The following is a 54,458-nucleotide window of genomic DNA, read 5'->3' as shown; positions in this document are numbered from 1 at the left end:
TTTAGAGTTTACACAGAATTAATTACAGTCTCCATTACACAGTAAAAATCGAAAACTAAAATATATCAAAATATGCTCCTCCTCCCATGGTTAATGATTGGAAAGAAGATTCCGTAAGCTGGCAATGTCTTCTTCAGACAATTTATCATCCTCAATGTAAGAGGCAAGCATAGAAGTGATATTACCATTATAATATCGTTTTAAAAAAGAATTACTTTCCTGCCGAATATATTCGTCTTCTTTGACCAATGGAGTATAGACAAAAACCCGGCTTTGTTTTTCGTAGGTTAGTGCTTTTTTAGAAACGAGACGTTTAATCAATGTCTGAATTGTTTTAGGACTCCAACGGGAAATTTGTGTTAATTTTTCAGTAATTTCATTGGTGCTGATTGGTGCATATTTCCAAACGATTTTCATAACTTCAAATTCGGCTTCTGAAATTTGAGGCAGATTGCTCATGTGATATTCCTCCAAATCTTACAAATGTAATAAAAATATTATATATCTTAAAAGGTTATTCTGTCAACGAAATAAAAACTTGACTTTAAATCTTACAGATGTAATAATAGATAAAAATTACACTTGTAAGATTTGGAATATGAAAGGTTTTTATAAAATGGGAAGGGTAGTTGTTGTAACATTTGATGAAAATGAGGAAGAAAAATTAAATGAATTATTACATTTTCTGTCTGCTAAAAAATACTCTGAGATGCCTGGTAAACAAAATAGGGTACTTGATTACGGAGCATTAAAAATAAATGCGGAATATCGTTCTGTAGAAAGTAATGGTGAGCTGGTTCAATTGACGAATTATGAATTTGAAATATTATATTTGCTGGCAAAAAATCCAGGACGGATATTTTCAAAGGAACAAATATATACACAGGTGTGGAAAGAACCATATTATGGGGCAGAAGATAATGTTATGGGCATAATTCGGAGAATCAGAAAAAAGATTGAGCCAGATTCTGCAAAACCAAGATACATTTTAAATGTATGGGGTATGGGATATAAATTTAATGGTGAATTGATGAAATGATGAAATATAAAATTGGGCATAATAAGTAAAGATACCAAAAAAAGCAGGAGAAATTTTTATGGAAAATGATATTTGGAATGAAATATCCTCTTTTTTGAACCAGTTGCGTTGTGAGAATATAAACAGAGAAAGTTATATCTATTTCCAAGAACTTGCAAATATTCAGTTGAAGAAGAAAATGGAAAAAGAAAAGGTGAATAAACTTCTCGATCATATAAGTTATGAGGACAGGGAGAAGTTGAAGCAATATGGAGAAATTTTGGAAGAAGAAGCGTTTGTGTCAGAACAAAGGGCATATTGTCAAGGATATGTAGATTGTATTCAGTTATTGGCTGGTTTAGGACTCTTGAAAAAATCGACGGATATGGAAAAAATAATTAGCGAGATGAAAAGCAATTAAGTGTGTCGTGGAGGGAAATGTAGTATTTGATAGATAATAGGATGTTCGTAAAGAAGAAACAGTTATGTTATATCAAGTTGTAATGATATAGCATAACTGTTTTTAACATATGGTAATAGTATTTATTCCACTAATTTTAAATATCGGTAATTATCAGCTATTTATCGGTATTTTACAAGTTTTATTTTGTATCATTAGTAGTGTCTACGTTAGAAATAAAAGGATTAGAATCTAGCAGAGCTGTCGTAGTTGCAAGAATTACCTGTAACTGATAATCATTGCACTGATTTAAGAGCCGAAGAATCTGATCATATGTAGAATTATTTTTATTCTGATTTGGATAAACGTAGTCATCAGCAGAAATATTTAAAGTCTGCATGGTTTTACAAAATAATTCCAGACTGGGACCGCCTTTATGGCGTTCGAGGTCTCCAAGATAAGTCGCCGATATTCCGAGTTTTTCAGCAAGAGCTTCTTGTGTTAAATGCATTTCCATACGCCCTTGTTTTACTAAAGTGGCAAATAATGTTTTTGGAATATCCATGTTTATATACCTCCATAAACTTAGTGTATTACCCTAAATTTGAAAAGTGAAAAGGGTGTAACATTAGAAAAAACACAGGGTATTACCCAATGAATGAGAAAGCATACAAATCTCTTTCGGTTAAAAAAAACAGATTCCGAAAGAGCAGTATTTGTATGCTTATTTCTTTTCCGGAATCTAACCGGAGAAAATATGGTTCTTAGCAAGAGTTCAGCTAAAAAATTCTGTTCAACAGAAGGTATTCAATTAAAAAAATCTCAACGATTTCATTAGTAAATGTTGGAATTGAAACTAGGGTAAGAGCCAATAATGAATCCAGGGTAATAAAATATCGAATTAAATGCGTCCGTAGGAGTGAAATCTGTCAGGGCGTTTTTTGTTACCTAAATATTGGGAATGAACAATTCAAAATAAGGGCGATTGTTCGTATTCGTGCCCCGCCTACTGATCTGAATTCAAAAAAATTCAGATCGGAGGAAAGGACATGGAAGGCAGACAGCCAAAAAGAAGAAAAGATAAATACAACCCATATGAAATCTATGAGAAGGACGGAAAATATTATGTTTCATTTCGCAATGGTGAAAAAGAGTACAAGGATTTGGAAATAGGAAAGAATGTATATGAGGCTTTTAATACGTTTGAATTGCAGGACGTGTCGCATATGAATATTGTGGACAGGCATTTGGAACAGTCAGAAATCTGGGATTCCAGTTTATATGAACGGGTATTTCAGAAAGAGGAAGGTGTAGAGGATACTGTTCTGAATAAACTGGAAGCGGAACGTTTACATAGTGCAATTCAGCAGTTGTCGGAAATTCAGAGAAGACGATTGATGAAGTATTATTTTGAAGATAAGAATTATGAGCAGATTGCACAGGAAGAAGGCTGCTCTTTTCAGATGGTAGCAAAGTCTGTAAAAGCAGCAATCAGAAATTTGAAAAAGATTTTGAGATAGTGGGTTGAAAAATAGCGTTTAAGTGAGGAAACAGGTGGAAAGAGAAATATTCTGATCCGCCTGTTTCTTCTTTTGTCACGAAAAGACTGGGGAGCGGGACGAACCTTGACAAATTCATATACATTCATCAGACACATTCCTGTTGTTATCGTGATGAGCGTAAGCCACATTAACAGATACGCCATAACACAGGCTGGGTAAAGACAGCGAAATCCCACCCGTATACTTCCTTTTGGTTTCAGTTTGTATTACCCGGACTGTTGAGCGAAAAATATCTGGTTATAACTGTCAGATTGCTTCTGGCAGGGCGATGACAGACAACAGGCATAATGATACTCCTGTCCGGTCATAAAGTCGTGTATACAAAATATTTCTTTGATGCCGCAACAAGTGAGGGCAGCTTCAGGAGATCCCTGGAGAGGAAAACTCCTAATCCCATATATTTATTTTAGATAAAATCCTGTGGAGCTGATTAGCAGTCAGCCGTCTGATGATTTCCCAATTACAAGTCGGGGCGTCGGGGACAAATAGGCTTGTATTTTACATATTTAGGGATAACAACAGTTAGAAAGACGAGAGGAGATAAAGCAAAGATGGAAGATAGAAACGTCAGGCGTGGGGATATTTATCACGCCGACCTTGATCCTGTATTTGGAAGTGAGCAGGGCGGTTATCGTCCGGTGCTGGTGATTCAGAATAATATAGGAAATCAATACAGTCCGACAGTGATCGTGGCAGCAATTACAAGTAAAGAAAAAATGAAACTGCCGACACACATTGTAGTCCCGGAAATGGAAGGGTTAGAAAAAGATTCTGTAGTGCTGTTGGAGCAGCTTAGAACTTTAGATAAAAGACGGTTGGAAAATTATGTGTGTACCTTAGACCGCACTGAAATGGAGAAAATCAATAAAGCAATCCGAAGAAGTACCGGAATACCGAAGATAATTGAAAAACCGTTAGTAGTGAGCCTGTGCAGAGTATGTGCAGGCAATTTTTATGATGTGCCGGGACATTATATCCGGCGAGTGAATCCAGAACAGCGATATAAGGATACATGTATGTTCTGTAATGTCCGGAATGGGTACGATTATTATATAGGAAGAAAGAACAAGTAATACATAAAAGTCAAGTGTGCGATTTGAAAATTCGCACATTGGACGATGTAGATGAAAATGGATATCTTAGTGGTGTAACGTTTTTAGATGTTATACAGCTAAAAACTACCGGTAGTGAAGCGCAAAGATTAGGACGAGGAGGATAACGTCATGGCAATGATAGAGAATGAAATGGAAAAGAAAGTATATAAAGTAGAAGATGTTCAGAATTTGCTTGGGCTGGGACGCTCCAAGGCGTATGAATTTATAGAAAATGTTTATTATGATAGAAAACCATTCCGGGTGTTGAAGATTGGCAGATCTTATCGTATCCCATGCAATTCTTTTGATAGGTGGCTGAATGGAGACGAGGAGAGAGAAAGAGTGAGAGCAGAATGAAACAGAAAGAAACGCAGCAGGAGACAATGTCAAAGGAAAAGAGAGTTGTCTTTTTTGAAGGAAAATCATGGTATCACAGAACCAAAGAGCTTCAGGACGATTTGACGACAAAATATGGGAAAAAAGGTGGATTTGAAACGCCGGAAGAAGCAGAGAAAAGTTACTGGGAATATGAAAAGAGATACCAGGAGAAGCAGAGAGATCTCCAGATTGCAAAAATGCAAAAGACAGATGTGATGCTTGGCGATTATCTGGAATACTGGTTTGAAAATATTTTCAGTCCGAGAATTGAGACAACCACGAGAATGGTTGGAGCATATACATTATATAATCTGATTCTTCCGAGTATGGAAGCGGATATCAAATTAAAATACATTTCAGTAGAGTATTTAGATGCTCTACTGGAACGTGTTGCGAAAATCTGTCCTTCAGCGGGAAATAAAGGGCGGGAGCTTTTGAGCATCGCCATGAAAGATGCAGCAGGAGATAAGTTCATAAGCTATAATCCAATGCCTGAGACAAAGCCATATCCGAGAGCAAAACCAAAGGTAAGGGTATTAGGCAAAGAAAAATTGAAGGTTTTTCTTGAAGCTGCGAGCAAGAATCCTTGGTATCTGGAAATTTTACTGGGACTGTTTTGTGGATTACGAAAAGGAGAAATCCTTGGATTGAAGTTTCAGGACTTTGATTTTGAAAAGCAGACGGTCAGAATCAGCAGACAGATTGTCGGAAATCTTAAAGTGAAAGAACAGGAATTTACGATTACGGAATATGCTGTTATCGAACGGAATCCAAAGACGGAGAACAGTTACCGGATATTAAGAGTTCCGAAAGTGGTGATGCGGGAAGTGAAACACAGACAACAGTTAATTGATAAGCGTAAAGCAGATATGGGGGTAGCGTACAAGGATTATGATTATGTATCTTGTCAGGAAAACGGTGAACCACGTTCGCTGACAGCAATGAATCAGGCACTCACAAAAATCTGTAAAAGAAATGGATTGCCCAATATCACTGTACATGGACTCAGACACATGTTTGCGACCATTTTGATCGAGCTTGGAGTTCCTTTGTTTAAAATATCTGGTCTGTTAGGACATAGTTCCGTTCATACAACTTATGAATACTATTGTGAGATTATGGACGAGCAGGATAAGATTATTGCGTTTGTAAATAATACGTTTGTACCACAACAAACCGGAACGGAGGGATAGCCATGCATAAGACCTTTGATTTTAAGAAATATGTAGAATATAAGGTCTATTCGGTGACAACAATCAAAAAGGGATATGGATTTCGTGTGTTGCTGACGTTTGCAGACGAAAGTACAAAGACGCAGCAACATGCGGGATTCACGACCAAAAGAGAAGCCAATGCATTTCGTGATGAAGTCATTGGACAGCTACATACCGGAACCTATATTGTGTATGGGAAAATCCGGGTAGAGGAGTTTATGATCTTCTGGCTGGAAGATATTATGCGTCCCCGAATAACAGACGACACATATACAACTTACAAAAGTGCCATTAGGAATTATATTGTTCCACAGCTTGGAAAAATGTATATGTCTACACTGAATCAGGGTTATATCAGAAAATTATATAATACAGTTGCAGAAAAGTACGAATCAGTTGCGAAAAATGTCAGGACGATCATGAAAACATCATTGGAGTATGCATTTAACAAAAATGTACTGGCAACAAATCCAGCGAAGGGAATCAATTTACCGAAAAAAATAAAAAAGACAGAGTATCGTGTCCTGAAAATTGACGAGAAGAAAACATTGACACTTCCGCAGGTGCTTCGGTTGATCGAGGCAAGCAAGGAGACACCGATTCATATGCAAATTCTGTTTGCGGTATTGATGGGACTTAGAAGAAGTGAAATAAATGGTCTGAAATACAGTGATGTCGATTACATTCACAGGACGTTGAGAGTCGAGCGTCAGTTGGGAAAGAAGCCAAACAGTAAAGCAGAAGACTGTGCACCTAAGATGCTGACAAAGCAGGAAATAAAAACAAAAACACCTGCTGGTGTGCGTGAACTTCCAATACCGGATTATGTATTTGAAGCCATTCTGGAAGAACGGAAAACCTATGAGAAGAACCGCAGACGCAGACCAAAAGAGTTCCGGGACTGGAATTATATTTGTTCTTCTACATATGGGAATCCAAGGAGTAAAGGTTTTCATCAGAAATACTATAAAGACTTGTTGAAATCCTTGGATTTGCCTGATATTCATTTTCACCAGTTGAGAAATACCTATGCAACTATTTTGCTGAAGAATAGCTTTAATTCAAAAGGTGTTTCGCATTTATTGGGACATGCTAAGGAAATCATATCAGTAGATGTCTATGGAGATACGCAGGAAATCATAGAAGACTGTCTGGATGTATTGGAACCATTTATTGAAGAAGTTATTCCAAAAGAGCGGAAAAATCAGTATTATGATTATTCAGAAGTGATTGAAATAGACTTAATTCTGGAGGAATATTTCAACGCAGCATGATAAAAAATAGAATAGTAGTAAGATAGAAAAGTACAAATGAGAATCGAACATTTGTACTTTTTTCTTGCTTTCATCTATATACTTTCAAAAAAATGTCTGATATAATAGGGACTGTTACAAGAACAAACAGTAAAAATATGACAGAACCGGAGCCTGGTATCATCAGGTATTTCCGAGTGCTGTTTTATCCGCAAAAATCAGTTTTGTGACTTTTATTCGTAACGAGGTGAAAACGACATCTATTCACCATAAAAATGAGCTTTTCGTTACGAATCCGGATACGAATTTTTGGCTGATATTGGTCATAGTAAAAGTCACAAATGGAGGGATTTACCATGAATGAGTTCAAATTGAAAGCCCCATATGAGCCAACCGGAGACCAGCCACAGGCGATTGCAGAGCTTGTGAAAGGCTTCAAGGAAGGCAACCAATGCCAGACTTTACTGGGGGTTACGGGTTCTGGAAAGACTTTTACGATGGCAAACGTGATCCAGCAATTACAAAAGCCGACACTGGTCATCGCTCATAATAAAACACTTGCTGCACAGCTCTACGGAGAATTCAAGGAGATGTTCCCCGATAACGCAGTAGAATATTTTGTCTCCTACTATTTATAAGGCGGAAAATGAGTGGTATTGAGTGCTGTTTTGTGCGTTTTTACGCTGTTTCTGCGGACTGTACGGACAGAATAACACTAGATGAAATAGATAAAAATAGATGGACGGGTGACCTGATTCGTACATAGAGATGGCTATTTTTGTATTCGCCAGAGGGGGATTTAAGGAAAAGAAGGAAGATTTTTAGAAAATGTAATTGCAATTTAGTTGTTTGGTAATTGCAGAAGCGATGAAGAATATTTATGCATAAAGAAGAAAGTAGTGCTATAACGACAAGAAGAGAGGAATATAGAATAAAAGATAAAAGCGTCATATTAGGACACTCAATATATATGATTGAGGATAAAAACGGATTGACAAATCTTTTGTATTAAGTTTATGGAGACAAATTCATTGGATACAATAAGGCATAGAGGGAAAATGGAAAATAATAAATTTTGCGGAGGCAGTGATTATGTAGATAATTGTTGCCTTTTTATGTGTAGTTTTTTTGGTGAAGTTTGAATATAGGTACTTTATTTCAAAGGAAAAATTTTCAAAATTAATGTCACCATTATAGGTTTGTATTCGTATTAAAGTTAAAAGAGAAAATCAATAGGGAGGTGAATCTAATGGGAAAGATAATGAGAGGAATAGGAAAAAACATTTAATGACTACATTTCATACTTTTATATCTTGTTGCGGCAGGTATAATTTTGTTATTCTTTTCGATACTTGCAATAGTAAAAGATTTCAAAGTATTGGATAGTAACTATATTGATAATATTATCGGTATAGCAGCATTAATATTTGGAATTGTATCTATACCAAGAGTAAAAGAGTGGTTAGGAAAAAAAGTTAAATGATGTCTACAACAAAGAAACCCATCTTAGCTATTGTTAGAGATGATCTTAATGAAAATAATAATATAATAAATTTTCATTAAAGTTATGTTAAGGTTTGTATGATATTCTATACAAAACGGAGGGACGATATGGAAATTTTAACAATAAAAAATCTTACAAAAAAATATGATAAAGTAGAAGTATTAAGAAATATCAATATGCATGTAACAGAAGGTGAAATATACGGTCTGATTGGGAAAAATGGTGCTGGAAAGACTACATTGATGAAAGCAATTTTAGGTCTGACAGATATTGCCGGTGGAGAAATTAAGTTATGGGGAAAAACTATAAGTAATATGCCTTCATTATATAATAGGATTGGAGCTAATTTAGATTTCCAGGGATTTTATCCGGAGTTATCTGCTTATGAAAACCTGAAGGTATTTTCAAATATAAGGGGAGTGACAAAAAAGTATGCTATAGAAGAGGCACTTGAAAAAGTAGACTTATTTAATGAAAAAGATAAAAAGTATAAAAGATTTTCTCTCGGGATGAAGAAAAGACTGGGCTTAGCAAACGCTATCATTCATGAACCAGAATTTATTATTTTGGATGAACCTACAAATGGGCTTGATCCAATTGGAATTTCACAATTTAGAGAATATTTAATGAAAATCAGTAAAGAGCAGGAAACCACTATTATGATTTCAAGCCATTTATTGTCTGAAATAGATATTATGGCTGATCGTATAGGTGTTTTAAATGAAGGTGTTTTAATAGCTGAGAAAAGTATAGAAGAAATCCGACAAGGAAATAGAACACATATCAAAATTTTAGTGACTAATGGGGAACTTACATGTGGAATTTTAGAGAAAATTTTTCATGTTGAAGATTACGAAGTGGTAGATAAAAATACAATATATATTTATAATCTTAAATTAAACAGAGAGGAATTTTCTAAGGAATTGGCAAAATACGGAGTAGGAATAATGGAAATAGGTGTAGAAGAAGAAAATTTAGAGGCTTATTTTAAAAAAATAATACAAGGAGATTGAAAATGAAAATGTATATTGCTTCAGAACTTCTAAAAGAAAAAAGAGAAAAACATATTTACTTAGGTGCGATTTCTATCCTTATGTGTTTAATATTAACCTTAAGTAATTTCTATAAATTGACACAAAGAGCAAGTGTTTTAGACCTATATTGTGATAATATGGAGTTTATTTTTTTTATAACACTATTGTTTACTGTTCTTTATACGATTGTGATTTTTGCTGATGAGCATCGATATGGAACTATTTATCAGCTGGAGATTATACCAGTATCATCTCGAAAATTTGTATTGGCAAAATTAGTTGTAATTGCTTTTTTTAGCACTATAACAATGGTCTTGCCATCGCTTGTGTATGCGATTATTATTGGGATTCGAGGATATGATTTTTCTTTTTACACAATTGCTGTTTTGTTATTGATAAACATAATAGATGCGTTGCTGCTTACAGCGGTAATGTTACCTATTGTGTTTATAGTTACACTTTGTAAAGGGAATTACATTCCTTCTTTACTTTTAAGTTTTGCATATATGATATTGTGTTTTTTCATACCAAGTTTTCCGATTAGTCAGAGTTTAGCGCAAAAGTTACTTGCATATGCACATCCATTAGGGGGATACGCCCTAATTCATAATTGGTTAATATATAAACTAGTTCCATACGAAACCTCAATGATATTAGAACCGAAAGAAAACGGAATATTGGCATTAGGGGGAATGATATTGTGGGGAATGCTTTGCCTTAGCTTCTCAATAATAATTATGAAAAGGAAGGGAAAATAAAATGATTGATGTAAAATACAATGAAGTTAAAGACAGAAATAGTTGGATTGATGGAAATTATTTAAATGCAACAATATGTGTAACAGAAGACTGCAATTTGAGATGTACATATTGTTATATGGTAGGGAAGAATAATGTAAATAGAATGAAACCTGCTAAGAAAAGTCAATAATTATTTTTATCTTTTTTATTTTCTGTCACAAAATATATTTGCGTACTACAAATAGACTGTCTGATTGGCAGTCTAAAAAATTATTTATTTTATATAAGATTATATATTTTTATATAGTTCGGTTACTCGAGCATAATAAATGCGTAAAAACTTATTTAATCCGGCTATCTTTGCTGATTTTTTACTTTTACCTTCTGATTCCTTTTTTACAACATATCGGTAAACCGGATCTTCTGGTCTGGAACGCATTTTTAAACTTCTCATTGTTTCGTATCCTACTTTGCGCAATGATGCTGAACCACGTTTCGAGATTTTCCTATTACAACCTACAAATTGACCAGATTCATACGGTGGTGGATCAATTCCTGCGAATGCAACCAATGCCTTCCCGTTGCGAAATCTGCGAACATCTCCTATTTCTGCAATTAACTTTGGGGCTAATGTATTTCCCACTCCACCCATTTCTCTTACAACCGAATATTCTGGCAAAATCTTGGCTATTTCCTGCATCCGTGATAAAATTAGACCAAGGGTTGCATCAACTTCCTTGAGCACCCGAACTGCTTCAGTCACCAGCATTTTGATCGATGAGGTTTCTGAAGGTAATGTGGGAATACTTTCCTGAGCCAGGGCGTATATAACTTTGGCTTTTTCCTGGCTTGGGACGTATTTCTTTTCTTTTGCCCAAAGTATATACTCTTCAGTAAATTCCTGTTCAGACATAGATGTTATTACATCATAATGCCAAAAACGTTCCACAAAATCACTTCTTTTATCTTTCCGATTTGTTTCATTCCAACTTGCAAGAAGATTCTTTATTCCGGGCATGGTCAAATCTAAAAGATGGGTCAATTCAGCAAGAGATAAAAGATGAAGCTTCATATAATGCCGATATTGCTGTCCAAGCAACTTCAACTCTTCATAAATCTCTCCAGAAGTTTGAAATTCTTTCATTTTAAACCAATGATCAATTCCATAATTAGCAATGATACGGGAATCAATCTTGTCGGTTTTGGCTTTTCGCAGACTTTCGTTACGATAACTTTTCATAAGATACGGATTAATTACAGAAACAAAAAATCCTTTTTCCTGTAAATATGTAAGAACTGGAAGATGATAAATTCCGGTTGCTTCCATAACGATTTTGACTTCATCATTTAGTCTGAAAAGCATGGAAGATAATTCGCTTAAATCCTTTTGGGTATGGGTAATATTGAAAGGCTTACTAACAATCTCTCCATATGGTTTCAAAATACATACTGTACTTTTCCCTTTTGATACATCAATTCCTACGCTGATCATAATATACTCCTTTTCTTTTTATAGAATTGCAGTTGTTTATCCCATCTACACTTATTATGATTCAGTTTAGTTCGTTACGCGAAAGCTCCTGCGAGTTTCAACCTGCTTAAATGAATGTTTATAATAAGGGGATGGCTGACGGTTTCATTCACGGATGTGAAAATCCTAATGGCAATATGTCATACCAACTACTTCCCTTATTATAATAAAATAAGTGTAGATGTTAGAGTTAATTACTCTCTAACAACTACACTTTTATGGTACTAATTGGGAAACAGGAAAGCAAATTATCGATTTTCTGTTAGACAATCCATATACGTCAGAAATGTCGGATAGTATTATGCTGGATTTCATTGGCGGAGAACCGCTTTTGGAAATGGATCTTATAGATAAAATGTGCGATTATTTTATTTTGAGAATGTATTCGGAAAATCATAAATGGTTTCCAAATTATGTATTTACATTTTCAACAAATGGAGTTTTATATGGAAAAGAAAATGTGAGGAATTATGTAAATAAACATGGTGAACATTGTGCTTTTTCCATAAGCATTGATGGAATAAAAGAGAAACATGATATGACTCGCAAGAAAATTGATGGTTCAGGTTCATATGAAGATGTAATAAAAAATCTTCCAATGTATTTGGAAGAAAATTATAATCCGTCCACCAAATCAACATTTGCAAGTGCAGATCTTCCATTTCTAAAAGATAGCATTATACATTTATGGGATTTAGGATTTAAAGATGTTGAGTCAAACTTAGTTTATGAAGATGTGTGGAAAGCAGGAGATCCAGAAATATTTGAAGAACAGCTGAAGGAACTGGCAGATTATATGTTTGAAAGCGGAAGATATAAAACAAATTCAGTTGCATATTTTTCACCTACACGAGGGTTGCCGGTAGGGAAAAAAGATCTTTCAAGTAATCGTTGTGGTGCAGGTTATAAAACAGTAGCTTTTGACTATAAAGGAGATATTTATCCTTGTATCCGCTTTTTAGAAATGTGTGCAGAAAATCATGCTAAAAGAGTAATCGGCAATATAAAAGAAGGGATTAATTATTCTCTTCTTCGTCCTATGGCAGCAGCGACATGGCAGTCACAGAGTCCTGATAAATGTAATACGTGTGAATATGGAACAGACTGTGGATGGTGCTTAGCTCATAATTTGAGTGAATCAAATGAGGAATCTGTATTTGAAAGATGCACTTTTATTTGTGAGATGCATAAAGCGAATGCTAGGGCAAACAAGTATTATTGGCAGAAATATGAAGAAATTACAGGTTATACATCTGGTAGAACTATTGAAAAAATGAAGAAAACAGATACAAGGGCATTACGGTATTTATACATAATTACAGGAGATGATGCTCCAGTACATTGTAACTATGAAAAGAAACATGAAGGGAGTAGAAAAATATCTAAAGATGTTATGATGCAAGCATTACAGTTGTGCCAATCGGAAGAATTAGTGCCTATCTTTCAGGGCGAAATTCCAGAATATGTAGACATGAGAAAGCAAATTTATTTTGAGATATCTTCTAAAGGTTCATTTCGTAATGCTGTGACAGGGATTACAGTAATAAATAATATGAAAGAAATGAGAAATATTGAAAGTCCTGTTGCAACTCTGATTCTACAATGCTCAGATAGTACCGATTTTTCAAAGTATGTTATTAAACTATTTGAGCAAGTAAAACGTATTAATATATTTATAAGTGACCTTGATGCTTGGGAAGAAGGGGAAATAATATCTTATGAGGAAGAATTAAAAAAAGTATCAGAGTTTATATTTCAAAAGTATAAGCAAGGAAAATGCGGATATCAATTAAATGTTTTAACAGATAGACTCTACGCAGATTGGGATAATGATAATGATTGTGGAGCTGGCATTTCTTCAATTGCTGTAGGACCTAATGGAAAGCTTTATTCCTGTCCAGCATTTTATTTTAATAACCCTGAAAAGAACATAGGTGATATAGATAATGGTATTGTAAGTGACTGCAAAAGATATACAAGAGAAAAATCTGCAATGTGTGCGAAGTGTAAATCTAGAGTTTGTAATCGTTGTTTATATGAAGGATATAAAGTATGTGGAGAAATGAATGTTCCTTCTGCTATTCAGTGTAGGATAAATTATATTGAAGCGAACGAATCTAGAAATCTGATGAACAAATTAGCAAATGAGATGCCGGACGGCTTTTATATGAATAGAGATTTACCGGAATTAGAATATGTCGATTATGTTGCAGCAGAGATATATAGAGATGAAAGAGCAGAGGCAAAAAGATGGATGTATTAGGAGAATGCAAAATATGAAAAAAATATATATAACAGGGCAAGAAGTAAAAGAACATCTGGAACTTTATAAACGCGGAAGTGCTTTATCAAGTGTAAAGAAAATTCTTGAAAATCCAAAAAGATTATCTGAACTTGGATTTTCTTTGGAACAGTTTAAACAAATTGATGAGGATATTAAACAAGTTAATGTAGACTACATAAACTGGTGCAAGAAAATGGAAGAGAAATATCAGATTTATTTTACTGGAAATATCTTATTTAATATCGATTATATTGAGAAAACCATATCTTTTTAATTGAAGCTTTAATTCGTATAAAAACATAAAAGTGTTTTTATAAATAAAAAATGAAAGGGGTACAAAAATGGATTTTATGTACTTAGTTAACCAGGATGAATCTACAGAAATTACACCTAGAGCATGTGGGAAAAATAGTCCATGCACAGGATGTAAAGGTTGCAAAGGATGCCGTGGCGGCTGTAAGGGCTGTACAGGAAATCTTTTTGTTGGCTAATTTGCAAATGCATGAAAAGGGGGGAGATAACTCTCCCCTTTTTATTAAAACATCTATGAGGTAGACAATGATAAAATTTTTAAAAGAACATATATCTCTTAAAGAAAAAAAAGTTGAAGTTATAGTATTTCTATGTCTAAGTATTTTGACTATGAGTATCGATGTAGTTATTACGTATTTAAATGGTAATTTTATTGATTTAATTATTGATAAGGATAATGTTGGAGTTCTTTTAAGTTACAGTGGAATATTAATATTAGGATACATAGTCAGCATAGTATTAAATTACGGATATCAGAGTTTGTCATTAATATTGCGTGAGGAACTTAGCTTTAGTCTTTCATCAAAATTAATAAAGCATATACATCGGGTATCTATTTTAAAAATAAAAAAATATGAACCATCTTATCTTACACAACGCATTTATTCAGACAGTTCAGATATAATTAATTTTGTCCTGGATAATGTAGTTATGATCTTTGCAAACGTTTTTATTGGCGGTGTAGTGTTGGCTTATGTTGTGAGTGCCAATACTAAAATTTTTATTGTTTTTGTATGTTTTTTGCCAATATATATAATAGTATATTTTTTTTCTCGTAATAGGTTGGTTAGAAAAACAAAGGAAGTAAGAGAAGCACAGAATATTTTTTTTCAAAAAATATATGAACAAATAAGTTTGACAGAGAACATAAAAACGGAAGCAAGTTTTTTTGAATATGATGATTATTTGAAAAAATCTTATCAGAAATATATTAAATCATTCTCAAAATATACAAAACTAAATACAGGAATTAAATCTTTAGAAAATTTTTTGTCATATGGATTCTATGCGATGCTTTTAGTATTAGGAACTGTAGAAATAGTAAAAGGAAATTTAACTATTGGTAATTTTACGATTATCAACGCTTATTTTACTAAGATGCTTGGAATAATTACATATTATTTAGAAGTAGGAAAAGGTATAAAGCAAATAGAAGTTTCCGTCAACAGAATGAAAGAATTATTCGATTTACCTAGAGAACATAATGGAAATATCCTGTTAGAGCACATTTATAATATTGAGGTAAGAGACTTGGTATATCAATATCCCGATAACGATCATATCATTTTTAAAGATTTTAATTGCTCTTTTGAAAAAGGAAATATATATGTAATTCGTGGGAGTAATGGGAAAGGAAAGTCAACACTTTTAAAAACTGTTATAGGAATTTTAGAAACTGAGAGAGGCATTTACATTAACGGATACAATATATGTGAATTGGACATGTATACCATTAGGAAAGAACAAATATCTGTATTAAGACAGAAAATAGAATTTCCGTATGATACAATAGGTAATCTTGTTAGAAAAAATGGAAATGGAAAAAAATTGTTTGAAGGAAGAGTGAGAGAGCTTTTCTTTAATAGAGACTTTAATTTGGAGAAGTATTTTTTATCATATCCAGACGAACTATCAGGTGGAGAACTTCAAAAAGCGTATTTATATAAAATATTAAAGAAAGATGGAGAAGTTTTGATTTTAGATGAACCTACATCAGCATTAGATGAGCAAACTACAATGAATTTTTTTGGTGTGTTAGAAGAAATAAAAAAAGAAAAAATTATTATAGTTATTACACATGATCCTAAATTTGAGAAAATAGCAGATGAGATCATACAACTATAATCTCATCTGCTATTTAAGATGATTGAAGAGGAAAAGATAACAGGAATTTTGTATACACATTAGGAACACTTTCTAAAGTAATAGAACCATTAAGTTTTTGGACGAGTTCTTTTACAATAGCTAATCCCAATCCGTTTCCTTTACTGTTACGGGATAAGTCACATTGATATAGTCGTTCGAAAATAAGATTTTGATCTACATTTTTAATGCCTATCCCATTATCTTCAATAGAAATGTGGATAGAAGAATTAAAAGTTGATACAGAAAATTGCATTTGTGATGCATGGCTGTGATTTACGATATTTTTGAAAAGGTTATCAATAATACGCTGATAGGCAACAGGATCTATGATACAGATAAAAGCTTTTTCAGGTATGGCAAATTTATATTTAATACTATTTTTTTCAAAAATATGTAGCCATTTGCTGATAATGATTCTTGATTGTTCATTTATATCGAATGGAGATAAAAAAAGTTTTTCTTCATTTGCATCTAGTTTTGTCCATTGAAAAAGCATTTCTACAAAATTAGCTAGTTCTAATGCTTTCCGGTTAATTACATCTAAGGAAGCAGAAAGGTTATTAGATGGAGTTATATCTGGTGAACTAGTTAGTAATTCAAGATGACCTAACATGGAGGCAAGTGGTGTACGAACATCATGAGATAAATTAATCATTAAATCTTTATATTTTTTTTCGGATTTTTTTAGTAAAGAAATATCATTTTGATAGTTGCAACATAATTTATTGATGAGAAAACAAATATTTTTCGTCTGAGCATTAGGTTGTACTAGAATTCTATGGTGCAGGTTTCCGGAAAGTGATATTTCTAAGGAGTCTTCAATCTGTGATATCTCAGACTGAAGGCGTCGATTTAAAATGTAATAATATATAGAAAGACATATAAAAAGTAAAAGAAAAAATATTAGAAAAAATAGAATCATGATAATTATGCCTCCTTATTAAATCGATATCCTATACCATGTACTGTTTCAATGTAATTGATATTAGGACTACAATCTTTTAACTTTTTGCGGATTTTACAAATAATGGACATTAGACTTCCATCATCGTAAAAATACTCTTCTTGCCAAACGGATTCATATATTTGCTTTTTTGTATAAACTGTATTAGGGCTTGAAGATAAACACAATAGAATGTCAAATTCTCTGCCAGTTAGAGTGACGTTTGTATCATTACAAATTACACTTCTAGTAGCCCTATCTATTGAGATTGTGTTAAACTGTAATAAATTATTTTCACTATCAGAGGGAGATATGTTTAATTTATATCGCCTAGTCAGAGCATTAATTCGTGCTTCAAGTTCTTTTAAATTAAAGGGTTTAGTTAGATAATCATCTGCACCTAGGCGTAATCCGATAACTTTGTCCTCTAGACTGTCTTTGGCTGTTACCATAATTACTGGAAAATTCCAATTGTTATGAATATGGGATAAGATTTCTAATCCACTCCCGTCGGGGAGCATAATATCTAGGATTACTAAAGAAATTACGCTAGAAGATGCACTAAGGATAGAAAATGCTTCCTGTTTAGTATGTGCTACCAATGGAGTAAAGCCTTCATTAAAAACGCAATGTTTCATTAAATTACATAAATCAATATCATCATCAATAATTAGTATATTGCTCATTATATCTTGTTCCTTTTTATATAGATAAAAGTGAAGAGTTAACAATAAGAATTTTAACATGTGAAATGCATGAGAACAAGTATAAAATAGAAATATAAGAATGGTAATATAATGGAAGGGAAAATTTATGAATTTATCAAATGATGAAGCAGTAAAAACTTAAATAAAAAAATTTTGCAGAATTACAATCAAATATACACTAATGATATTGCTTATTATACTTACAGTAGTGATGATAATTGGCGCAATATGTCAACAGAACGTTGCCGCTATTGGATATGTGGGAATATTGATTATGACATTTTTAATGATGCGTTATCCATTTAAACAGATTTCTCCAAATTATTAAAAGAGATTAAAAAAAGCAGAAGGGGATATATGGGTAGTTATATACGCCCTCTACTTTTTGGATGGCAACATTTTATTTTATATGAAAAACATTGTTTCTGTATTCCGGAACTCAGATGGTGGGAGTCCCGTTTGTTTTTTGAACAGTCTGCTGAAATATAGTGGGTTATCATACCCAACAATTGACGCAACTTCAGCAACAGAATACGTGGTGGTTCGGAGCAGTGTCTTTGCATTTGTAATCCGTAGATTTAATATATACTGCATGGGAGTTACACCGTTGTAGCGTTTAAAGCTGCGGATAAACCAGCTCGTACTAAGGTGTTTGTCCATGGCGTATTGTTCAATGGAGATTTCTTCTGTAAAATGTTCGCTGAAATACTGTGTGGCCTTCTCCATTTCTTTTTGCAGCATCCGGTTCTGGGAGGAGATGCCAATAGGGGCTTGCCGGCTGATCAGAAGGAACAGTTCACGGAGCAGGAGTGATAAATATTCCTCATAATGCGGGCGGGTAAGCTGGAGCTCCTGGATCATTTTCCGAAAAAGTTGATGGTATTCGGAAGAGTTTCCAGTTTGCATAATCCGTCCGGACTCAAATAAATGATACTCTTTTAAAATATTTTTTATATTGCTCCCGGTAAAATGAACCCAATACACTTCTGTCTGGTCTGAACCGTAGTAAACATATTTCTGCATCTCCCTGGGGCGGTACAAAAGCATGTGACCCGCCTCAATAATCTCCTCTTTACCGTCAAGAAAAAAATGCCCTTTTCCGGCTACAATATATAATAGTTGATAGTCAATCCTTCCTCTGGGTCGGTAGGTGGGCAGTTTGGGCTGGTGGATCAGCCGGTAAGTGCCGCAGCTACCCACAACCAAAGGTCTGCTCTTATCCTTGAAATCCAGTAATGAATTATGCAGATAACCGGAATTTATATACATGATATTCCACTTCCTTTGAAATCATTGGTTTGTTTCTAACAGTAAGTGTATCATTATGTACATATTTTGTGCAATAGTGTTCATAGATAAATTGATAAAAAAAGCGTAGAATAAGCAGTGGAACAAGGGGAAACAAAGAAAGTTAAGAGGAGAGTGTAACAATGAAGAAAGCAATTTTGGTATGGACCGCTATTATGACGGCCGGTATGCTGGCACTGGCAGGATGCGGGAAGAAAGAAACTGGACAGGCAGGAGAATATACAAACCTGGCAGATAAAGAGTCCAGAAAAGCTGTTGTGGGAGAACTGGAGGCGTGCGGTGTAACAAAAGAACAGACAGCGGCACTTGAAAAATGGGCAGAGGATTATCACGAGATAACAGCTAAGTCGTACTCGTATCCCAAAGGATTTACAGTCCTTCCGAAAGACGGGATGGATTACAGTTCTATTTTGATGGATGATTCTGCGAAACCGTATTCCTATCTGCAGGTATCAAACTGTCGCCTGACCGCTTTTAACCTGATAAAGAACCAGCTGACAACAGCGGAGACTGGGAATGATACGGATTTGTGGTTGATGTTTGATATTGATGCCATTGACACGATGCCGGAATATCAGCTGACAAAAGAGGAAAGAGCAGATTTTCTGACACTTTTTAACCAGGTGTCTGTGGAGGGAACTTCAACTTTAGAGGAGCATGAGCAAAAAATCCAGGAGGCATGGAAAGAACGGGACATTCAAATCAGTGGGGACAAACTTTCCCTGATCAGCGTGTATCTGCACGCACCGGAGGATCAGGCACGTTTTGTAGGACACACGGGTGTTCTGGCGGACACAAAAGAGGGACTGCTCTTTGTAGAAAAATATAGTGCTATGGATCCGTTCCAGGCAACGTATTTTAAAGACCGGGCAGAACTAAAAGAATATCTGCTGGCACGTCCAGATTTGTATGGAGATAAAACGGAACTGGCGCCCATTATTATGGAAAATGGGAATGTGATGGAGTAAAAGAAGAACAGGCAGGCAATCATAAGACCGGTGTATCTGAAAAAATTTCAGGTATGCCGGATTTTTTGGTGAATAACGGATTAGGAGTTATAGAACTGTATTATTTTGTGCATGTATAGTCTCATAGAGTTTATGGACGAAATGTGTGATGTTTATGATCTCTCAAATTGTCCAATTCCTGATTACCCAAATTGTCTAGAAACAGCTCAATCTTGTGTCCACAATAGTTCTTTTTGATATCGCCGGACTGTTCCGGCGATATCATTTTATCCAACCAATTCGTTAAGTTCTTTCAATGCATATGCAATCGCTGTTGCATTTTCATATCCAAATGATTCATCGCTTCTAGAAATGGACTCCCTGTTCCAAAATATATCATTCAAATGAGACAATTCACATCCCATGTGCCATCCGGGAATGCATAGAAACATTCCACCGATTTGAGAACCAAACAAGATATGAAAGCTGTATTCTTCTGCTGATACGATTGCTTCATAAGGTTCTTTGTCCGTTTTTAGCGGTTCAATCCGTCCTTCTTTCTGAACGATTTCTGAGTCTTCTTCATCATCACCGTAAAAATATACCACTGGATACTGATAAGTGAGAGTCATGATTGCTCACCTCCCCTTAACATTTCATGTTCACTGACGTAGATAACATCCTGATCATCAATGATACGGAGATTTTGTTGGCAGCCATACATCAGGGATTTTTCACAAATTCGGTTAATCAGTCTCGGAATTCCACATGAAAGTCGGAAGATTTCATCCATAGCCCGCCGGCTGAATAATTCCCGGTCAATAATCCCGGCATATGTCAAATGCGATTGAATATATTTTTCTGTTTCCGCCCGGTCTAAATGTGGTAAGACACAGTTAATATCAATCCGTTGCCGGACGGCATCATAGCGTTTTAACCGCAGCTTATCTTCCCAGAGTTCTGACTGTCCAACCAATACCAGTGCCATAGGGCTTTCCGAATCAAACCGGTAATTTAATAAAAAGCGGAATTCTTCGATCGTTTCCTTTTCCAGCAGATGCGCTTCATCAAGCACGCATACTACTTTCTGTCCATGTACACCGCGGATGATTTCGATTTCCTTTTGCAGCTGTCGCTTTGCGTCTCCCCGGTAAAACTTGGATTCCAATCCCAACTGATCCAGCAATCCTTTATAAAACCATCTCGGTGTGAGCTTTGAATCCGATAAATACAGGAAAATATATTTTTCTTTTGAAAGGCTTGCGGAAAATTTACGGATAAGAGTAGATTTCCCACATCCGGCATCTGCGGTAACTACTGCAAAAAGCTGACGGTCAGCGACATATGCAAGGCGTCCCAGACAATCTGTCATTGCTTTTGATTCATACAATGCTTCCGGTGGAACTTTTCTGGAAAAAGGTGTGTGTGTCATGTGGTAAAATTTTTCATACATAGTCCGCTACACCTCCCGTTTGTATGCACCGAACGAGATCGCATCAGCGCAGCGCCTGACTGATTCCTTATGCTGCTTTTCGAGTACATCCAGAAATCTTGAGGTCTCAGGTTCTTCTTTCTGCATTTCTTTTGGAATCATTCCCCGTGGTTCGCAGTATTCACCAATCTTTAAAGGCCTTACCTGAAAAGGTTCCATTCCATGTGCGGTCACAGTAATGATCTCAGGTGATGATGGAGCATAAGCAATCTCAACAGTACGTCCAATCAACTGAGTTTTTGTCTCGTAACGTCGTCCTTGGAAACTAATGCACCCGCCTTTATCAACTTTACGGGATTCATGATAAAGGAATGCTTCTCCAACAACAGTACTGTCCAGAAAAACAAGTGGACGGTTGTCCCGGTTGAATTCCTGCAACGGAGAGATCCCTTCTTCAGGAACGGATACTCCAAGACTTTGATAGTATTCCCGGATTCCTTCGTGTGATCGGTTATGGTAGTATTCTTCCAGATAAATGCTCCAATAATAATTCAGTTCCTCCAGTGTGTAGATTTTTTTCGCTTTTGCCTCTGCAATGAAATCATCTACTACCTGATGGAACTTTTCTATTTTTCCCTTTGACTGACCGCTTGCTACAGGGGCATGTGCAACCCGTATAGATAGCTTTGCTAAGGACAGCTTTAACTGTTTTGCAACATACTGGGTTCCATTGTCGAAATAGCACTTATCAAATCGGCCAAACTTCAGGATTACCTTATGAAAAGTGTCTTCCACGATGGTTTCTTCCTGATTATCATAGAATTGTGAAGCCAGGATCATTCTGGAATGATCATCAATCGCAGAAGAAAGATAGGTTTGTACCATGGCTCCATTTTTCCCAATGGGAAGTTTCGGGCCATACTTGATATCTCCCTGGACTAACATCATTCGATGCGACTTGCAAAAACGTTTTGATGAGCTTCTTCTTGCATCTTGATAAATATCCATATGAGCAGAGCCGAATCCGGCCTGATATAGGTGCCGTTGTAAAGTTGGACGCTTTAATACGCCCGGAGCGACTTTTCCTTCTGATTCGAGAATAAAAATGATCTGTTCTACAGATCTGCGAGGGACCTCTCGTCTGAGTTGGATTGCTTCTTGCAGGATTTCATCGTAATTATCAGGCATCACTTCTTTTTTATACCGGACACGTTCTGCCGGTTTTAATCCTTCAAATCCTTTTTTCTGATAAGCATTGACATATCTACGTAATGTACGTTCGGATAATCCGTTCTGTTCTGCCAGTTTACTTCGCAATTCTCTTACCGCAGCCGGATCAATATTTTCATCCAATAGTGGTGAGATCATCGTATACTTCTGTAAAGCAATTTCATCACGGTTCTGCTTTCTTATTAAAGCTGTATTTTGATTCATAACTGTATGTATCTCCTTTCTGAGATCATCATACAGTCCTTTTCCCGGACAGTGAAAACAAAGTCGGTAAAACTCACGAATAGCATGGCTGTAAAGAATTCCCCGAATTATATAGGTAACGGAGAATGGTTCTCAGCCAGGCATCTGGCATGGAACTCTTTATGTGACCGAGCAATGAATTACTGAATTTTAACAGTTCCTCTTTAAAACCCAGTAATCTGTAACCAATCGATTTCATATGTCCTTCTATGTTGAATTGATTTAAAATAAACCAGTGATGCCAGCGGAGCATCGTTTTTTCGGAAGGATAAATTTCAGAATCTTCATCATCAGGATTAACGATATCATCCAAAACGCCAGAGATTGTTTCCTCATTATAGTGTTTATACGGAACCAGACAATCTGGCAGCATCCGGTGAATTCTCTTGCATTTCAGATTATTGCATCTGTGTCTCGGGATTTGAATCCATTCATGAGAACCATCTTCGTAGCGGATGATTCGTTTGCAGTAATCTCTGAAAATCAAATTTCCTATTCGACATACAGGACAAAGAAATTCATTGCTCTCTTGTAAAAATATGTTGTCCAATCCGGGTGTAATCTGTTACAATAAACATGGTTATTGACCAGGGTTCCAGAGTACGATCTTGCTAGGAGGGTGCTTTGGAACCTTTTCCTTTTTCTTGATAAGGACAGTATACTAATCAATTGGTGGACAATCAAGCAGATCTGGATTTGGACAATTTAGGAGATCATAAACAGTGTGAAAAGGGCGTAAAATAACGATAAAACAAAGGAAAAATAAAGAGGATAAAGGAGGAACACAGTGTGATTGTGCCAAGACATTATGAGGACTTAAAAATAGTGCATGAGAATACCATGCCTTATCGAGCTTATTATATGCCGTCTTCCCATGATATGGGGCCTCTGGTAGAGAATCGGTATGCTTCAGACCGGGTTACCGAGTTGAATGGGACATGGCAGTTTCAGTATTTTAAGAGCATCTATGATTTAGAGGAAAAGTTTTATGAACTGGGGTATGACTGCAGCAAGTTTACCAAGGTGGAAGTGCCGGGGGTATGGCAGAATTATGGGTATGACAGCCACCAGTATACCAATGTGAGATACCCGATTCCTTTGGACCCGCCGTATGTGCCACAGGAGAATCCATGCGGAGCCTATATCAAGAAGTTTGTATATCAGAAACCAGAAAAGGCTCCGAAAGCATATTTGAATTTTGAAGGTGTGGATTCCTGCTTTTATGTCTGGGTGAATGGAACGTATGTGGGTTATAGCCAGGTTTCCCACGCTACAAGCGAATTTGATGTGACGGATGCTTTGGCAGATGGAGAAAATACCTTAGCTGTACTGGTTCTGAAATGGTGTGATGGGACTTATCTGGAAGACCAGGATAAATTCCGCATGAGTGGGATTTTCCGGGATGTATATCTTCTGAACCGCCCGGAACAGGTGATTTATGACTACTTTACAACCACGGAACTTCGAGAAGGACAGGCAGTGCTTACGGTGAAAGCCCGCTATCAGGGACAGGCGGTGCCTGCAAAGCTGACGCTTTATGATGCAGATCATAAAGCGGTTGTCTCACAGGCATTGAATGAAGAAGCGGGTACGGAATATACTCATAAAGCGGTGATGTTGGTAAAAGAACCGAAGCTGTGGAATCCGGAACAACCATACTTATACACCCTGGTCCTGGAAACAGAAGGGGAAGTGATTACAGACCGGATTGGCATCCGGGAAATCGTTGTAAAAGATGCAGTTCTCTATGTGAATGGAACTGCCATAAAATTCAAAGGTGTGAACCGACACGATTCAGACCCGGTGACTGGCTTTGTGATTGGGCTGGAACAGATGAAAAAAGATCTGCAGATGATGAAAGAGAGTAACTTCAATGCAGTCCGTAGCAGCCATTATCCCAATGCACCTTATTTTTATCAGCTTTGTGATGAATATGGATTTTTTGTGATTGCAGAGGCAGATAATGAAAGTCATGGAACCCAGTCTCAGTATTTAAAGGATTCCAGTTGGGAAAATGTAAGCCGGAAATGGAATGAAAGAATTTCGGATAACCCGGACTTTATCCCGGCTACTATGGACCGTACAAAACTTTGTGTACACCGGGAGAAAAACCGCCCCTGTATTATCATCTGGTCTATGGGAAATGAATGCGGTTATGGATGTACTTTTGAGGAAGCATTAAAGTGGACAAAAAGTTTTGACCCTGCCAGACTGACCTGTTATGAAAGTTCTTTTTACCGGAATGATAGAAGGAAATATGATTACACCAACATTGACATTTTTAGCCGGATGTACCCTTCCCTGGAGGAAATCCAGGAGTATATGGAGGAGAAGCCGGATAAACCGTTTCTGTTGATTGAATACTGCCATGCCATGGGAAACGGGCCGGGAGATTTGGAAGACTACTTTAAAATGGTTTATAAGTATGATGTCCTCTGCGGCGGTTTTGTGTGGGAATGGTGCGACCATGCTATCTATCAGGGACAGGATGCCAATGGAAAAGAAAAATACTTCTATGGCGGGGATTTTGGGGAAGAAGTCCATGATGGGAATTTTTGCATGGATGGGCTGGTATATCCAGACCGGACACCCCATACCGGGCTTTTGGAATACCAGAATGTATACCGTCCTGCAAGAGCCGTATCTTTCTGTCAGAATACAGGGGAACTGTGTCTGGAAAACTATATGAATTATGTGGATTTGAAGGATTATCTCTACCTGACCTATGAAGTCAATTGTGACGGTAAGCTGCTGGAGAAAAAGCAGTTGGAACTTAAGGAGTCTATCCTCCCCAGAAAAAAGGGAACGGTTCAACTGAAGATATGTGTTCCGGAATGCGGAAAGTGTTACCTGAAGGTATCTTATCACTTAAAACAGGGAAATGCCCTTGTTGTTCCAGGAAGTGTGATTGGATTTGATGAAATTCTGCTAGAAAATAAAGACGAAAGAAATCAGCAGGCAGTGAAGTTGTTAGAATACAGAAAAGAAGATGCTGTGTCTATGCAGGTTTTGGAAACAGATCGGTTCCTTACGATTGAAACAGAGAAGTTCACGTATCTCTACAGTAAACTTTCCGGATTGTTTGAACAGTTATGTTTGAATGGAGAGGAACTGCTGGCTGCACCAATGGAAGTAAACATCTGGAGGGCGCCAACTGACAATGACCGGAAGATGAAGTTGGAATGGATGGCAGCAGGATATGACCGGAGCAAAACCAGAGCCTATGATACAAAATGGGAAATAAGTGGTGAAAGTGTTATCATTCACAGCACTATGTCTGTGGCGGCAGTAGCACTTCAGAAGGTTCTGGATATAGAAACTGAGTGGAAGGTACAGAGCACTGGAGAAATTTCTGTAAATATGCAGGTGAAAAAAGATATGGAATTTCCGCAGCTTCCAAGGTTTGGACTTCGGCTATTTTTAAAGGAAGAATATGAAAGCTTGAAGTTCTATGGTCTTGGTCCTCACGAAAGCTATGTGGATAAACGCAGATCCTGCAGTCATGATCTTTATGAAACGACAGTAGCAGAGCAGCATGAAGATTATCTGCGACCACAGGAAAATGGAAGTCATACAGATTGTGATTATGTGATGATGGAAACGGAAGGCCGGACTTTTGGAGCCGTATCATCCAGACCATTTACCTTTAACGTGTCTTATTATACACAGGAAGAGCTTACAGAAAAGGCACATAATTTTGAACTGGAAAAATCGGGAAGTACCATTGTCTGTCTGGATTATGCACAGAATGGCATTGGCTCCAACAGCTGCGGACCGGAACTTCGCAAGGAGTACCGGTTAGAGGAAGAAACCTTTGCATTTGATATGAAGCTTTTATTTGGGAAGGAATGGTAAGAGCACATGAATGAGAAAAAATATTTAAAATGGTACAACAAAGTAGGGTATGGATCCGGGGATATTGCAGGAAACGTGGTTTATGCGTTCCTGTCCTCCTTTGTCATGATTTATCTGACCAATACGGTAGGATTGAACCCTGGAATTATTGGAACCCTGATCGCAGTGTCGAAATTATTTGATGGGGTTACAGATGTATTCTTTGGCTCGCTGATCGATAAGACAAAGAGCAGACTGGGCAAGGCAAGACCTTGGATGCTGTATGGATATATTGGCTGTGCAGTAACACTGGTGGCTATTTTTGCTATTCCTGCAAATATGGGTGAGTTTGCCCAGTATGCCTGGTTCTTTATTGCCTATACCTTGTTAAACGCAGTTTTTTATACTGCGAATAATATTGCCTATTCTGCTTTGACAGCCCTGGTAACAAAAAACAGCAAGGAACGGGTACAGATGGGCTCCTATCGCTTTATCTTTGCTTTTTCAACCAGTCTTTTGATCCAGTCCCTGACGATTGGATTTGTGGAATGGATGGGTGGTGGAGCTGCCGGCTGGAGAATGGTTGCCATTGTTTATGCGGTAATCGGACTTGTAGTGAATACCATTTCCGTATTTTCAGTGAAGGAACTGCCGGAAGAAGAATTAAATGATGGAAAAGCATCTGGAGCAGATGAGAAATATTCCCTGATTGATGCCGGGAAGCTCTTGTTTACAAACAAGTATTATGTGATGATCTGTGCTACTTATATTTTACAACAGATTTATACCGCTATGTTAAATATGGGGATTTATTATATGACCTATATCCTGTTTAATGAAAATCTGTACGGCGTATTTTCCTGGGCGATTAATATCCCTCTGATTATTGCACTGCTGGTTACACCGTTTTTAGTGGAAAAATGGAAGGGAATGTATAAACTGAATTTGACCGGATATGTGATTGGAACGATTGGAAGAGCCCTGGTTGTAGTAGCCGGTTATCTGGGAAGTGTGCCATTAATGCTTTTGTTTACCGGTATTGCAGCCTTTGGTATGGGACCATGGCAGGGAGATATGAATGCAGTGATTGCTTCCTGTTCGGAATATACGTATCTGACAAAGAAGAAAAGAGTAGATGGAACCATGTATTCCTGTACCTCTCTTGGTATTAAACTGGGCGGTGGAATTGGAATTGCCATTACCGGCTGGCTTCTGGACCTCAGTGGTTTTGACGGAACGCTGGCGGTGCAGAGTGATTCCTGTATTCAGATGCTTCAGATTATGTATCTTTGGGTTCCGGTGGTGATTGCTCTTATTATTACTTTTATCATGTCCAAAATGAATGTAGAACGTGCCAATGAGAAACTCCTGGAGGAGCAGGCCCTTAAAGAGGAAGATGATAATTGGTACAATTAAAATAAGCAGCATAGAAATCCATAATTTTTTCTAAATAGTTAATCAGTTTTTTCATGTTGGTGTCCTCCTTTCCTGATTTCTGGCTTTATTATAGCGTATCAGGGGAGGGAGTGCGTGCCAAATGAAAAAAAGAAACAGCCAAATCTTGAAGAGAAGGGGGAAAACAGAATGCAGCCGTCTTATGAAGAAAAAACAGAAAAGTTCAGTATGATAAGGAAAAAACCGCATCACGTTCCCCCGCATCTTCACAATGCCATAGAACTGGTATATGTGACAAAAGGGGAGCTGGAGCTTGGCGTTGGATATGAACTATATCATATGGAAAAAGGGGACTTTGCAGTCGTTTTTCCGGACCTGATCCACCATTATCAGGTATTTTCAAAAGAAAGCAATGAAGTGTACCAGATTTATGCTTCTCTGGAACTTAGCGGGCCATTTATGGCTTTGCTGCAGAAAAAATGTCCGGAAAATCCAGTCATCAAAAAAGAGAATCTTCCTTATGAGATTAAAAATTCTCTGGAATGTCTGATAAGTGGAGAGAAGGTCAATGAAATCGTGGGGCAGGCTTATTTACAGATTATTTTGTATCAGTGTAACAATATGCTTCAATTTATAGAAAAAGACCGTGTGGGGAGTAATGATCTGATATATTCTGTTATGACATATCTGTTATCCCATTTTCAGGAAGAACTGACACTTGGAAGTGTGGCAGAAGCCCTTGGGATCAATAAGTTTGCCTTATCAAAAGTCTTTTCTGGTATCTTTCATACGAATTTTAATCAGTATTTGAACGAAATCCGGCTGAACTATGCCTCTTCTCTGCTGGAAAATACAGATAGAAGGATTACAGATATTTATCTGGAAGCCGGATTTGAAAGCCAGCGGACATTTAACAGGGCTTTTCAACAGAAGTATGGGCGGACACCTAGCGAATATCGGAAAACATGGTGGGGAAAGTAGAGGATTTTTTCAAAATCTCCAAATGGAAGATAGAAAAGCCTTATTTTTTGTACTACTATGAATATAAAAGTATATACCCAAAATCGAAGTAGGAGTTTTTGTTTTATAAGAATGTATTGGATGAGTATGTGAAATTATATTTTGTCAAAATATGAGATATACCTTGAAATCTTCTGTTGGAAAGTTATATGATAAAATTAATTTTGGAATAAAAAATGCTTCTTTTATGAGAACATTCAGAGCAAATAGGAATATCTAGGAAGAATATCCTAATTGATAAAACTGGAATTAGAGGATACCAGTTCTATGACGCATACTTTAATTTCAATAAATTTGAAAATTTAGTTTTTTATTTTGAAATAATTTCAGAAGTGGAATTTTGTTGCAATGTGTACTATCTATATATAAGGACATCGATTATTTTTTGGATAATTGATGTCTTTTTATATTTTTGAGAATTTTAGTGAGGAAAGAGGACGTTAGATATAAAAATATGTATTAAAGGGGGGGGAAAACTATGAACCTAGGAGAAGAGTGTGTTATGAAAAATACAGGAGGAAAGGTATCAAGAACTATCGTTAATAAGAGTCTTAATTAAAGGGAAAGGGACCACAAATGTAATAGTTAACATACAAGATAGAAAATGAATTCAAACTATATAAAACCATATATAAAGAAAAATACAGGGAGAAAATTTAATGGATATAAAATGTTTTTGAAAATGTCAGAGGAAGAAATAAAAAGATTAAAGCACCATATAGAATATTTTTTTGACTTTGAGAAGTATCCGGAAGTAAAGATTGAAAAATAGTAAATTGAACCAAAACTGGCAATAAAATACAAGAAAAAGGCTCACATAATGAACCGGATTTACTGTATTCAAACCGTTGGAAAGAGTCCACCTGCATATCAACATTTAACGGGTAGGTGCATCAGTCATTGATACTGGGATGTCTAATTATTAAATTTACTAGCTCACAAAATGCTCAGTATCGAACCCATTTTCATAATTTTTGTATATTGTCAATGATTAGTAAAGGATTATTATACATTTATTTTTCACCTTCTAAAATTTCGTGATTTGAATTTTTAAACATCTTGTAGAGAAAGAAATATAAGAAAGTCAATATTACGAGGGGTATTTATATAACAAAGCTGTATCGTGAGACAATGATTAAATATGGCATATATTTATTTCTAAAGTTTATACCACAAGAGCAACCCCAAAATTACATATATGACATATAAAAATTACATTGTGCAGTAAATAATAGAAAAATAATGTATAGTTATATATAAAAATGAGATAGGAGTGTGTGAGATGAAAAAAGAATTCCCTCAAAAGGGTTTAGATTTAGAAAGAATAAAAAAATCTTTAGAGGTTGGTAATAACTATATTTCAGAAGATGCAGTGTTTCTTGGCTATCCACAATCTACTCCACATCCATTAGGTGTTGAAATTTTAGCAAAATATATACAGTATAATGAAAATCATGTTGGGACATTTACAAATAAAAATATGCAACTTAACATGACTAGACAGTTAGAAAAAGAGCTAATTGAAATGATGGGACAGTTATATGGGGATGAAGATGTGGATGGATATGTTACCTCGGGTGGAACCGAAGGAAATATAATGGGGATTTGGATTGCACGGAATTTCTTTGAAGATAATGTGTGTTTGGTTAAAACAGACTTAACACATCAATCTGTTGATAAAGCATGTAATCTTATGAAAATATCAGAGATAATTAATATTCCATATACAGAAAAGTTTCAAATGAATATAAATTCTCTAAAAGAAAATATTTTAAAAAAGTTTAGTATTGGTATACAGAAGTTCATTATTGTATGTACGGTGGGATATACAATGACTGGAACGATAGATAATGTTGAAGAAATTAATTATTTGCTTCAAGAATTAGAAAAACAATATAATATAAAGTTTTATATTCATGTTGATGCAGCAATAGGCGGATTAGTTTTTCCATTTATATCCGATAGTGAATTTGCTTTTAAATATAAATATGTTTATTCCATATCAGTAGATCCTCATAAAATGGGATATATTCCATTTGCATCGGGCATTTTTATGTGCAGAAAGGGTATGCAAAAACATATTGAAGTACCAATAAAATATGCAAAAACAGTTATGGATAAAACCTTAATTAGTTCAAGAAGTGCAGCATCTGCGGTTGCATGTTGGGGAGTATTTAATTTCTTAGGAAAAAATGGATTTAAAAAAATTTTGCAGGACTTAATTCGATTAAAAGAATATTTAATTCAGAAATTAGAGGAAAAACAATTAGCGATGGTAATTTCAGATCCTGGAACCAATATGGTATGCATACATTTTATAAATACAAACAATGGGCTTCTACCAGAACAAATTGAAAAAAAATATGTATTGGATGGATTTTATATTAAATATCAGGAAGAAGAAATTGTATGTTACAAAATATATATTATGCCACATGTTACAAAAAAATCACTTGATAATTTTATAAAAGATTTAGAAAACACATTTTAAAGGAGAAGATAAGATGAGTAAGTCAAAATTAACTATTCCATGTCAATGGGATATAAATGTTATAAAAAAAATATTAACTTTTACAGCAAAAAAAGATATTGAGATTGTGGAAATGTACGGTGCATTATCAAATGGAAAATTACCACAAGGTAGGGAAAAATCAATTGCACATCACACAACCAGGGAAGAGGCAAGAAAAATAAAATTGTTTTTAGAATCTCAGAAAATTCAGTTTGCATATTTAATTAACACACCAATAAATATGCAAATGTATGATGAATTAGAAGAAGAATTAGAATGGATTATTAACGTTTTTAAAGCAGATTCCTTGACTATAAGTTCTTTAGAATTATTTAGATTTATTAGAAAAAAATATCCCACAGTACGCATTAATGTATCGACCATTGCTGGAATAAAAACAGTTGCGGATATTGAACCGTACATATCATTAAAGCCAAGTAAGATTATTGCACATCATGATTTGAATAGAAACTTTGTTGAATTGACTAATGTAATAACATTTTTGAAAGGCAAAAATATTGATTTCGAAATAATGTTAAATGAAAGTTGCTTAAGAAGATGTCCTTTTAGGGAACAACACTATGATGCTTTAGGGAAAGGTATAACTGATAGAAGTTTTCATATGAAATGCAATACTATTAAAATACAGAAACCTTATCAACTGTTAATGGCAAATTTTGTTAGACCAGAGGATTTGGTAATGTACGAAAATATAGGTGTTAAATTGTTTAAAATTACAGGGCGTTCTAAGCCAATTGGTTGGTTGGAAGAAGTTGTTTTTGCCTATTTGAACAGACAGTATAATGGGAATTTATTTAGATTATTAGGAACAGATCCCATACTTGAAGTGGAAAATAAGATATATATTGCGAATAGTGCATTAAATGGATTTTTAGAAACTTATCCAAAGTCAGGAAACATAAGTGAAGAAAAAAATTATTGTGAACAGTGGATAAATAAATTATACCTTAATAAAAAGTTTAGAGTGGAAAATTTGCATGTACAATCGTACTTGGATAAAAATAATTTGCGGTTTTTAATAGAAGATAGCATATATTAGGAGGAAAATATGAATATAAAAAATTTTGATTATTTTAAAGTAGGGACTGTTTTCAATCCCATTGGAGGTATAAATGGTGTAAAACCAGTAAATAAGGAGATAACAATTTTATATCCAACAAGATTAAATGCTATGGCAATTGATCCTAGTAAAATTGTGGAAAACAATAATATGAAATATACGCCCGGAGAGGTGGTTTTTTCTACTCAAATTTTTATTGAAATTACTGTGAAAATCATTGATGAGAATAAAATATATGTAAATAAGGAGATGGAAGAAAGGGAAAGTGTTGTAAAACATGCTTGTTTAATTATGAAAGAGGCTTTAGGATATACCAAAGGGTTTGAGGTTAATATTAAAAACTATCATAATTTAAAACATTGTGGATTAGGCTCAACTGGATGTATTCAAGCGGGTATAGCGGCAGCTATTAATCATATTTTCGGAAAACCAATAAGTCCTGAAACTTTAGTTAAGTACTTAGCTCAAAATTATGGAGAAGAAATCGATGGAGATATAGAGTATTTAAATCCTGTGCAGTGTATAGGAGGTTCAGCAGCATCAGGTTTAATGGAAGGAGGAGTACTGATTCTAGCAGGAGAAAACACTGTTGTTGCATCAGGCAACATTAGTGACGAATATACAGTATTGATAGGAATTCCGTTAGATTATTCATTTTGTGATTCAAAAACTCAATTTGAAGAGGAAAAAGAAAATTTAGAGAAGTTTTTCAAATGTGGAGAAAAGTATAGATTTGAGATTGCATATAATATTTTGCATTATTTTCTTCCGGCAATATGCCACCAGGATATTAAAACAATGGGAGATGTGATATGGGATTATAGATATGACAAAGGAAGTATTGCTAATTGTTCCTATACGTATCCTGAACTTCCAGCATTGATGGATAAACTTGCATTTTTGAAGAAAGATGGTTATGTAGAAATATTAGCTATATCTTCGGTTGGACCAGCTATTTTTGTAATTACAAAGAATACAGAAAAGTGTATAGCAACTTTTGAAGAGAACGGTATTAGAGTTATTTCTACAAAAATAAATAATAGCACATATAAAGTTGAGAAATTAATATAAATTGTGGAGTGTGTTATGAATTACATGGATGATTATGAAACATTGAGAAAACAAGAGGGAAGCATTGATTGTTCTTTAAGCTCTGATAAAACAGAATTATTAAAAAAGATTTGTGAAACATGTACGAATATAGAAATATTTAATTCAATCAATAAATATCCTGCTCAAATTTATGAGGAATTTAAGAGATACTTATCGCAGAAATTTGGAGGAAAAAAATTTTTTCTAGGAAGTGGATCAGAAGATATTATATGGAAGATAAATTCATTATTACTCAAGGGAAAAAAAACTGGAGTTGTAATCCCAAATTTCTATCGAATTTATGAAACATTAGTTGATCCAGTATATGTAAAAGTATCTACAGAAATAAATAATTCGATTATATCTATTGCTTCTATTGAACAGGCTTTGGTAGAAAAAAAGTTGGAAGCACTTTGGATTTCAAATCCTAATCCTATAACTGGTCAGTGTTTTAAAATGCAGGAGATAAAGAAATTGATAACAGATTTTCCAAATGTATTGTTCGTTGTAGATGAAGTTTCTATGGACACAGTGTATGATGAACACTCTTTTAGTCTTTTATTGCAAAATCAAGATTTTTTAAATTTAATTATAATAAGGTCTATGTCAAAATTTTACGGTATACCTGGTGCACGTTTAGGTTATGCGAGCATGAATGAAGAATTTTTGACGTATATGTTGTGTAATACTGCAGTTTTTCCAGTGAGTGGCTTTACAATTCTAATTGCAAAAAAGCTTATGAATGATAATTCATTTCAAGCAATGATTAAAAGTCAAATTTGCAATCATAGGTTAAAAATTCAAAGATTAATAGAGTGCTCACGGTATTTGTCTTTTTTGGCATCTGAAACTAATGTATTAGTTATTAAATGTAAGAAGATGAAAATTGATTTTTGGAAAATTCTAACAGAAAAAAATGTAATTACATTTTCAATTGGAACTGAGAAAGGTGTAGAAGATAAAAATATTGTGCGCTTTACAATTCCGAGTGATGAAATTAGATTTAAAAAACTATACGATATTCTGAAAGAAATTATTGAAAGTTATCAATTATAAAGGAGGTAGTAAAATAAAGAGTTACTTATTTATAACTGATTTAGATGATACCTTTTTAAATATGAAAGCTATGGTTTCGGATGAGATTAGAGAAAGAATAAATCATATGATACATGAAGGGTTACAGTTTTCGTTCATTACCGCAAGAGATTGGAATAGCGCATATAAAATTGTAAAGGGTATAGAAATTAATTTACCAGTAGCTGTATTTAACGGGGCTGCAGTTGTTGATTTTCAAAGTCATAAGATTTTGGAAGGAGATTATATTCCTATAGAAAGTTTTTGGGAAATTGTCAACATTGCAAATGAGCATCAGTTGAAGGTGAATTTTAATTATAAAAATAATGATAGAGTCCAAAAAGGTTCCAAAATAATACTTGAAAAAGCTAAAAAGAATAAAATTAGAGATGTATTTTCATGTTCAATAGTTAGTAATGAAAAAGAAGTTTTAAATATACATAAGAAAATATTGGAAAAGAAATTATTGGGAGTAAAAATAAATTTATATAATGATCCTAATAATAAGATGATAAAAATTCTTGATATTGTATCTCTATATTCATCTAAAGGAGTTGCAATAGAGCGAATAAAAAAAATTTGTCAATATACTGATGATACAACAGTTATTGCTTTTGGAAATGGAGAAAATGATGTAGAAATGTTAAAAGAAGCTGACATTGGAGTTGGAGTTGGAAATATACCTAATAGTTTATCTAAGTATGCAGATATATATTTAGAATATAACGGTGGCACGTCAATTTTAGAATTCTTAGAAAAATATTTCTATGAAAGGAGGGATTAAAATGGATAAATATAATAGGAATGAAATAGCTAAATTCTATTGGAATAGCAGAACAATTGTTGACGAGTTTACAGAAGCCAAAGAACCTATTTATTGGAGAAGTTTTTTTGAAACTATCAAATATCCAGAAAGTTTAACTGTTTTGGATTTAGGCTGTGGTGGAGGGCGGAATACATATATGTTGGCTGAATTAGGATTTAGGGTGGAGGCTTGCGATTTACATGAAAATATGCTTAAAGCTACCTGGATGAAAATTCAGAAACTAAATAGTTTGAAACGGAATAAAGTTCATATTCAAAAAGCTAATATGCTAAAACTTCCGTATGAAACAGAAAGTTTAGATATAATTCTTTCAAATGGAATATATCATAATACGTCGTCAGTGGATGAATTTGAACAGGCAATTAGAGAATCAGCGAGAATTCTAAAAAAAGGAGGGTTGCTTTGCCTAAATGTATTTTCAAATGCATATGTTGATGAAACATTAAATAAACAAAGAGAAGAATTTTTATTTGTTACACCAGATGGGTTAGACATGATGTTATTGCCGCCAATACGTATCTTGGATATCTTAAATACTGTTTCACTAGTACCATATAATGAAACAGTATCCTATGAGAGTAAAATAAACGTAGGAACAAGGAGTGTACTTAGAGGAATATTTTGTAAAAAATAGATAAAAAATTAGAAATATCTGCAGAAGAATAGTAATGATAAGGAGGAAATCAAAAGTTATAAGACTTTTGAGCAAAGAATATGAGTGAGAAAGTATGTATTATATGTAATTTAAATTGTAGCAGACGTGAAATGGATATGGCTAAACTGGGTGTTTATTTGCAGTTAAATGGCTACAATTTAGTAAGAGATGAGATGATTGCTGACTATATTGTAGTTACTAGTTGTGGATTTATAAATGAAACAACAAAAATGGCACTTGAACAGATTGAGAGAGTAAAAAAATACTCAGCAAAAATTATTGTTACAGGGTGTGTACCAGATACAGATATTGAAAAACTCAAATCTATTTTTTCTGGAATAGTTATTAGAAATACTGAGCTGGAAAAATTTGACGACATCTTTGGGAAATTTCACAAATTAAAAGATATACCGGATGTGCATGATATGGCATGGGGAAGCAAATATTTCTGTGTAGAGGTAAGTAGGGGCTGTCCAGAAAATTGCTCATATTGTGCTACACGATGGGCAGTTGGAAAATTACATAGTAAACCAGTAGAAAAATGTGTAAGCGAAATAAAATTGTTTAATGAAAGTAATGCTGATAAAGTTGTTATCAATGGCGATAACGTAGGTGCGTACGGATTAGATATTGGTGAGTCTTTTGGAAGTCTGATTCAAGAATTACCATTGGTTGAAAATGGATATAGTGCCTTAATTGATTCGCTCCATCCGAAATGGTTATTAAAGTACTATGACAGTATTCTTGATGCGGCACAAAAAAACACATTGGGCATGATTGTATCAGCAATTCAGTCTGGAAGTGAAAGAATTATAAAATTAATGCGTAGAAAAGCAGACATGAACCAGCTAAAAAAAGCATTTCTGGAACTGAAAAAGGTTAGTCCGCAATTGATATTAGGAACAGAAGTGATTATTGGTTTTCCAACTGAAACAGATACTGAATTGGAGGAAAGTATTAAGTTTGTATTAGATACAAAAATTGATTGGGGACACTTGTTCATTTTTTCTCCTAAGGATGGAACGGAAGCAGCGGCAATGGAGGAACAGGTGGATGAAAATATTAAAATTAAAAGAATTAATCATTTTATTGAACAGTTAAAAGCAAATGATTATTTAGTTCATAAAGAGGAAAAATCCCAAGCAGTAATTTTTTGTAGAAAAGAAGTGTGTATGAAAAGTAGAGAGGCTGATAACGTATTTTGGAAACATTGTTTTGATACAATATGTCCAAATGAACAGGGGCAAGAGGAACTATTAGAAATTTATAGAAATACTGGGGATATTTCGAACACTATTAGATAAAAGAAACTGATTATATTTCTTGCAGGTATAATTTGTGAGAAATATAATCAGTAATGAAAGGAAAAATATGAATAAAAAAAATTTTGTATGTCTCATTCAACCGCATACTTCTTTTAAATTAATGAATGTTCAGCCTGCTTTATTTGATCAATTTGATAGTATAGGATTAATGTCATTATCAGCCTATTTAAAAGAAAAAGGATACGAGGTAGAGATATTACATTTAGCCAAGGCGTTTAGAAACGGATATAGTTTGCAGCAAGTCATTGATAAGATTAAATCAAGAGAGCCTATTTTATTTGGAATTGGAAATATGTGGGTACATCAAAGTGTGGGTATGTTAGAAACCGCAACATTATTAAAAGAAATTTATCCTAATATTCCGATTATTGTGGGTGGACAACATGCCAGTTTTTTTTCTAGAGATATAGTGGAAAGTTATTCTGGATTGATAGATGGAGTTATAGTGGGTGAAGGTGAGGAAACATTATATGATGTTGTAAAATCAGTAGAAGAAAGCGGTATTATAGAAAAGTCAATACCGGGTTTAATGGTGAAAAATTCTAATGGAGAAATAGAATATACTAGAAGGGACATAAAATTAGAGTTGGATAATCTACCATTTCTTTCTCACAAAGGAATATGGCCTAAAATAGATCCACTTCCTGGTGATATTATCCCGTATGCAGCAGCTCTTGATACAGTTCGAGGTGGATGCCCCCAATCTTGTGTTCATTGTTTAGAAGGAAATGGTTTAGGTAAACTTGGACGTAATAAAAGAGCGTTTCATTCACCGGAATATTTGATTGACCAAATGAAACTTTATCTACAAGAAGGAAAAACTAATATTTTAATTCAGGATTCTTTTTACGCAAATGGAAATAAACCAATAGAAAAGTTTGTGGATCTAGCTAAACAAGAGAATTTGTTTGTAGATGCAATGCACTTTTTTGTAGAACCAGGATATTTAAGTTCTGATATATTCAAAGTGCTGGAGTCTTTTCCAGCACAAAAAGTTGCAGTTGATTATGGTATTGAAACAGGTTCTGAAAAGGTAGCAAGAAATATGGGACGTTACTATAATTTGGATAAAATTTACAGAGATGTAGAGATTTTAGGTAAAACCAAGACAGTATCAACTGCATGGTGGCTTATCAGTTTGCCGGGTGAAACAGAAGAAGATGTGAAACTAACTGAAAAGGCCATTATTGAAACAACTAATATGGGAGTTTTAACTGAAAGAGTTTCACAAATGTTATTATTTCCGCAAACAGAATTATATAAAAACAGAAAACTATATGATATACGGGCATATTTCCATGATTTTCATGACTTTAAGGTGTTTTCGAATACTGAAAGGCGTGAAAATGGTCTTTATCCAGAACTAGTTACACATGATATGCCATATCAGACACGGGAAGATACCATTCGACTCTTAAGAGATTTGAAGAAGTCGATTCGTAAGGCAACTGAGGCATCACCATATTATGAAGAAAAGAAAAAATTAGGATTTGTTTTAAATGACTATGACTTTTTTTAGATTTGCAGAAAGGAGTCAATTAGATGAAAGTTGTTGATATTGAAAAAAAGTCAAGAAGAAATATATTTAAATTATTTAAGGAGATGGATTACCCATATGTAGGGATTACTGCAAATGTTGACGTAACTAAGCTTGTTATATATTGTAAACAAGAGAAGTATTCTTTTTTTAAAGTATTTATGTATTTGGTCTCGAAGGTATGTAATACGATTAAAGAGTTCAAATATCGTTTTGAGAATAATCAAATAGTTGAATATGACATAGTACATCCGTCATACATTTTAAAGGTTCAAGAGGATGCGTTTAATTTTTGCACAGTGCCATTTACACTTGATTTTAATACATTTTATGAATGTGCTATTTCCGAATCAAATAAATTGATGGGGAATATAAATCTGGATCATGAGGAAGAGCGAAATGATTTGATATTTATTTCTTGCGTCCCGTGGGTATCTTTTACACATATACTTCATCCAGTATCTATATCCCCGACTGATTCAATACCTAGAGTTGCATGGGGAAAATATTATAAACAGGAAAATAGGATTTTAATGCCTGTAAATGTACAAGCCCATCATGCTTTAATGGACGGACTTCACATTGGAATTTTCTATCAGAAGCTAGAAGATGAAATTCAAAAATTTATAAACAATGAGGGTGTTGTTTATGAGTCCTAAAAAGGTAGAACTAATCATTGGTCCATGCGCTGTGGAATCTTACGAGCAAATGGAAAAAATTGGAAAGATACTCTCTTTTTATCAAATACGTTATTTGCGCGCAGGAGCTTATAAACCGAGAACATCACCAAAATCTTTTCAGGGAATGGGAAAAGAGGGAATTGAGATTATACATGAAGTTGCTCAAAAATATAATTTGTTATCTGTCTCTGAGATTATGGATGTAAGAGACATTGATTTTATGAAAGACAAAATTGATATATTGCAAGTGGGGAGTAGAAACATGTATAATTACACGTTGTTAAAAGAGTTAGGAAAAGTGGATAATACTATTTTGTTGAAGAGAGGCTTGTCAGCGACTTTTGAAGAGTTCATTGAAGCATCTGAGTATATTAATGTTAATGGAAATAATAATATTTGGTTATGTGAACGTGGAATTAGAACGATGGAAGGTGCTACGCGCAATACATTAGATTTGTCTTGTGTAGCTCTATTAAAACAAGTAATATCGTATTCTGTTGTGGTTGATTTAAGCCATTCTCTAGGAAGGAAAGATATTATATTACCAATGGCGTGCGCTGCTATAGCAGCGGGAGCTGATGAACTGATGGTAGAAGTACATCCAACTCCAGAAAAGGCGTTATCTGATAGTCAACAGCAATTAAGTATTACAGAATTTTGTCAATTATATGAGAAATTAGAAGAAGAAAAATATTTATAGAGGTAAATGAAAATGAAAGAGAGCTATTTTTTTACATCAGAATCAGTAACAGAAGGACATCCTGATAAAATGTGCGATGCCATTTCGGATGCTATTTTAGACGCATTAATTGAACAGGACCCCATGAGCCGTGTTGCATGTGAAACTGCAATTACTACAGGACTTGTATTAGTAATGGGAGAAATTAGCACAAAAGCTTATGTAGATATCCCTCAAATAGTTAGAGATACAATTCGTAAAATTGGTTATACAGATGCATCTTATGGTTTTGACGCTGATACATGTGCTGTACTTACTGCAATTGATGAACAATCAAAAGATATTGCATTAGGTGTAGATCAAGCATTAGAGTCAAAAGATTCGAGTCTTAAAGAAATAAAAATAGGGGCAGGAGATCAAGGAATGATGTTTGGGTATGCAACCGATGAAACAGAAGAATTGATGCCGTATCCAATTATTCTTGCACATAAACTTGTGTTGCAATTGACAAAGTTACGGAATGAAAAAAAACTGTTATATCTCAGACCGGACGGAAAAAGTCAAGTTTCTGTAGAATATGATACACAGGGAATGCCGACACGTTTGGAATCAGTTGTTATTTCTACACAACATGATCCAGACATCACACAGGAACAATTGCAGAAAGATATTAAAAAATACGTTTTAGATGCAATTTTACCTCCTGAAATGGTGGATGATAACACAAAGATTTTTATTAATCCTACAGGGAGATTTGTTGTAGGTGGACCTCATGGGGATAGTGGTGTTACGGGAAGAAAGATTATTGTTGATACCTATGGTGGAATGGCACGTCATGGAGGAGGAGCTTTTTCAGGAAAAGATTGTACAAAAGTGGATCGGTCAGCAGCATATGCAGCACGCTATGTTGCAAAAAATATTGTGGCTGCGGGATTGGCTAAGAAATGTGAAATCCAAATTTCTTATGCTATTGGAGTAGCTGAGCCAACTTCAATTATGATAGATACATTTAGCACAGGTAGAATTTCAGACAAGAAATTATCAGAGATTGTATCAGAAGTATTTGATTTAAGACCTGCTGGTATTATAGAAATGTTGAATTTGAGAAGACCTATATATAAACAAACATCTTCATACGGACATTTTGGACGCCAAGATTTAAATCTACCTTGGGAGAAATTGGATAAAGTAAAAATATTAAAAAAATATTTATAAAGTAAAAAATCAAACCATACTCGTATTTAAAGCGTAAGTATGGTTTGATTTTATCTTCTTCACAGATAAATTATATTGATTTTTTGCTATATTTGCATATAAAGTTATTTCATTAAATAACATAGCAAGAATTGTAAAAAAAACGGTTTAAGATTCTGTTATTCTATTCAACGGAAAGGAGGACACAAAAATGAAAAAAAAATCAGTGATTGATATTGAAGCAGTTATAAGCTATATTGAGAATAATCTTGACGGAAAAGTAGAATTAGATACAGTCGCACGTTATGTTCATTATTCAAAATATTACATACATCGAATGTTTACTAAAACAGTTGGCATGACAATACACGATTACGTGGTACGGAGACAACTTACAGAAGCAGCAAAATTGTTAGTTTTTTCTACAAAGCCTATAATTGAAATAGCATTTATCTGTGGTTATGAAAGTCAGCCAGCATTCACAGTAGCATTTAAAGCAATGTATAAAATAACACCAGCAGAATATCGTGAACGTCAGGAATTTTATCCCTTACAATTGAGAGTTACATTGCATAGTAAGAATGTAAAAATAAATTTTTCAAAATCAGATATTAGATTAGCTAAGATGGAAGATATATCAGCATGGATGGAACTTGTAAGGCTAGTGATTGATGGCTATCCCAATTTGAATGAACTAGAATATATAGAAAAGCTAAAAGTGTGCATTGAACAAAGAAATGCACTTATTTTAGAAAAACAAAATACTGTAGTTGGGGTTATGGCGTTTTCTTATGATACTGGAAGTATTGAATTTATGGGAATACATCCTCAATATCGTAATAAAGGAATTCAAAAACTTTTTTTGGATAAATTAATTGAAGAGTATATTCCTGATCGTGAAATCAGTACGACAACATATCGTAAGCATGATAGAGCAGATACAGGATATAGAAATGAATTAATGCAACTTGGCTTTGCCGAAAGAGAGTTATTAATTGAGTTCGGTTATCCGACGCAACGATTTGTACGTTCTGATCATATAATGGAGGTTAAAAATAGTGATTGAAAAGAGAATAGTTAATTGGAAAAGTAGGACAGTACTTTTCCTTATAAGTCAATGCGTTACACTTTTTGGATCTACACTTGTGCAAATGGCAATTGTATGGTATGTAACGCTTAATACTTCATCTGGAGTGTGGGTAGCAGCTTTTAGTATTTGTTCATATCTTCCACAGTTCTTAATGTCTTTTATTGGTGGTGTATGGGCCGATAGATATAGCCGTAAAAGATTAATTATTGGTGCAGATATATCAATTGCAGCAGTTACATTTATTATGATGTTAGCAATGCCTTTTATTAGAGAAGAAAAATTTTTACTTGGAGGTTTACTCGTAATGTCAATAATTCGCTCAGTAGGGGCTGGAATACAGACACCTGCTGTTAACGCTGTAATACCTCAACTAGTGCCAGAGTCTCAGCTTATGCGTTTTAATGGTATTAATGCCACTATGCAATCACTTGTCCAATTTGCGGCACCCGCAGCCGCAGGTTTGTTATTATCACTTAGTACATTACAATCCACATTAATTATTGATATTTTAACAGCAGTATTTGGGGTGGGAATACTTTCCTGTGTATTGATTCCTAAACAAAGAAGCATAGAAAAATCAGCTTCAGTTATAAAAGATATGCGTATGGGAATTCATTTTGCTTTTTCAGATAAACTGATTAGAAAATTACTTATAGTTTATGGATTATTCACTTTTTTGTGTGTTCCTGCAGGATTTCTTGCTGGTCTTTTAGTTAACAGGGTTTATGGCAATACATATTGGTATCTAACAGCTGTAGAATTAATTGGTTTTTTTGGAATGATAATGGGTGGATTATTGATGAGTTTATGGCGAGGTTTTAAGAGCCGCATAAATACTCTTGTATTTGGGCTATTTATCTTCGGAATAATGGCTGTTGGCATGGGATTGACAAAAAAATTTATATTATATCTTATTTTAATGGCATTATACGGTGTTGCTCTAACGATAGTACAAACTTCGATTACAACATTGATTCAAGAAAATGTGAAAAGCTTAATGCAAGGCCGTATTTTCGGATTAATGGGATCTATGTATTCTGGCTTTATTCCGATAGGAATGGTGATTTTTGGACCGATGGCAGATATAATTCCTTTAGAATGGATTATAGTATGTTCAGGAGTGCTAGTGATGATGATTGCAATGATTCTTCGTTTTGATCATCAACTTTATAAATAATAGCTTATGTGTCTGTTATTTATTTTACAAAATGGCAATTACAGATAACTCAATAATTATTTATATGATAAAGAATATAATCTCTGAAAAGAAGGGGTTATATTTTTTTATATAAAAAAATGATTGTTATTTAAGAGAGAGGTCTGTATTTCTTGAGTAATGTTAGGACAAATTATACATCTGGTAGTTTCATCATACAAAAATATCTATTTGTGGAAATTCTTAGTTTATCGTGCGTAAACGTAAAAACGCTCGTTTTGTCTGATTATGGTTTATACGAGGTGTTTTAAAAGTATGAAAAACTAGTAGCTTTTTAGAGGAGTGATTATACTGGTGTACTGTGAACCACCGAACTGGATTATAAGAGATATCATTCCAGAGAATGAGAGTCAGTAAAAGCTACAGATTTTGTTTCGATAAATTACGTACTGGAGCAGTGCTTATAAAGACGGCTAATGCCCCGTTAAAGCAGATCTAATCTTGACAAACTCAAAGTGGCTTTGCGTTGGCGGAATCATGGTTCTGACTTTATCGGACAGGTAGTTCTGATATACCATGATAATCAAGAGAAGGTTGAATTATATATTTAAGTTGAATGTAGATTATTTGGGAAAAATAATGTACTTAATACAACTGTGCAAATAACCTTCTTTTTTAATCCCATAAAACTGACATGAGAAGAAAAAAATCAGAAAATATTACATATAAGTTCTGAATAATTACAAAGATAAGAATTATTATAAATTTATATGTTAAAGTATGTCGGTCATGATTAGACTATATTTAACAGTGAGGAGTAGTACATATGAATTTAGATGAAAATGTAGTGGAAAACTATATAAATACGGTAATAATTGAGAATAAGATTAGTGAAGTATCATTTAAAAATCTCGAAAAGTTTCATTTTGCATATGACATCATAGATAAAATAGCAGAAATAAATCCTAAAAAAATAGCAATATTGCATATTGATGAAAATAAAATAGAAAAATCCATAAACTATAAGGAATTAAAAAACTGTTCTAATAGAATGGCAAATTTTTTTGCAGCTCAGGGAATAAAAAAAGGAGATGCGGTATTGATAGCGTTACGAAGAGCATATCAATTTTGGTATATTTTTTTAGGACTAATAAAAATTGGTGCAATACCAATTCCAGTAGTAAGTCAATTAAGAGAGGTAGATATTAAAGCAAGAATAAATATATCTAACGCAAAGGCAATAATCTCACTATATGGCGAGGATTTTCAAAAAGAAACCGACAAAGTGATAAACGAGTGCGTTAATACTACAATACTTAGATTCTCTATTCGAGGTGGAAATAAAAATTGGATAAATATAGATAAAGAAAATGAGAAGTTTTCTAATGACTTAGTGAAACCTCAAGATTATAATGCGATGGATATAATGTTTATTTTATTTACGTCTGGAACATCAGGAACACCTAAAATGGTAGTACATGATAATTTGTACCCTCTAGCACATTATATTACAGGTAAATATTGGAATAATATAGAACAAGATAAATTGCATTTAACTATTTCAGATACAGGATGGGGAAAAGCATTATGGGGGAAGTTATTCGGACCGTGGCTATCCGGCGGATGTGTCTTCGTGTATGATTTCAGGAAATTTGAAGGTTCAGATATATTACATATGATTGAAAAATATAAAATTAATACTATATGTATGCCACCGACAATGTATAGAATGTTATTGCGTTCGGAGATAAAAAAATATGATTTATCTTCAATTACATGTGCTTGTTCAGCTGGTGAAATACTTCCAAAGGATATAATAAATCGTTTTTATTTATTGACAGGAATAAAGATTGCAAATGGATACGGACAGTCAGAAACAGGGTTACTTATAGCTGATTTTAAAAAAAGAAAATGTAATACTGGAAGTATTGGATATCCAAATCCTATATACAAAATCGAATTAATGAAGAATACAGGAGAAATTATAACTTCTGAAGAAATAGGTGAGGTAGGAGAAATAGTAATTGATTGTCGCAAAAAAATACCAATCGGATTGGCATCATATTTGCAGGTTAGTGAAAAAAAAGAAACTAGTCATATTATAAATGGATATTATCATACTAATGACTTGGCTTATAGAGACGCGATGGGAGCTTACTGGTATATAGGAAGAAATGATACCCTTATAAAATCTTCGGGATATAAAATTAATCCTTATGAAATAGAAAGTGTACTTGCAAATTTAAATTATATAAGAGAGTGTAAAGTCTATGGAGTAGTCGATGAAATTAGGGGAAATATAATCAAGGCGGACATTGTATTATCGGAAGAAAAGGTTGGAACAGAGGAATTGAAAAAAGAAATACAAGATTTTGTGAAAACCACTACTGCACCATATAAATATCCTAGAAAAATAGAATTTGTCAGTGCAATAGAAAAGACTATGACTGGTAAAATTGTACGTAATTAAGAAAAAAACAGCCATTGAATAGGTCTTAGCAGAATAATCCTTTGTTCTGCTTGATTACTGTATTCTACAGCCTGAAATCGTGTCAATGGTAAGCGCAAAATATTGCTACGTTACTCGTAAATTACGCTTGCACCAAAATGATAGATGCAAGCGTTTTCCTCTATTTTAGTTTTGACAGTTAGCTTTCACAGTCTCGCTTCATGGGGCGAGTTGTTCCAACTGTTCATCGAATCTGTTTCCGGATTACGCTCCGGCTCATTCAGCACAGCCTCATTGGCTCTGCCACGGAAATGTTGTTTCTTTTCGTAGATGCCGGGATCATATTTAATGGCTGTTCATAGGAAAGTGTGTCGGTGTCATGAAAATCCACTCTGACAACTTCCTGACTTTCCGGAGCGCTATGGCTGCGTCCGGTTGATGCCGGTAAATCCATACAACTTTTTTGACGTAATCGTTTTACCCAGTTGTAAAAAGTTCCTGGTTTGATGTCATGTTCCACACACCATTGATGATCTGTCAATCCACTTTGACGGCATTCCATGATGAGACGGTATTGTTCTTCTGCAGGTATTCTTTTGCTTCTCATGAGCAGTCCTCCATAAATCGAATCGAGTAAGAGGCTCTCACCTATCATTTCTAGCAACAGAAGATGAAGCAAAGTGCTTGCATTCTCTAATGATTATTATGGACTGAATTTTAGGGCAAAGCAATCCATCGAATTATTTTGCGCTTACTGTCAATGGGGCATTTATGCCGGCTTTAACCCTTTTGCTATTGACTCGGATTGAAGACTGAGGTAAAACGACTGTTTTACCTCGGAAACCGGCCGTTCTAAAACGGAATGGTGGACACTGGGTCCCGTAAACCACATTTATATATAATATCATAAAATTATTTGGTTATTATAAAAAAGGAAAGATGATCTAACACGATAATTATACTGATTAGAGAAGTTGTTTCGTTGATGAGACATTTTTGTTTAGGAAAAAATTACTTATAACCTTTTAATTTTTACATAATACATTAAGTGTTAATTTTTTACTGTATAATTTAATTTTGCATATAAGTGGGTTGTATATCATAAAAAGACTCCTAAATGGGTAATATATATACCTAAAATAAGAAGTATATATGTGTTAATAAGTCACATTTGCATGTGTATGATATATATATTGTTATTATACAGAGGTGAATTTATGGAGTCTAAAATAAAAACAAGCAGTAATAATTCATATTTACGAAAAAGTCAAAAACCCTTGTACATTGATATGGGAAAAAGACTTCGGATATTAAGAATTGAATTGAATTATACACAAGAACAAATGGCAGAAATTCTAGAAATGAGTTCAGCTTATTATGGAAAAATTGAAAGAGGCATTCATGGGCTATCGCTTGATAAGCTGGTAATTGTAAATAAAAAGTTGGATATTGATATAAACTATCTTTTAACGGGGGTTAAAAGAGGAGATTTTTCACTTGATAAAGTGTTAATGGAATGTCCTAGGACTAAAAGATATGACATAGAGCAGTTGATAAAACATGCTTTGAATTTAGTTCGAGACGTAGACAACTAAAACTAGATATAACTTGAAGGGGAAAAAATGTTAGAAATTGCGGTATGTGATGATGATATATTAATTGCAGCAGATATTGAAAAGATGTTAGAAAAGCTATCACTTATTGTTGCTATTAAGGTTGAAATAGATGTGTTTTATGATGGCAGTACATTAGTTGATTATATTAAAAAAGGGAAAAGATATGATATTATTTATCTTGATATAGAAATGCGAAAACAAAATGGTGTAGAGGCTGCTAGAATTATACGTAGAATTGATAAAAAAGTTTTGATAATTTATGTTACCAGTCATGAAAGTTTTGCAAAAGAAGTATTTGAAGTATCTGCCTTTAGATTTATAACAAAACCTATTGTTCCAGATGTTTTTCAAAGATATTTTCTGGCTGCCAAAAATGAGATATTAAATCACCCTCAATATTTTCAGTATCAGTATAACAAAATATCATACAGGATACCTATCGATGAGATAATGTATTTTCAAAGCGATAGAAGAGTCACTTATATTATTACAAAAAAAGGAAATAGAAAATGTTATGGAAAGTTGAATGATATCGAGAAACGCTTAAATGAAGCTAACACATATTTTTATAGAACGCACCAATCATTTTTGGTTAATCCTAAATTTGTAGCTGCATATATTTATGACTCTATGGAATTAATTGATGGAACAACATTAGCAATCAGTGAAAACAGAAGAAAAAATGTGAGTGAACTTTATTGTGCATTAAAAGGGGAAGATATTATTGTTTAGGTATTTTGGAGGAGCATGTGCAGACTTATTGCTGACATTGATATCCATTGTGATATTGAAAATTTATTTTGAAACGTTTTTTGAACAAGACAAAAGAGGGATTATAGGGGAGTTTTTTTGGATATTTTATTTTATGTGGCAATTCATATTGGGAAGAACAAATGTATTGCCGGCATATATAAATGTCATGATTAATGTTTTTCTTGTGAGTATGCTCTGTATAAATACATATGAGGGAGGAATTCTACAAAAAATTGTATTTTCAGTTCTTATTAATACGATATGGATGTTAGCGGAGTTTTTAGTTGGATATATGTTCGTTTTATGTGGAATACATTACATGGTTCCGCAATTTTGGGGATCATTGTTTTCAAAATTATTCACACTATTTATGATTATTTGTTTAAAAAAATTTTTCCAAAATGAAAATGTTAAAGATTTATCAAACAAATATAATATTACATTATTACTTATACCAATAGGAAGCATGTTCGTTGTATATAACACCTTTATGTTGAGTGTTGATATTAACAAAAAGGTTCACATCAAAGAATCTCTGACAAGTTTGATAATTATTTTATTAATTAACATTGTCATATTTAAACTGTATCTGGTCATGTCTAAGGAAAAGGAACTAGAAAAATATAATGCCGTATATGAGCAACAATTAGAATTATGTACACAACATATGCGTGAAAAAGAGAATATTATGATGGACTTCAGGAATGCTCGTCATGATATAAAGCAACACGTTATTGTACTTATTGAAATGTTAGATAATAATCAAAATGAGTCAGCAATAGATTATTTAAGAAAATTAATTAATATAGTACCACTAAACAATCTTGGAATATCAAGAACAGATAATATAGTTGTTGATTCTTTGATTAATGCAAAATATGCAATTGCTTTAAAAGAAAAAATAAAGTTTAATGTGGATATTCACATACCAATGCAACTACCTTTTTATAGTGCTGATTTAAGTATCCTATTGGGGAATATTCTTGATAATGCAATTGAAGCATCGTTACAGGTGACAGAAGATAACCGTTATATTAAGTTATTTATGAAATTTGAAATGAATGTATTGATAATTACAGTTGTTAATGCTTACAATGGTAAATTAGTTAAAAATCGGAACGGTAAAATTGTGACAAGTAAAGCAGAAACTGGGTATCATGGAATAGGTTTAGAATCTGTTCAAAAAGTTGCAACAAAATATCACGGTTCAGTAGTGGTAGAAACGAAACAAAAAGTCTTTACTATTAAAGTGATTTTATGTGATTTATCGTAAAAGTTACAAATAATATCGTAAAAATTACGAGATAAATAAAATAGTTGTTGATGGTAGTATAATATTAAAGATTAAATCGAAGTGGACGATGTGGTGAAATCGGCTATTTTTTATGAGTTATTGAAAAACAAAAATTTTAATTTCAAATTTCTCTATAATAGCTAAAACAAAATGATTTTAATATCTCAAAGTCAACTTTATAGTATAGGAGGATAAAATGAGGAAAATTAAATTTTTTATGAAGAATCACGCAAGTGTAATGGCAAGTATTGCCATGGTATTTAGTGTAATGGCTATTAATAGCCGATGTGTGTGCATCTATCATCAACCGCCAATGCCGGATAGTTTACAGAAATTAAAGAAAAATTGATATGGAAAAACTATCCAAACTATTAACCGACTACATAGTTAAAAAAAACACAATCTCTGAAACAGATTATGAAATATATAAATATGGATTTCTTATAGGGATAGAATTATTAACCTGTATGGTTATATGTTATATATTAGCTATAAAGATGCAGATGTTTTGGGAATGCACAGCCTTTTTTTTATTATTTTTTTCTTTGCGATCACTTGTCGGCGGGTTACACATGAATAGTTTTAAGGTGTGTTTCCTTTGTTCATGTTTAGTTGTGTTTTTTACACTTTCGATGATTAAGTATTTTCCTATATCGAAGGAGTTTTCTTTAGTAATTTCTGTTTTTGAAATTATTATACTATATTACATGAAACCTGTAGAAAATATAAACCGCCCTGTGAATGAGAAGGAGAAAAATGTATTTTCAAACAGAATAAGACAGACTTTAATAATTATAACATTTTCTGTATGTTTTTTTTATCTAGCTAATATACTAAAATATCTGGTTACCATTGTGTATACATTAGGAATTATCATTATATCGATGATTTTAGGAAAAGCAAAAAATCAAATAGAAAGGTGTAGAGGATAATTATGTAAAAGTGGAGATATTATTAATTAGTGAAAGTGATATTATTTTTCAACAAACAAAGAGAGTTTAGGACTGCCTAAATCAACAACGACTGAATAAGAAAACTCGTTTGGCGAAAGTAGTAAACTGTGCCCAAAATCAGAAAATAACTGTAAAACTTAAAAGAGAATAAAATGTTTGCATTTGTCTTTTCGGTACGAGCATAACTTATGCATAGAGTAGCAATATTTTGTTCTTATTGCAAAAGTGGATTAGAAAATTTCTAATACCACTTTTTTTTTGCCCTTTTTTACAGAAAATCCATGAATTTTTAGTTGGTATATAGTAGGAGCACCTTGATAATTTCATAGAGTAAATTTAATTCTGTCAAGAATAATAGCAGTGATCCATCAATTTCCAGGTGGAAGATTTAAAAGATGAGGGACATAAGGAGAATGAAAATGATTAAAATAGCAGTTATCATTTTATGTATTATAACAATCAGTATGATTGCTTGCATCTTATGTACGTCTGTTATAGCAGGCAAGAGAGCAGATGAGAGTATAGAAAGATATTTTAAGGAACAGAAGAGAGGGTAGAATTATATGAGAAAATCGGGTGTGGTATCAAAAGATGTAAAAGGAAAAGATAATGAAGTTTACCATGATATTATATCTCTATTTAAAATATACAGATCTGTGAATTGGAAAATGCAGATAAAAATCAATCAAGTAAAGCAATGCTTTCATACAGAGTATGGCACCGATGTAGATGAATTTTTAGATAGTGTTTACCAGGCAGGAATGGATATCAATCTGGATATGGAAGATATGAGGGAGAGGATCGAATCTATCAATCAGGCCAATAAGTATCTGAAGCTGATTGATGAGGCGGTAGAGTTAATGAGGAAATATCACCCACAGGGCGAAAAGTATTATTGGGTACTTTATTATACCTATATGTCAGCTTATAGAGCAGAGAATACAGATGAAATTCTGGATAAACTGGAGCCGCATTTTCCACGGATACCAAGAATGCACAGAGCCACTTATTTTAGATGGCGAGATAAGGCTTTTGAGGCAGTCAGCAATATATTATGGGGATACGAAACAAAAAATCAGCAAATATTGAAACAGGTAAACCAGAATTATCAGGAATAGGTAAATAAAATAGTCAAAGGGCTGGAAAGGAGAAACATGGGAGTTGTTATGAGCATAGATACGGGAAATAAAATGATGAAAACCAACCATTTTATTTTTCATTCGGGAATTAAAAGAAAAGAACAAAAAATTCTTCCTGGAGAAGAAGGGATTTTTTTTAAAGGGATTAACTACTTGGAAAGTAATCAGAGGATTTCCTATTTGGAAGATAAAACCATTGATGACAGGTATTATATTTTGACATTACTCGGAGTAGCCAAGGAACTGGAAAAAGAAGGAATAGAAACTGGTATTTATGAAGGGGGAACCATTCCGATCCAGTTATTAGTTGGACTTCCGCCGGGGGATTACGGAAAACAGATCCGAAAATTCCGGGAATATTTTTGGCGGCAAGGAAAAGCCGTTTATTTTTCCTATAAAGGAAAACCATACAGAATACGCTATGAGAGCGTAAATGTATATATGCAGGGATATTCTGCGTACATTTTGGTAGCAAATCAGCTCTATTTACAAGAACAGCCAAAGGTTCTGCTGATAGATATTGGAGGATTTACAGTAGATTATCTGTTAGTCCGGTATGGAGTAGTAGACAGAACAAGAATTGATTCCCTTCCGGAAGGGATTATTATGCTTTATAAAAGAATTATGGTAGGAATAAGGCAGCGCTTTAATCTTTATCTGGAAGAAGCAGATATCGATAATATTCTTTTTAAAAGGAAAACACCGTATTCAGAACTAGTTGTTCGAAGAACGTTTGAAATTGCTGCAGAATATATGGGTGATTTATTAGGTTCTTTTTTAGAATTTGGTATTGATTTTCGAACAACAGTGACTGTTTTTGTGGGAGGTGGAACGGTTCTTTTAAAGGATATTATTGATGAAGTTTGGAAAAGATATCATTCAACATATTATGTTGTTGATGATCCGAGAGCAAATGTAAAAGGCTTTATCAAACAATATATGGCAGAAAAAGCGGGATATTAAGGGGAGGACGTATGGCAAAACAAAATCCGTACAGATTTTCCTTGGGATTTGATGAAGAGGACCCGGATCATCAGGAAGTTGCAAGAATACTAAACCAGTTAGGGCATAGAAAAGCAAAGTTTGTTGTAAAGGCGGTTCTTGCATATCATCAAAACATAGAAGGAAAATTTTCAAAAGAGCAGGCGGTGATAGACAAGAAGCTGGATATACCAAAGAAAAACAGAGTCGTACAATTACAAGATGAATTTCTTCCAACACTGCAAGAGGAGGATATTCTCATGATACAGAAAAATAAAGAATTGCTTCAGGAAATGGAGAAAGAGGAATTAGAGGAAAATAAAAGTTTCTATAAAGAAGAACTTTAGAAAGAGAGGAAAAATGCGGAATAGAGTAGAGTATATTTTAGGAGGAATGACAATTTTACAAGGACTGCTTGTGGGGATGGCATGGAATGGAAAGAAATGGGCATTTCTGCTGTTGACATTATTGTTACTTTTGCAGGAAATGGTTCTTATTCTTCTTTTAGTGAGAAAGAGATATCAAAAAAAGTTTTGCCCGAAATGTGGAATTGAGATTATTATTTGGTATCGGATTTGTCCTAATTGTGGACACATATTCAAACCTGGATGTAAAAAAGAAGATTTAACAGAAATGATTGAAGATGCTTTGGACCAAGAGGAAATTGGAGAGTTTGATCAGTTGGAAAATTCGACAGACAGAATGGAGGAAATAGAAGAGTGCATGATTGAAAGATATATACATAATGAAAAAAATATATAAGTTTATTTATGCTGTCTTTTGATGCAAAAACATAATTAGAGTAGTAAAGGAACATTATGCTGTTAGAAGAATTCTAGCAGCTTTTTTGTAATTATTACTTAAAAGCAAGTAATAGTAACATAGAAGTAAAACTCTCCGCCTGGAAACGGATTATAGATTAAAAACAGATTTCAGGAGGAGATTTATGGATAAACAAAAACGAACTACTATAGATGAATTTAGTGCATACCTACAGAGTGCAGTAAGAAATACCACTATTAACTATATGAACGATAAAAGTAAGATTAAAGAGCATGAGATTACTTTAGAAGAGGATTTGGAAAATGTAGAAGGAAGACTAACTATTAAAAGTCAAGCCTTA

The 54,458-nt window shown here is 34.0% G+C and carries 51 protein-coding genes and 3 pseudogenes; 42 read left to right on the top strand and 12 right to left on the bottom strand.

The features are described 5' to 3' along the window. Nucleotides 1-90: 90 nt before the first annotated feature. A complete protein-coding gene (locus tag HMPREF0373_RS07425; RefSeq protein ID WP_005330465.1) occupies nt 91-459 on the bottom strand; it encodes a BlaI/MecI/CopY family transcriptional regulator in 369 nt (122 codons plus the stop codon). A 139-nt stretch (nt 460-598) separates the two neighbouring features. Between HMPREF0373_RS07425 and HMPREF0373_RS07420 the strand changes: the two genes are divergently transcribed. Together HMPREF0373_RS07420 and HMPREF0373_RS07415 are read left to right on the top strand one after the other, a co-directional pair. Further along, the gene (locus tag HMPREF0373_RS07420; RefSeq protein WP_021739063.1) at nt 599-1,039 is read left to right on the top strand and encodes a winged helix-turn-helix domain-containing protein; all 441 of its coding nucleotides are present in this window, start codon (nt 599-601) and stop codon (nt 1,037-1,039) included. A 58-nt stretch (nt 1,040-1,097) separates the two neighbouring features. Further along, complete coding sequence (locus HMPREF0373_RS07415) at nt 1,098-1,439, top strand: hypothetical protein (protein ID WP_006428643.1); 342 nt, start codon at nt 1,098-1,100, stop codon at nt 1,437-1,439. Nucleotides 1,440-1,620: 181 nt separating this feature from the next. Here HMPREF0373_RS07415 and HMPREF0373_RS07410 read toward each other — a convergent pair whose 3' ends face one another. Beyond that, nucleotides 1,621-1,983 carry a helix-turn-helix domain-containing protein gene (locus HMPREF0373_RS07410; protein WP_021739062.1) on the bottom strand — a complete coding sequence of 121 codons (363 nt, stop codon included), beginning with the start codon at nt 1,981-1,983 and terminating at the stop codon, nt 1,621-1,623. Between the two features lie 484 nt (nt 1,984-2,467). Between HMPREF0373_RS07410 and HMPREF0373_RS07405 the strand changes: the two genes are divergently transcribed. The 9 genes and pseudogenes from HMPREF0373_RS07405 to HMPREF0373_RS16755 all read left to right on the top strand — a co-directional run bounded on the left by HMPREF0373_RS07405 (nt 2,468) and on the right by HMPREF0373_RS16755 (nt 10,387). Then, on the top strand, nt 2,468-2,938 hold the full coding sequence (locus HMPREF0373_RS07405) for an RNA polymerase sigma factor (protein ID WP_021739061.1): 471 nt from the start codon (nt 2,468-2,470) through the stop codon (nt 2,936-2,938). A gap of 593 nt (nt 2,939-3,531) precedes the next feature. Further along, nucleotides 3,532-4,053 carry a type II toxin-antitoxin system PemK/MazF family toxin gene (locus HMPREF0373_RS07400; protein WP_021739059.1) on the top strand — a complete coding sequence of 174 codons (522 nt, stop codon included), beginning with the start codon at nt 3,532-3,534 and terminating at the stop codon, nt 4,051-4,053. A 150-nt stretch (nt 4,054-4,203) separates the two neighbouring features. Further along, entirely contained in the window at nt 4,204-4,431 is a 228-nt protein-coding gene (locus tag HMPREF0373_RS07395) for a helix-turn-helix domain-containing protein (RefSeq protein ID WP_021739058.1), read from the top strand. Beyond that, nucleotides 4,428-5,645, top strand: coding sequence for a site-specific integrase (locus tag HMPREF0373_RS07390; RefSeq protein ID WP_021739057.1), 1,218 nt, complete (start codon nt 4,428-4,430; stop codon nt 5,643-5,645). Before HMPREF0373_RS07395 ends, HMPREF0373_RS07390 begins: the two co-directional genes overlap by 4 nt. 2 nt (nt 5,646-5,647) lie before the next feature. Beyond that, complete coding sequence (locus HMPREF0373_RS07385; RefSeq protein WP_021739056.1) at nt 5,648-6,940, top strand: tyrosine-type recombinase/integrase; 1,293 nt, start codon at nt 5,648-5,650, stop codon at nt 6,938-6,940. Nucleotides 6,941-7,275: 335 nt separating this feature from the next. After that, nucleotides 7,276-7,551: pseudogene (locus HMPREF0373_RS07380) on the top strand (DEAD/DEAH box helicase family protein); the annotation flags it as partial. A gap of 979 nt (nt 7,552-8,530) precedes the next feature. After that, entirely contained in the window at nt 8,531-9,436 is a 906-nt protein-coding gene (locus HMPREF0373_RS07375; RefSeq protein ID WP_044963362.1) for an ABC transporter ATP-binding protein, read from the top strand. A 2-nt stretch (nt 9,437-9,438) separates the two neighbouring features. After that, the gene (locus HMPREF0373_RS07370) at nt 9,439-10,215 is read left to right on the top strand and encodes an ABC transporter permease (RefSeq protein WP_021739052.1); all 777 of its coding nucleotides are present in this window, start codon (nt 9,439-9,441) and stop codon (nt 10,213-10,215) included. A 1-nt stretch (nt 10,216) separates the two neighbouring features. Continuing rightward, on the top strand, nt 10,217-10,387 hold the full coding sequence (locus HMPREF0373_RS16755) for a hypothetical protein (RefSeq protein ID WP_155958133.1): 171 nt from the start codon (nt 10,217-10,219) through the stop codon (nt 10,385-10,387). 99 nt (nt 10,388-10,486) lie between these two features. On the opposite strand, the gene HMPREF0373_RS07365 is transcribed toward HMPREF0373_RS16755, so the two are convergent. After that, complete coding sequence (locus HMPREF0373_RS07365; protein ID WP_021739051.1) at nt 10,487-11,689, bottom strand: IS110 family RNA-guided transposase; 1,203 nt, start codon at nt 11,687-11,689, stop codon at nt 10,487-10,489. Nucleotides 11,690-11,966: 277 nt separating this feature from the next. Between HMPREF0373_RS07365 and HMPREF0373_RS17520 the strand changes: the two are divergent. The 4 genes and pseudogenes from HMPREF0373_RS17520 to HMPREF0373_RS07345 form a co-directional block, all read left to right on the top strand. After that, a pseudogene (locus HMPREF0373_RS17520) lies at nt 11,967-12,935 on the top strand (SPASM domain-containing protein); the annotation flags it as partial. Beyond that, nucleotides 12,912-13,991, top strand: a complete 1,080-nt coding sequence (locus tag HMPREF0373_RS17515) for a CXXX repeat peptide maturase (RefSeq protein WP_322099879.1) — start codon at nt 12,912-12,914, stop codon at nt 13,989-13,991. The pseudogene HMPREF0373_RS17520 and the gene HMPREF0373_RS17515, both read left to right, overlap by 24 nt. 13 nt (nt 13,992-14,004) lie before the next feature. Then, nucleotides 14,005-14,286, top strand: a complete 282-nt coding sequence (locus tag HMPREF0373_RS07355) for a hypothetical protein (protein ID WP_044963361.1) — start codon at nt 14,005-14,007, stop codon at nt 14,284-14,286. Nucleotides 14,287-14,570: 284 nt separating this feature from the next. Further along, on the top strand, nt 14,571-16,169 hold the full coding sequence (locus tag HMPREF0373_RS07345; RefSeq protein WP_021739047.1) for an ABC transporter ATP-binding protein: 1,599 nt from the start codon (nt 14,571-14,573) through the stop codon (nt 16,167-16,169). A gap of 13 nt (nt 16,170-16,182) precedes the next feature. Here HMPREF0373_RS07345 and HMPREF0373_RS07340 read toward each other — a convergent pair whose 3' ends face one another. The 3 genes from HMPREF0373_RS07340 to HMPREF0373_RS07330 all read right to left on the bottom strand — a co-directional run bounded on the left by HMPREF0373_RS07340 (nt 16,183) and on the right by HMPREF0373_RS07330 (nt 19,109). Further along, nucleotides 16,183-17,112 (bottom strand): sensor histidine kinase, encoded by a 930-nt coding sequence (locus HMPREF0373_RS07340; RefSeq protein WP_021739046.1) that lies wholly within the window; start codon nt 17,110-17,112, stop codon nt 16,183-16,185. A 5-nt stretch (nt 17,113-17,117) separates the two neighbouring features. Beyond that, complete coding sequence (locus HMPREF0373_RS07335; RefSeq protein ID WP_044963359.1) at nt 17,118-17,819, bottom strand: response regulator transcription factor; 702 nt, start codon at nt 17,817-17,819, stop codon at nt 17,118-17,120. Between the two features lie 426 nt (nt 17,820-18,245). Then, complete coding sequence (locus tag HMPREF0373_RS07330; protein ID WP_021739044.1) at nt 18,246-19,109, bottom strand: helix-turn-helix domain-containing protein; 864 nt, start codon at nt 19,107-19,109, stop codon at nt 18,246-18,248. 161 nt (nt 19,110-19,270) lie between these two features. Between HMPREF0373_RS07330 and HMPREF0373_RS07325 the strand changes: the two genes are divergently transcribed. Then, a complete protein-coding gene (locus HMPREF0373_RS07325; RefSeq protein WP_021739043.1) occupies nt 19,271-20,116 on the top strand; it encodes a DUF4300 family protein in 846 nt (281 codons plus the stop codon). Nucleotides 20,117-20,382: 266 nt separating this feature from the next. Here HMPREF0373_RS07325 and HMPREF0373_RS16025 read toward each other — a convergent pair whose 3' ends face one another. The 4 genes from HMPREF0373_RS16025 to HMPREF0373_RS17765 all read right to left on the bottom strand — a co-directional run bounded on the left by HMPREF0373_RS16025 (nt 20,383) and on the right by HMPREF0373_RS17765 (nt 23,550). Continuing rightward, a complete protein-coding gene (locus HMPREF0373_RS16025) occupies nt 20,383-20,727 on the bottom strand; it encodes a DUF6618 family protein (protein WP_021739042.1) in 345 nt (114 codons plus the stop codon). Continuing rightward, nucleotides 20,724-21,548 (bottom strand): ExeA family protein, encoded by an 825-nt coding sequence (locus tag HMPREF0373_RS07315; protein ID WP_021739041.1) that lies wholly within the window; start codon nt 21,546-21,548, stop codon nt 20,724-20,726. The genes HMPREF0373_RS16025 and HMPREF0373_RS07315 overlap by 4 nt, the downstream gene beginning before the upstream one ends. A gap of 6 nt (nt 21,549-21,554) precedes the next feature. Beyond that, nucleotides 21,555-22,961 (bottom strand): DDE-type integrase/transposase/recombinase, encoded by a 1,407-nt coding sequence (locus tag HMPREF0373_RS07310; RefSeq protein WP_021739040.1) that lies wholly within the window; start codon nt 22,959-22,961, stop codon nt 21,555-21,557. A 73-nt stretch (nt 22,962-23,034) separates the two neighbouring features. Continuing rightward, on the bottom strand, nt 23,035-23,550 hold the full coding sequence (locus tag HMPREF0373_RS17765) for a DUF6431 domain-containing protein (RefSeq protein ID WP_226851808.1): 516 nt from the start codon (nt 23,548-23,550) through the stop codon (nt 23,035-23,037). A gap of 239 nt (nt 23,551-23,789) precedes the next feature. Here HMPREF0373_RS17765 and HMPREF0373_RS07295 point away from each other — a divergent pair, with 239 nt between their 5' ends. The 17 genes from HMPREF0373_RS07295 (at nt 23,790) to HMPREF0373_RS07215 (ending at nt 46,620) form a co-directional block, all read left to right on the top strand. Beyond that, on the top strand, nt 23,790-26,855 hold the full coding sequence (locus HMPREF0373_RS07295) for a glycoside hydrolase family 2 TIM barrel-domain containing protein (RefSeq protein ID WP_044963356.1): 3,066 nt from the start codon (nt 23,790-23,792) through the stop codon (nt 26,853-26,855). A gap of 6 nt (nt 26,856-26,861) precedes the next feature. Beyond that, nucleotides 26,862-28,250, top strand: a complete 1,389-nt coding sequence (locus HMPREF0373_RS07290; RefSeq protein WP_021739037.1) for an MFS transporter — start codon at nt 26,862-26,864, stop codon at nt 28,248-28,250. Between the two features lie 114 nt (nt 28,251-28,364). Further along, nucleotides 28,365-29,210 carry an AraC family transcriptional regulator gene (locus HMPREF0373_RS07285; protein ID WP_021739036.1) on the top strand — a complete coding sequence of 282 codons (846 nt, stop codon included), beginning with the start codon at nt 28,365-28,367 and terminating at the stop codon, nt 29,208-29,210. Between the two features lie 1,321 nt (nt 29,211-30,531). Next, entirely contained in the window at nt 30,532-31,740 is a 1,209-nt protein-coding gene (locus tag HMPREF0373_RS07280) for an aminotransferase class I/II-fold pyridoxal phosphate-dependent enzyme (RefSeq protein ID WP_021739034.1), read from the top strand. A 13-nt stretch (nt 31,741-31,753) separates the two neighbouring features. Next, complete coding sequence (locus HMPREF0373_RS07275) at nt 31,754-32,821, top strand: hypothetical protein (RefSeq protein ID WP_021739033.1); 1,068 nt, start codon at nt 31,754-31,756, stop codon at nt 32,819-32,821. Nucleotides 32,822-32,830: 9 nt separating this feature from the next. Continuing rightward, nucleotides 32,831-33,913, top strand: a complete 1,083-nt coding sequence (locus tag HMPREF0373_RS07270) for a GHMP family kinase ATP-binding protein (RefSeq protein WP_021739032.1) — start codon at nt 32,831-32,833, stop codon at nt 33,911-33,913. 15 nt (nt 33,914-33,928) lie between these two features. Then, on the top strand, nt 33,929-34,990 hold the full coding sequence (locus HMPREF0373_RS07265; RefSeq protein ID WP_021739031.1) for an aminotransferase class I/II-fold pyridoxal phosphate-dependent enzyme: 1,062 nt from the start codon (nt 33,929-33,931) through the stop codon (nt 34,988-34,990). After that, nucleotides 34,971-35,792, top strand: coding sequence for an HAD-IIB family hydrolase (locus HMPREF0373_RS07260; RefSeq protein WP_021739030.1), 822 nt, complete (start codon nt 34,971-34,973; stop codon nt 35,790-35,792). The genes HMPREF0373_RS07265 and HMPREF0373_RS07260 overlap by 20 nt, the downstream gene beginning before the upstream one ends. Nucleotide 35,793: 1 nt before the next feature. Further along, on the top strand, nt 35,794-36,468 hold the full coding sequence (locus HMPREF0373_RS07255) for a class I SAM-dependent methyltransferase (protein ID WP_044963354.1): 675 nt from the start codon (nt 35,794-35,796) through the stop codon (nt 36,466-36,468). 80 nt (nt 36,469-36,548) lie between these two features. Beyond that, on the top strand, nt 36,549-37,793 hold the full coding sequence (locus HMPREF0373_RS07250) for a radical SAM protein (RefSeq protein WP_081695234.1): 1,245 nt from the start codon (nt 36,549-36,551) through the stop codon (nt 37,791-37,793). Between the two features lie 67 nt (nt 37,794-37,860). Beyond that, on the top strand, nt 37,861-39,333 hold the full coding sequence (locus tag HMPREF0373_RS07245) for a B12-binding domain-containing radical SAM protein (RefSeq protein WP_021739027.1): 1,473 nt from the start codon (nt 37,861-37,863) through the stop codon (nt 39,331-39,333). A 23-nt stretch (nt 39,334-39,356) separates the two neighbouring features. Further along, the gene (locus tag HMPREF0373_RS07240) at nt 39,357-40,010 is read left to right on the top strand and encodes a chloramphenicol acetyltransferase (protein WP_021739026.1); all 654 of its coding nucleotides are present in this window, start codon (nt 39,357-39,359) and stop codon (nt 40,008-40,010) included. Then, a complete protein-coding gene (locus HMPREF0373_RS16750; RefSeq protein WP_021739025.1) occupies nt 40,000-40,731 on the top strand; it encodes a bifunctional 3-deoxy-7-phosphoheptulonate synthase/chorismate mutase in 732 nt (243 codons plus the stop codon). Before HMPREF0373_RS07240 ends, HMPREF0373_RS16750 begins: the two co-directional genes overlap by 11 nt. 12 nt (nt 40,732-40,743) lie before the next feature. Then, nucleotides 40,744-41,925, top strand: a complete 1,182-nt coding sequence (gene metK / locus HMPREF0373_RS16745; protein WP_044963350.1) for a methionine adenosyltransferase — start codon at nt 40,744-40,746, stop codon at nt 41,923-41,925. A 190-nt stretch (nt 41,926-42,115) separates the two neighbouring features. Continuing rightward, nucleotides 42,116-42,970: a GNAT family N-acetyltransferase gene (locus tag HMPREF0373_RS07225; protein WP_021739023.1), complete on the top strand. Its 855-nt coding sequence runs from the start codon at nt 42,116-42,118 to the stop codon at nt 42,968-42,970. Further along, nucleotides 42,963-44,171, top strand: coding sequence for an MFS transporter (locus tag HMPREF0373_RS07220; RefSeq protein ID WP_021739022.1), 1,209 nt, complete (start codon nt 42,963-42,965; stop codon nt 44,169-44,171). Before HMPREF0373_RS07225 ends, HMPREF0373_RS07220 begins: the two co-directional genes overlap by 8 nt. 805 nt (nt 44,172-44,976) lie before the next feature. Further along, on the top strand, nt 44,977-46,620 hold the full coding sequence (locus HMPREF0373_RS07215; protein ID WP_021739021.1) for an AMP-binding protein: 1,644 nt from the start codon (nt 44,977-44,979) through the stop codon (nt 46,618-46,620). A gap of 259 nt (nt 46,621-46,879) precedes the next feature. Here the strand turns inward: HMPREF0373_RS07215 and tnpA are convergent, their stop codons facing one another. Continuing rightward, entirely contained in the window at nt 46,880-47,206 is a 327-nt protein-coding gene (gene tnpA / locus HMPREF0373_RS07210; RefSeq protein ID WP_187118757.1) for an IS66 family insertion sequence element accessory protein TnpA, read from the bottom strand. Between the two features lie 610 nt (nt 47,207-47,816). Here tnpA and HMPREF0373_RS07205 point away from each other — a divergent pair. From HMPREF0373_RS07205 to HMPREF0373_RS17755, 5 genes are all read left to right on the top strand, one after another. After that, entirely contained in the window at nt 47,817-48,194 is a 378-nt protein-coding gene (locus HMPREF0373_RS07205; RefSeq protein ID WP_118146357.1) for a helix-turn-helix domain-containing protein, read from the top strand. A 27-nt stretch (nt 48,195-48,221) separates the two neighbouring features. After that, nucleotides 48,222-48,947, top strand: coding sequence for a LytR/AlgR family response regulator transcription factor (locus HMPREF0373_RS07200; protein ID WP_021739018.1), 726 nt, complete (start codon nt 48,222-48,224; stop codon nt 48,945-48,947). Beyond that, on the top strand, nt 48,940-50,241 hold the full coding sequence (locus tag HMPREF0373_RS16020; protein WP_021739017.1) for an ATP-binding protein: 1,302 nt from the start codon (nt 48,940-48,942) through the stop codon (nt 50,239-50,241). The genes HMPREF0373_RS07200 and HMPREF0373_RS16020 overlap by 8 nt, the downstream gene beginning before the upstream one ends. Nucleotides 50,242-50,458: 217 nt before the next feature. Continuing rightward, the gene (locus HMPREF0373_RS17760; RefSeq protein ID WP_021739016.1) at nt 50,459-50,611 is read left to right on the top strand and encodes a cyclic lactone autoinducer peptide; all 153 of its coding nucleotides are present in this window, start codon (nt 50,459-50,461) and stop codon (nt 50,609-50,611) included. Between the two features lies 1 nt (nt 50,612). Then, entirely contained in the window at nt 50,613-51,194 is a 582-nt protein-coding gene (locus tag HMPREF0373_RS17755) for an accessory gene regulator ArgB-like protein (RefSeq protein ID WP_021739015.1), read from the top strand. Nucleotides 51,195-51,583: 389 nt separating this feature from the next. Here the strand turns inward: HMPREF0373_RS17755 and HMPREF0373_RS17750 are convergent. Beyond that, nucleotides 51,584-51,649 (bottom strand): annotated as a pseudogene (locus HMPREF0373_RS17750) (Lon-like protease helical domain-containing protein); the annotation flags it as partial. Between the two features lie 129 nt (nt 51,650-51,778). Here HMPREF0373_RS17750 and HMPREF0373_RS07185 point away from each other — a divergent pair. The 4 genes from HMPREF0373_RS07185 to HMPREF0373_RS07170 are packed head-to-tail and all read left to right on the top strand — an operon-like array spanning nt 51,779 to nt 54,097. After that, on the top strand, nt 51,779-52,333 hold the full coding sequence (locus HMPREF0373_RS07185; protein WP_021739013.1) for a hypothetical protein: 555 nt from the start codon (nt 51,779-51,781) through the stop codon (nt 52,331-52,333). Nucleotides 52,334-52,381: 48 nt separating this feature from the next. Then, nucleotides 52,382-53,317, top strand: coding sequence for a ParM/StbA family protein (locus HMPREF0373_RS07180; RefSeq protein ID WP_242831194.1), 936 nt, complete (start codon nt 52,382-52,384; stop codon nt 53,315-53,317). An 11-nt stretch (nt 53,318-53,328) separates the two neighbouring features. Continuing rightward, the gene (locus HMPREF0373_RS07175) at nt 53,329-53,682 is read left to right on the top strand and encodes a hypothetical protein (RefSeq protein WP_021739011.1); all 354 of its coding nucleotides are present in this window, start codon (nt 53,329-53,331) and stop codon (nt 53,680-53,682) included. A gap of 46 nt (nt 53,683-53,728) precedes the next feature. Further along, nucleotides 53,729-54,097, top strand: coding sequence for a hypothetical protein (locus HMPREF0373_RS07170; RefSeq protein WP_044963348.1), 369 nt, complete (start codon nt 53,729-53,731; stop codon nt 54,095-54,097). Nucleotides 54,098-54,458 lie beyond the last annotated feature (361 nt).

The sequence above is a fragment of the Eubacterium ramulus ATCC 29099 genome, assembly GCF_000469345.1.
Taxonomy (GTDB): domain Bacteria; phylum Bacillota; class Clostridia; order Lachnospirales; family Lachnospiraceae; genus Eubacterium_I; species Eubacterium_I ramulus.
This window is presented reverse-complemented; position numbering and strand designations above follow the sequence as displayed.

Bases quoted from the DNA above. Each gene is read 5' to 3' on its own strand.
- HMPREF0373_RS07425 (WP_005330465.1), bottom strand. From the start codon at position 459: ATGAGCAATCTGCCTCAAATTTCAGAAGCCGAATTTGAAGTTATGAAA.
- HMPREF0373_RS07420 (WP_021739063.1), top strand. From the start codon at position 599: ATGAAAGGTTTTTATAAAATGGGAAGGGTAGTTGTTGTAACATTTGAT.
- HMPREF0373_RS07415 (WP_006428643.1), top strand. From the start codon at position 1,098: ATGGAAAATGATATTTGGAATGAAATATCCTCTTTTTTGAACCAGTTG.
- HMPREF0373_RS07410 (WP_021739062.1), bottom strand. From the start codon at position 1,983: ATGGATATTCCAAAAACATTATTTGCCACTTTAGTAAAACAAGGGCGT.
- HMPREF0373_RS07405 (WP_021739061.1), top strand. From the start codon at position 2,468: ATGGAAGGCAGACAGCCAAAAAGAAGAAAAGATAAATACAACCCATAT.
- HMPREF0373_RS07400 (WP_021739059.1), top strand. From the start codon at position 3,532: ATGGAAGATAGAAACGTCAGGCGTGGGGATATTTATCACGCCGACCTT.
- HMPREF0373_RS07395 (WP_021739058.1), top strand. From the start codon at position 4,204: ATGGCAATGATAGAGAATGAAATGGAAAAGAAAGTATATAAAGTAGAA.
- HMPREF0373_RS07390 (WP_021739057.1), top strand. From the start codon at position 4,428: ATGAAACAGAAAGAAACGCAGCAGGAGACAATGTCAAAGGAAAAGAGA.
- HMPREF0373_RS07385 (WP_021739056.1), top strand. From the start codon at position 5,648: ATGCATAAGACCTTTGATTTTAAGAAATATGTAGAATATAAGGTCTAT.
- HMPREF0373_RS07375 (WP_044963362.1), top strand. From the start codon at position 8,531: ATGGAAATTTTAACAATAAAAAATCTTACAAAAAAATATGATAAAGTA.
- HMPREF0373_RS07370 (WP_021739052.1), top strand. From the start codon at position 9,439: ATGAAAATGTATATTGCTTCAGAACTTCTAAAAGAAAAAAGAGAAAAA.
- HMPREF0373_RS16755 (WP_155958133.1), top strand. From the start codon at position 10,217: ATGATTGATGTAAAATACAATGAAGTTAAAGACAGAAATAGTTGGATT.
- HMPREF0373_RS07365 (WP_021739051.1), bottom strand. From the start codon at position 11,689: ATGATCAGCGTAGGAATTGATGTATCAAAAGGGAAAAGTACAGTATGT.
- HMPREF0373_RS17515 (WP_322099879.1), top strand. From the start codon at position 12,912: ATGCATAAAGCGAATGCTAGGGCAAACAAGTATTATTGGCAGAAATAT.
- HMPREF0373_RS07355 (WP_044963361.1), top strand. From the start codon at position 14,005: ATGAAAAAAATATATATAACAGGGCAAGAAGTAAAAGAACATCTGGAA.
- HMPREF0373_RS07345 (WP_021739047.1), top strand. From the start codon at position 14,571: ATGATAAAATTTTTAAAAGAACATATATCTCTTAAAGAAAAAAAAGTT.
- HMPREF0373_RS07340 (WP_021739046.1), bottom strand. From the start codon at position 17,112: ATGATTCTATTTTTTCTAATATTTTTTCTTTTACTTTTTATATGTCTT.
- HMPREF0373_RS07335 (WP_044963359.1), bottom strand. From the start codon at position 17,819: ATGAGCAATATACTAATTATTGATGATGATATTGATTTATGTAATTTA.
- HMPREF0373_RS07330 (WP_021739044.1), bottom strand. From the start codon at position 19,109: ATGTATATAAATTCCGGTTATCTGCATAATTCATTACTGGATTTCAAG.
- HMPREF0373_RS07325 (WP_021739043.1), top strand. From the start codon at position 19,271: ATGAAGAAAGCAATTTTGGTATGGACCGCTATTATGACGGCCGGTATG.
- HMPREF0373_RS16025 (WP_021739042.1), bottom strand. From the start codon at position 20,727: ATGACTCTCACTTATCAGTATCCAGTGGTATATTTTTACGGTGATGAT.
- HMPREF0373_RS07315 (WP_021739041.1), bottom strand. From the start codon at position 21,548: ATGTATGAAAAATTTTACCACATGACACACACACCTTTTTCCAGAAAA.
- HMPREF0373_RS07310 (WP_021739040.1), bottom strand. From the start codon at position 22,961: ATGAATCAAAATACAGCTTTAATAAGAAAGCAGAACCGTGATGAAATT.
- HMPREF0373_RS07290 (WP_021739037.1), top strand. From the start codon at position 26,862: ATGAATGAGAAAAAATATTTAAAATGGTACAACAAAGTAGGGTATGGA.
- HMPREF0373_RS07280 (WP_021739034.1), top strand. From the start codon at position 30,532: ATGAAAAAAGAATTCCCTCAAAAGGGTTTAGATTTAGAAAGAATAAAA.
- HMPREF0373_RS07275 (WP_021739033.1), top strand. From the start codon at position 31,754: ATGAGTAAGTCAAAATTAACTATTCCATGTCAATGGGATATAAATGTT.
- HMPREF0373_RS07270 (WP_021739032.1), top strand. From the start codon at position 32,831: ATGAATATAAAAAATTTTGATTATTTTAAAGTAGGGACTGTTTTCAAT.
- HMPREF0373_RS07265 (WP_021739031.1), top strand. From the start codon at position 33,929: ATGAATTACATGGATGATTATGAAACATTGAGAAAACAAGAGGGAAGC.
- HMPREF0373_RS07255 (WP_044963354.1), top strand. From the start codon at position 35,794: ATGGATAAATATAATAGGAATGAAATAGCTAAATTCTATTGGAATAGC.
- HMPREF0373_RS07250 (WP_081695234.1), top strand. From the start codon at position 36,549: ATGAGTGAGAAAGTATGTATTATATGTAATTTAAATTGTAGCAGACGT.
- HMPREF0373_RS07245 (WP_021739027.1), top strand. From the start codon at position 37,861: ATGAATAAAAAAAATTTTGTATGTCTCATTCAACCGCATACTTCTTTT.
- HMPREF0373_RS07240 (WP_021739026.1), top strand. From the start codon at position 39,357: ATGAAAGTTGTTGATATTGAAAAAAAGTCAAGAAGAAATATATTTAAA.
- HMPREF0373_RS16750 (WP_021739025.1), top strand. From the start codon at position 40,000: ATGAGTCCTAAAAAGGTAGAACTAATCATTGGTCCATGCGCTGTGGAA.
- metK (WP_044963350.1), top strand. From the start codon at position 40,744: ATGAAAGAGAGCTATTTTTTTACATCAGAATCAGTAACAGAAGGACAT.
- HMPREF0373_RS07225 (WP_021739023.1), top strand. From the start codon at position 42,116: ATGAAAAAAAAATCAGTGATTGATATTGAAGCAGTTATAAGCTATATT.
- HMPREF0373_RS07215 (WP_021739021.1), top strand. From the start codon at position 44,977: ATGAATTTAGATGAAAATGTAGTGGAAAACTATATAAATACGGTAATA.
- tnpA (WP_187118757.1), bottom strand. From the start codon at position 47,206: ATGAGAAGCAAAAGAATACCTGCAGAAGAACAATACCGTCTCATCATG.
- HMPREF0373_RS07205 (WP_118146357.1), top strand. From the start codon at position 47,817: ATGGAGTCTAAAATAAAAACAAGCAGTAATAATTCATATTTACGAAAA.
- HMPREF0373_RS07200 (WP_021739018.1), top strand. From the start codon at position 48,222: ATGTTAGAAATTGCGGTATGTGATGATGATATATTAATTGCAGCAGAT.
- HMPREF0373_RS17760 (WP_021739016.1), top strand. From the start codon at position 50,459: ATGAGGAAAATTAAATTTTTTATGAAGAATCACGCAAGTGTAATGGCA.
- HMPREF0373_RS17755 (WP_021739015.1), top strand. From the start codon at position 50,613: ATGGAAAAACTATCCAAACTATTAACCGACTACATAGTTAAAAAAAAC.
- HMPREF0373_RS07185 (WP_021739013.1), top strand. From the start codon at position 51,779: ATGAGAAAATCGGGTGTGGTATCAAAAGATGTAAAAGGAAAAGATAAT.
- HMPREF0373_RS07180 (WP_242831194.1), top strand. From the start codon at position 52,382: ATGAGCATAGATACGGGAAATAAAATGATGAAAACCAACCATTTTATT.
- HMPREF0373_RS07175 (WP_021739011.1), top strand. From the start codon at position 53,329: ATGGCAAAACAAAATCCGTACAGATTTTCCTTGGGATTTGATGAAGAG.
- HMPREF0373_RS07170 (WP_044963348.1), top strand. From the start codon at position 53,729: ATGACAATTTTACAAGGACTGCTTGTGGGGATGGCATGGAATGGAAAG.